At 49.4% G+C, this 57,671-nt stretch carries 36 protein-coding genes, 2 tRNA genes and 3 rRNA genes (1 of these 41 running past the window's edge); 31 read left to right on the forward strand and 10 right to left on the reverse strand.

All coding sequences use genetic code 11. From position 1 onward, the window contains the following. Window positions 1-267 precede the first annotated feature (267 nt). From B160_RS0125820 to B160_RS0125870, 11 genes are all read left to right on the forward strand, one after another. Window positions 268-1,793 (forward strand): 16S ribosomal RNA (locus tag B160_RS0125820). Between the two features lie 158 nt (window positions 1,794-1,951). Further along, window positions 1,952-2,026, forward strand: a tRNA-Ile gene (locus B160_RS0125825). Window positions 2,027-2,058: 32 nt separating this feature from the next. Next, a tRNA-Ala gene (locus B160_RS0125830) sits at window positions 2,059-2,132 on the forward strand. Between the two features lie 377 nt (window positions 2,133-2,509). After that, window positions 2,510-5,308: ribosomal RNA gene (locus B160_RS0125835) — 23S ribosomal RNA — on the forward strand. A 127-nt stretch (window positions 5,309-5,435) separates the two neighbouring features. Beyond that, window positions 5,436-5,547: ribosomal RNA gene (rrf, locus tag B160_RS0125840) — 5S ribosomal RNA — on the forward strand. Together the 16S, 23S and 5S rRNA genes with 2 tRNA genes alongside form the textbook arrangement of a ribosomal RNA operon. Before the next feature lie 389 nt (window positions 5,548-5,936). After that, a complete protein-coding gene (locus B160_RS0125845; protein WP_018630863.1) occupies window positions 5,937-6,407 on the forward strand; it encodes a YybH family protein in 471 nt (156 codons plus the stop codon). A 331-nt stretch (window positions 6,408-6,738) separates the two neighbouring features. After that, window positions 6,739-7,182, forward strand: a complete 444-nt coding sequence (locus B160_RS0125850; protein WP_018630864.1) for a DUF3592 domain-containing protein — start codon at window positions 6,739-6,741, stop codon at window positions 7,180-7,182. Between the two features lie 66 nt (window positions 7,183-7,248). After that, complete coding sequence (locus B160_RS0125855; RefSeq protein WP_018630865.1) at window positions 7,249-7,980, forward strand: hypothetical protein; 732 nt, start codon at window positions 7,249-7,251, stop codon at window positions 7,978-7,980. A gap of 34 nt (window positions 7,981-8,014) precedes the next feature. After that, a complete protein-coding gene (locus B160_RS0125860) occupies window positions 8,015-8,749 on the forward strand; it encodes a hypothetical protein (protein WP_040680517.1) in 735 nt (244 codons plus the stop codon). 74 nt (window positions 8,750-8,823) lie between these two features. Next, window positions 8,824-9,678 (forward strand): amidohydrolase family protein, encoded by an 855-nt coding sequence (locus B160_RS0125865; RefSeq protein ID WP_018630868.1) that lies wholly within the window; start codon window positions 8,824-8,826, stop codon window positions 9,676-9,678. Window positions 9,679-9,985: 307 nt separating this feature from the next. After that, window positions 9,986-11,209 carry a DEAD/DEAH box helicase gene (locus tag B160_RS0125870; protein ID WP_018630869.1) on the forward strand — a complete coding sequence of 408 codons (1,224 nt, stop codon included), beginning with the start codon at window positions 9,986-9,988 and terminating at the stop codon, window positions 11,207-11,209. A gap of 32 nt (window positions 11,210-11,241) precedes the next feature. Here B160_RS0125870 and B160_RS0125875 read toward each other — a convergent pair whose 3' ends face one another. Further along, a complete protein-coding gene (locus B160_RS0125875; RefSeq protein WP_018630871.1) occupies window positions 11,242-12,129 on the reverse strand; it encodes a dienelactone hydrolase family protein in 888 nt (295 codons plus the stop codon). 214 nt (window positions 12,130-12,343) lie between these two features. Here B160_RS0125875 and B160_RS0125880 point away from each other — a divergent pair, with 214 nt between their 5' ends. From B160_RS0125880 to B160_RS30135, 11 genes are all read left to right on the forward strand, one after another. Beyond that, a complete protein-coding gene (locus tag B160_RS0125880) occupies window positions 12,344-13,105 on the forward strand; it encodes a hypothetical protein (protein ID WP_157558233.1) in 762 nt (253 codons plus the stop codon). Between the two features lie 338 nt (window positions 13,106-13,443). Next, a complete protein-coding gene (locus B160_RS0125885) occupies window positions 13,444-16,935 on the forward strand; it encodes a glycoside hydrolase family 2 (protein WP_040680542.1) in 3,492 nt (1,163 codons plus the stop codon). A 13-nt stretch (window positions 16,936-16,948) separates the two neighbouring features. Beyond that, window positions 16,949-19,636 (forward strand): alpha-L-rhamnosidase, encoded by a 2,688-nt coding sequence (locus B160_RS0125890; protein ID WP_018630877.1) that lies wholly within the window; start codon window positions 16,949-16,951, stop codon window positions 19,634-19,636. Continuing rightward, the gene (locus B160_RS0125895) at window positions 19,636-20,748 is read left to right on the forward strand and encodes a glycoside hydrolase family protein (RefSeq protein ID WP_018630879.1); all 1,113 of its coding nucleotides are present in this window, start codon (window positions 19,636-19,638) and stop codon (window positions 20,746-20,748) included. The genes B160_RS0125890 and B160_RS0125895 overlap by 1 nt, the downstream gene beginning before the upstream one ends. A gap of 38 nt (window positions 20,749-20,786) precedes the next feature. Then, on the forward strand, window positions 20,787-23,192 hold the full coding sequence (locus B160_RS0125900) for a glycoside hydrolase family 2 TIM barrel-domain containing protein (protein WP_026310036.1): 2,406 nt from the start codon (window positions 20,787-20,789) through the stop codon (window positions 23,190-23,192). A 264-nt stretch (window positions 23,193-23,456) separates the two neighbouring features. Continuing rightward, window positions 23,457-24,170, forward strand: coding sequence for a DUF3826 domain-containing protein (locus tag B160_RS0125910; protein WP_018630883.1), 714 nt, complete (start codon window positions 23,457-23,459; stop codon window positions 24,168-24,170). A gap of 16 nt (window positions 24,171-24,186) precedes the next feature. After that, on the forward strand, window positions 24,187-27,513 hold the full coding sequence (locus tag B160_RS0125915; RefSeq protein ID WP_018630884.1) for a SusC/RagA family TonB-linked outer membrane protein: 3,327 nt from the start codon (window positions 24,187-24,189) through the stop codon (window positions 27,511-27,513). Between the two features lie 40 nt (window positions 27,514-27,553). Further along, complete coding sequence (locus B160_RS0125920; protein WP_018630885.1) at window positions 27,554-29,533, forward strand: RagB/SusD family nutrient uptake outer membrane protein; 1,980 nt, start codon at window positions 27,554-27,556, stop codon at window positions 29,531-29,533. Between the two features lie 64 nt (window positions 29,534-29,597). Then, window positions 29,598-31,229, forward strand: a complete 1,632-nt coding sequence (locus tag B160_RS0125925) for a pectate lyase family protein (protein ID WP_018630886.1) — start codon at window positions 29,598-29,600, stop codon at window positions 31,227-31,229. 383 nt (window positions 31,230-31,612) lie between these two features. Beyond that, on the forward strand, window positions 31,613-33,274 hold the full coding sequence (locus tag B160_RS0125935; RefSeq protein ID WP_018630887.1) for a pectate lyase family protein: 1,662 nt from the start codon (window positions 31,613-31,615) through the stop codon (window positions 33,272-33,274). A gap of 290 nt (window positions 33,275-33,564) precedes the next feature. Further along, on the forward strand, window positions 33,565-36,666 hold the full coding sequence (locus B160_RS30135) for a DUF6298 domain-containing protein (protein WP_018630889.1): 3,102 nt from the start codon (window positions 33,565-33,567) through the stop codon (window positions 36,664-36,666). Between the two features lie 146 nt (window positions 36,667-36,812). Here the strand turns inward: B160_RS30135 and B160_RS0125950 are convergent, their stop codons facing one another. The 5 genes from B160_RS0125950 to B160_RS0125970 form a co-directional block, all read right to left on the reverse strand. Further along, window positions 36,813-37,694, reverse strand: coding sequence for a DUF6263 family protein (locus tag B160_RS0125950; protein ID WP_018630890.1), 882 nt, complete (start codon window positions 37,692-37,694; stop codon window positions 36,813-36,815). Window positions 37,695-37,703: 9 nt separating this feature from the next. Beyond that, the gene (locus B160_RS0125955; protein WP_018630891.1) at window positions 37,704-38,534 is read right to left on the reverse strand and encodes a DUF2911 domain-containing protein; all 831 of its coding nucleotides are present in this window, start codon (window positions 38,532-38,534) and stop codon (window positions 37,704-37,706) included. Window positions 38,535-38,656: 122 nt separating this feature from the next. Continuing rightward, the gene (xerD, locus tag B160_RS0125960) at window positions 38,657-39,565 is read right to left on the reverse strand and encodes a site-specific tyrosine recombinase XerD (protein ID WP_018630892.1); all 909 of its coding nucleotides are present in this window, start codon (window positions 39,563-39,565) and stop codon (window positions 38,657-38,659) included. Between the two features lie 78 nt (window positions 39,566-39,643). Further along, on the reverse strand, window positions 39,644-40,321 hold the full coding sequence (locus B160_RS0125965; protein ID WP_157558234.1) for a hypothetical protein: 678 nt from the start codon (window positions 40,319-40,321) through the stop codon (window positions 39,644-39,646). Window positions 40,322-40,455: 134 nt separating this feature from the next. Further along, window positions 40,456-40,812: a YraN family protein gene (locus tag B160_RS0125970; RefSeq protein WP_018630894.1), complete on the reverse strand. Its 357-nt coding sequence runs from the start codon at window positions 40,810-40,812 to the stop codon at window positions 40,456-40,458. Window positions 40,813-40,850: 38 nt separating this feature from the next. Between B160_RS0125970 and manA the strand changes: the two genes are divergently transcribed. Both manA and pyrF read left to right on the forward strand, forming a co-directional pair. After that, a complete protein-coding gene (gene manA / locus B160_RS0125975; RefSeq protein ID WP_018630895.1) occupies window positions 40,851-42,059 on the forward strand; it encodes a mannose-6-phosphate isomerase, class I in 1,209 nt (402 codons plus the stop codon). 31 nt (window positions 42,060-42,090) lie between these two features. Then, entirely contained in the window at window positions 42,091-42,897 is an 807-nt protein-coding gene (gene pyrF / locus B160_RS0125980) for an orotidine-5'-phosphate decarboxylase (RefSeq protein ID WP_018630896.1), read from the forward strand. A 118-nt stretch (window positions 42,898-43,015) separates the two neighbouring features. On the opposite strand, the gene B160_RS30140 is transcribed toward pyrF, so the two are convergent. The 4 genes from B160_RS30140 to B160_RS0126000 form a co-directional block, all read right to left on the reverse strand. Then, the gene (locus B160_RS30140; protein ID WP_157558235.1) at window positions 43,016-43,588 is read right to left on the reverse strand and encodes a cupin domain-containing protein; all 573 of its coding nucleotides are present in this window, start codon (window positions 43,586-43,588) and stop codon (window positions 43,016-43,018) included. A 164-nt stretch (window positions 43,589-43,752) separates the two neighbouring features. Next, complete coding sequence (locus B160_RS0125990) at window positions 43,753-44,250, reverse strand: lipocalin family protein (RefSeq protein ID WP_018630898.1); 498 nt, start codon at window positions 44,248-44,250, stop codon at window positions 43,753-43,755. A gap of 137 nt (window positions 44,251-44,387) precedes the next feature. Continuing rightward, window positions 44,388-44,726, reverse strand: a complete 339-nt coding sequence (locus tag B160_RS0125995) for an L-rhamnose mutarotase (RefSeq protein WP_018630899.1) — start codon at window positions 44,724-44,726, stop codon at window positions 44,388-44,390. 103 nt (window positions 44,727-44,829) lie between these two features. Then, window positions 44,830-47,217, reverse strand: a complete 2,388-nt coding sequence (locus B160_RS0126000) for an alpha-ketoacid dehydrogenase subunit alpha/beta (RefSeq protein WP_018630900.1) — start codon at window positions 47,215-47,217, stop codon at window positions 44,830-44,832. A 136-nt stretch (window positions 47,218-47,353) separates the two neighbouring features. Here B160_RS0126000 and B160_RS0126005 point away from each other — a divergent pair, with 136 nt between their 5' ends. From B160_RS0126005 to B160_RS0126045, 7 genes are all read left to right on the forward strand, one after another. Next, window positions 47,354-47,743 (forward strand): DUF1573 domain-containing protein, encoded by a 390-nt coding sequence (locus B160_RS0126005; protein ID WP_018630901.1) that lies wholly within the window; start codon window positions 47,354-47,356, stop codon window positions 47,741-47,743. A 91-nt stretch (window positions 47,744-47,834) separates the two neighbouring features. Next, window positions 47,835-49,034, forward strand: coding sequence for a pyridoxal phosphate-dependent aminotransferase (locus tag B160_RS0126010; protein ID WP_026310037.1), 1,200 nt, complete (start codon window positions 47,835-47,837; stop codon window positions 49,032-49,034). Between the two features lie 452 nt (window positions 49,035-49,486). Further along, window positions 49,487-50,812 (forward strand): ammonium transporter, encoded by a 1,326-nt coding sequence (locus B160_RS0126020; protein WP_157558236.1) that lies wholly within the window; start codon window positions 49,487-49,489, stop codon window positions 50,810-50,812. Between the two features lie 141 nt (window positions 50,813-50,953). Beyond that, window positions 50,954-54,004 carry an amidohydrolase family protein gene (locus B160_RS0126025; protein WP_018630905.1) on the forward strand — a complete coding sequence of 1,017 codons (3,051 nt, stop codon included), beginning with the start codon at window positions 50,954-50,956 and terminating at the stop codon, window positions 54,002-54,004. A gap of 18 nt (window positions 54,005-54,022) precedes the next feature. After that, entirely contained in the window at window positions 54,023-55,300 is a 1,278-nt protein-coding gene (locus B160_RS0126030) for an amidohydrolase family protein (protein ID WP_018630906.1), read from the forward strand. 496 nt (window positions 55,301-55,796) lie between these two features. After that, window positions 55,797-56,435 carry a TetR/AcrR family transcriptional regulator gene (locus B160_RS0126040; protein WP_245562287.1) on the forward strand — a complete coding sequence of 213 codons (639 nt, stop codon included), beginning with the start codon at window positions 55,797-55,799 and terminating at the stop codon, window positions 56,433-56,435. Window positions 56,436-56,459: 24 nt separating this feature from the next. Then, a protein-coding gene (locus B160_RS0126045) for a TolC family protein (RefSeq protein ID WP_018630909.1) crosses the window boundary here: on the forward strand, window positions 56,460-57,671 show its 5' portion. 126 nt of this gene lie beyond the right edge of the window; only the first 1,212 of its 1,338 coding nucleotides appear in the window; the start codon lies at window positions 56,460-56,462; its stop codon lies off the right edge, out of view.

Consider the following 57,671-nt stretch of genomic DNA (forward strand, 5'->3'; position numbering starts at 1 on the left):
TTGATGCGGGGATGGAGTTCTTTTAGGAGGTACAGCGTAGAGGCGCGCAGCTGGTTCAAATCCGGCGGTATTTACAAGGTCACGGAAGTCATTCTTTTAGGGGGTGATGGAAGTGGTAAGATCTTTGAAAGTTTGGAAGCAATAGCACAATTCAGTCACATTCAATTGTGACAACGAAAGGTAAGTCAAAAAGCAAATAACATTTAGATTTTTGACACGTTAATTTTTCTCTTGAGAATTTTTAATAGTCAGTAGTCAAACTCATTTACAACGGAGAGTTTGATCCTGGCTCAGGATGAACGCTAGCGGCAGGCTTAATACATGCAAGTCGTGGGGTAGAGAGGTGCTTGCACTTCTTGAGACCGGCAAACGGGTGAGGAACACGTACACAACCTTCCTTTTAGTGGAGCATAGCCCAGGGAAACTTGGATTAATTCTCCGTAAGATGTTGAAGAGGCATCTCTTTGATATTATAGCAGTGATGCGCTAGAAGACGGGTGTGCGTATGATTAGGTAGTTGGAGGGGTAACGGCCCACCAAGCCAACGATCATTAACTGGTGTGAGAGCACGACCAGTCACACGGGCACTGAGACACGGGCCCGACTCCTACGGGAGGCAGCAGTAAGGAATATTGGTCAATGGAGGCAACTCTGAACCAGCCATGCCGCGTGGAGGATGAAGGTCCTCTGGATTGTAAACTTCTTTTATCTGGGACGAAAAAAGGGAATTCTTTCTCGTCTGACGGTACCAGATGAATAAGCACCGGCTAACTCCGTGCCAGCAGCCGCGGTAATACGGAGGGTGCAAGCGTTATCCGGATTTACTGGGTTTAAAGGGAGCGTAGGTGGGCTAGTAAGTCAGTGGTGAAATCTCCGAGCTTAACTTGGAAACTGCCATTGATACTATTGGTCTTGAATATTGTGGAGGTTAGCGGAATATGTCATGTAGCGGTGAAATGCATAGATATGACATAGAACACCAATTGCGAAGGCAGCTGGCTACACATATATTGACACTGAGGCTCGAAAGCGTGGGGATCAAACAGGATTAGATACCCTGGTAGTCCACGCCCTAAACTATGGATACTCGACATTTGTGATACACAATAAGTGTCTGAGCGAAAGCATTAAGTATCCCACCTGGGAAGTACGATCGCAAGATTGAAACTCAAAGGAATTGGCGGGGGTCCGCACAAGCGGTGGAGCATGTGGTTTAATTCGATGATACGCGAGGAACCTTACCTGGGCTAGAATGCGAGTGCCGAACCATGAAAGTGGTTTTTCTAGCAATAGACACAAAGCAAGGTGCTGCATGGCTGTCGTCAGCTCGTGCCGTGAGGTGTTGGGTTAAGTCCCGCAACGAGCGCAACCCCCATCACTAGTTGCCATCAGGTAACGCTGGGAACTCTAGTGAAACTGCCGTCGTAAGACGCGAGGAAGGAGGGGATGATGTCAAGTCATCATGGCCTTTATGCCCAGGGCTACACACGTGCTACAATGGGGAGGACAAAGGGTTGCGACATAGCGATATGAAGCTAATCCCAAAAACCTCTTCTCAGTTCGGATCGCAGTCTGCAACTCGACTGCGTGAAGCTGGAATCGCTAGTAATCGTATATCAGCAATGATACGGTGAATACGTTCCCGGACCTTGCACACACCGCCCGTCAAGCCATGAAAGCCGGGTGTACCTGAAGTCGGTAACCGCAAGGAGCTGCCTAGGGTAAAACTGGTAATTGGGGCTAAGTCGTAACAAGGTAGCCGTATCGGAAGGTGCGGCTGGAATACCTCCTTTTTAGAGCTATGTACGGGTTGAATATTTTCAACCCCAGATTTACCGTGCTGTTGTTTCCTATTCTTTCAAATTTATTTAGCGTTCTTTTAAATAAAAGACAAGCCCGAGGGTTAACGGAGGCAATCATCTCGAGGCCCCTTTAGGGGTTTGGGGTATAGAGATCCGTAGCTCAGCCTGGTTAGAGCACTACACTGATAATGTAGGGGTCACCAGTTCAAATCTGGTCGGGTCTACTTTACAAGCTGATAGCTATCAGCCTTTAGATGGGGGGTTAGCTCAGTTGGCTAGAGCATCTGCCTTGCACGCAGAGGGTCATCGGTTCGACTCCGATATCCTCCACAAGTCAAATTTGAGGATGAATAATTTGAGGATTTGAAAAAAAAGAGTTCTTTTAAGATGAGATAAAGCCTGAGAGGCTCCGATGGTTCGAAACCATTTTATCTGCAAAAGTCGAATGAGGTTTGAGGTATATGATTTAGGTTGTGTAGTTTCAGATTTTCATGAAGACCAAGTTCTTTGACATATTGGAAAAAAATAAACTGTTAGGAGAGTACCTAACAGCCCGACGCGAGTCGGGTTCGATCACAATTTTTGAAACATCACACTATAATTATTATGGTTGGTCTGAAGAAATGTGGTCGGGTAACAATCTACAATTAAACTAAAAAATAAGTCCAAGCGGGAGCTTGGCCTCATTAAAGAAGTTTACGAACTTTTTTAAAGCAATTAAGGGCGTATGGTGGATGCCTAGGGTCTGAGAGGCGATGAAGGACGTGGTAAGCTGCGATAAGCCAGGGGGAACTGCACACAAGTATTAAATCCCTGGATTTCCGAATGGGACAACCTAATATACTGAAGGTATATTACTCGAAAGAGAGCCAACCCGGAGAACTGAAACATCTAAGTACCCGGAGGAAAAGAAAATAAGACAATGATTCCCTAAGTAGTGGCGAGCGAACAGGGAAGAGCCTAAACCAGCTTCGCGTGCGGAGCTGGGGTTGTAGGACTACTTTTAGAAAGCGTTATCAAGCAGAATTTTCTGGAAAGTTAAGCCAAAGCGGGTGATAGCCCCGTAAGCGGAAATTAACGTGGACGTGTAGTATCCTGAGTAGGGCGGGACCGGAGGAATCCTGCTTGAATCTGCCAGCACCATCTGGTAAGGCTAAATACTCCTCAGACACCGATAGTGAACCAGTACCGTAAGGGAAAGGTGAAAAGCACCCTGAATAAGGGAGTGAAATAGTACCTGAAACCGTACGCCTACAAGCGGTCGGAGCATCTTTATGGTGTGACGGCGTGCCTTTTGCATAATGAGCCTACGAGTTACTCCTCACTGGCGAGGTTAAGTTTTTGAAAACGGAGCCGTAGCGAAAGCGAGTCCGAACAGGGCGCTTAGTCAGTGGGGGTAGACGCGAAACTTTGTGATCTATCCATGGGCAGGTTGAAGGTGTGGTAACACACACTGGAGGACCGAACCCGTTGACGTTGAAAAGTCTTGGGATGACCTGTGGATAGGGGTGAAAGGCCAATCAAACTGAGAGATAGCTCGTTCTCCCCGAAATGTTTTTAGGAACAGCCTCGGATTTTAGAAGTGTACTAGAGGTAGAGCTACTGATTGGGCTAGGGGGCTTCACCGCCTACCAAACCCTGACAAACTCCGAATGCTAGTACATATCTCCGGGAGTGAGGCTGTGGGCGCTAAGGTCCATGGCCGAGAGGGAAATAACCCAGAATAGCAGCTAAGGTCCCCAATACATGGTTAAGTTAGACAAACGATGTAGAGTTTCTATAACAGCCAGGATGTTTGCTTGGAAGCAGCAATTCATTTAAAGAGTGCGTAACAGCTCACTGGTCGAGAGACTCTGCGCGGAAAATAATCGGGTATTAAACCATGAACCGAAGCTCTATGATCGCCCTTTGAGGGCTGATCGGTAGGGGAGCATTGAAACGGCATCGAAGGTGTACGGCGACGTATGCTGGAGCGGTTTCAAAAGAAAATGTAGGCATAAGTAACGATAAATAAGGTGAAAAACCTTATCGCCGAAAGTCTAAGGGTTCCTGATCAACGTTAATCGGATCAGGGTTAGCCCGGTCCTTAGTCAAACCCGAAAGGGGTAGACGATGGAAAGCAGGTTAATATTCCTGCGCCTGCTATACAATAAAAGTGACGGAGCATGTTAGCTGCCTAGTCTGACGGATTAGACGAGTGGAACCTTCGGGTGAAGCGCAGCAGTGAGAGTGCTTCCAAGAAAAGCGAGTATAGCAGCCGGTACCGCAAACCGACACAGGTAGACGGGATGAGTATTCTAAGGCGCTCGGGTGAGCCGTGGAGAAGGAACTAGGCAAATTGATGCTGTAACTTCGGGATAAAGCATACCACAGCGATGTGGTCTCAGTAAAATGGTTCAACCAACTGTTTAACAAAAACATAGGGCCCTGCAAAATCGAAAGATGACGTATAGAGCCTGATACCTGCCCGGTGCTGGAAGGTTAAGGAAGGATGTTCGGAGTAATCCAAAGCTTCTGACTGAAGCCCCAGTAAACGGCGGCCGTAACTATAACGGTCCTAAGGTAGCGAAATTCCTTGTCGGGTAAGTTCCGACCTGCACGAATGGTCTAATGAGTTGAACGCTGTCTCCTCCACGAGCCCGGTGAAATTGTAGTATCGGTGAAGATGCCGGTTACCCGCCACGGGACGGAAAGACCCCGTGAACCTTCACTACAACTTTGCATTGATTTTGAATTACGGATGTGTAGTATAGTTGGGACGCTATGAAGCTTTGCCGCCAGGTAGGGTGGAGCGGTCGTTGAAATACCAACCTTCTTTGATTTAGAATCTAATCCCTAGCGGGACACAGTGCATGGTGGGTAGTTTGACTGGGGTGGTCGCCTCCTAAAGAGTAACGGAGGCTTGCAAAGGTTCCCTCAGTACGGTTGGTAATCGTACGCAGAGCGCATTAGTAAAAGGGAGCTTGACTGTGAGGCAAACAGGCCGAGCAGGGACGAAAGTCGGCTAAAGTGATCCGGCGGTTCTGTATGGAAGGGCCGTCGCTCAAAGGATAAAAGGTACTCCGGGGATAACAGGCTGATCTCCCCCAAGAGCTCATATCGACGGGGAGGTTTGGCACCTCGATGTCGGTTCGTCACATCCTGGGGCTGGAGAAGGTCCCAAGGGTTCGGCTGTTCGCCGATTAAAGTGGCACGTGAACTGGGTTCAGAACGTCGCAAGACAGTTCGGTCCCTATCTGTGGTGGGCGTTAGTAAATTGCGAGGACATGACCTTAGTACGAGAGGACCGGGTCGTACGTGCCGCTGGTGTATCTGTTGTGCCGCCAGGTGCAATGCAGAGTAGCTAAGCACGGACAGGATAAACGCTGAAAGCATCTAAGCGTGAAACCTGCCTCAAGATGAGTTTACTTTTAAGGGCCGTCAGAGACTATGACGTTGATAGGCTACAGGTGTAAAGGTGGTAACATCAAAGCCGAGTAGTACTAATTGCCCGTAAGCTTTAATTTTTTTATTAGATCTCTTCTGACAGTTTTTTCCAATATGTTAATCTTATTAGATGTTAGATATTAGACGATAGATGTTAGACATTTTAGTGCTGCATTTTTAGTTTAGTGTTTTACATTTTTAATTTTTTATGGTGGTTATACCAAGGGTGTTCACCTCTTCCCATACCGAACAGAGAAGTTAAGCCCCTTATGGCCGATGGTACTGCACCACAATGCGGGAGAGTAGGTAGCTGCCATTCTTATTGAACCCTTCAGTTTTACTGGAGGGTTTTTTTATGCCTGCGGGTCCGCGCATGCCACTTGTGTTTGTAACCCGCATACCTGGAGCAGATCCCCGGCCACTACGCGGAGATAACCTGCTGACCCCATCAATTAAACGCCGTGAATCATCCAAAGATCATGAGGGACCGAAAGTATAAACACCACTGCACCGATGGAAGCCGGTAGGGCCGGCGAAAAAATCCCGTTTTCCAATTCTTCCCTCCCATTACGGATATAGCCGGAATTAGCGATGTTATAAAATAAACGTTGTGGCTATATTTATAATCGCTTATAACTGCTGTCTTTCCGGTTTGCAAGATAAAGAACGGGACATTCCATTTTATAGAGCAAATAAAAAATCCGACAAATGAAAAGAACAGTTCCATTTCTTGCAGTGTTCATTTTATTAATGAGCTGCAATCAACCACAACCAATCGATACAAAAGCCGAAGGTGAAAAACTGATGCAGGTCAGCCGTGATTGGTCAAAGACCGTTGCCGGGAATGATATTGAAAAGATCATGAGCTATTGGGCTGATGATGCTGAGTTTTTTGATAACCACGAGGGAAAACGCCTGAAAGGGAAAGCCGAAATACGAAAGATGGTGGAAGAAAGTTTGAAGATTCCCGGTTTCAAAATCAGCTGGGAGCCGGAAAGTGTATCTGTATCCGCCAGTGGCGATATGGGGTACCTCGTTGAACGAAATGAGATCAGCATACCCGATAGCGCCGGAAATCCAATGATAATGCGGGGCACTGTTGTAACCATCTGGAAAAAGGACGCTGCCGGCAATTGGAAAAATGTACTGGAGGCAGGGATGGATGATGCAAAGCAATAAGCAGGCGGCAAACAGTTAGCAGGGTTGCGGCGCGCGCATCGCAAAGCAGTCAGACGCCCGCGCTTCTGCAAACCGCGAAGGAAGCTCTTCCGGAGCGAAAGCACTTCAATACTGCTGAAGGATTCAGGAAAATGTGAAATGCCGTCCGCAGATTGCCGGACCCATCCGATCCATAAAGCAAGACTAAAAAATGAAATCAATCAGTTGTTCAATAGGCGATAAGCAGCAGATAGCGATCGTACGCAATGCATTTGAATGAATGGAAGTAATCGGTCTGAATGAGCATTCACTTTCGTATAAGATGCCGGAATAATAAAAAGAAGACAGGACCATGACTATTCTGTATATCATCATGATTTTAATTGCGACGCTTCCGCTGTGGAAGACGATCCGCTTTATACGATTGGAGGAAAGGATAAGAAAAGAGGGGATTTCAACTACGGGCGTTGTTATACATATTCATACAACCCGGTACCAGCGGGGCCCGGCAACGGACCGGGTGCATACCCGCTATCAAAGTGTCATACCGGGGCAGCATCATGAGGCAAATTTTGTAACAAAGTATAACAGGTATCGGATCGGGCAAACCATCCCCGTAAAATATATCCCGGAGCAACCGGATAAAATTGTTGTAGCCAGGAAGAGAGGCTACTGGCCCATGCTTATTTTTTCAATAGGATTATTGTTGTTTGTCTTTTTTGCGGTATACAAAATAAATGAGATGGTTATAACCGATGGCCGGCCTTATACCTTCAATCCGCCATGGAGAAATTAAAAGGGATCATAAATGGTTAGTGAACCGGAAGCGTTATGAAAACGGGGTTTATAAAACCAACTGCTTATGGACAAGTATACAAATCTGTATCGCTGGATGATCCTTCCCCTGCTATTTATGCAATTCGGCATTTTCAGAGATTACTGGGGCGACTTTTCAGAGAATGCCTGGGCGGTACATGTGCATTACTGGACGGGCACGGTCTGGTACCTGTACCTGATCATTCAGCCGTACTACGCCACCCATGGGCAGCTGGCGAAGCACAGGACCAACGGCATCATCGGAATGTTCATTGCCGGCGGTGTATGCTTAACCGCATTTAGCATGATGCACCGGGACATTGCCACTACCGAAAAGGCCCGGATGGCGCCAGAGCAGTTCGGACCCTTTCAACCCTGGTTTTTCTTTGGTGTAGCGGCCGTTGAAATAGTAATGATCATCGCTTTCGGTTTTGCTGTTATCAAAAGCATCCTTCATCGCCGGCAATTGGAACATCACGCGTGGTGGCTGGTATCTACCGTATTCATCATTATGATGCCGGCATTGGGGCGTGGGGTGCAGAATGTGCATGTGGCCATTCAAAGCAGTAAATGGCCAAACGTCGAGATCATGCCATCTCTTTATATTTCGGAGGGGATCATACTGAGCATGTTGCTGTTGGGAGCGTGGAGATATCAAAAACTAAAACATCCCGCCACCTGGCTGGCAGTGATCGTAAATGTGTTCAACTTTTTTTTGGAACCTGTTGGAAGATCGGAGATGGTGCAGAAATTTTTAAAAGCAATGATAAAAGGATGAATGTGCGCCGGCTTCTATATTGCAAGATCATAATATGGATACAGCATTGAAAAAAAGCCCCTCCTATTTTTTTATAATCTCCATAATCGGGGTGCTGGCTGCATTTATTGGTTTTGCAAAAACATTCTTTTTGCCTCTGTCAACCGGCAATTTTAAAGCACCGGCTGCGGTGCACATACATGGGGTGTTCGCTTTTGCCTGGATCATCCTGTTTTTTGTTCAAAATGTATGTATCCACCAGCGGCGCTATACGCTTCATAAACAATTGGGCCTTGCGGGCATTGGCATTGCGGCAGGCGTGTTTGTTACCTTGTTTTTTGTTGGGCGTTATACGGTTGATAAACAGTTGGCAAACGGAATAGCCCCATCAGATTATAACGATTTGCCGGGGGTGATCACCGGCGCCGTTTTGTTCATGGTACTTGTTGGTGCAGGCATCATGAACCGGGAGCGGGGGCCATATCATAAACGTTATCTATTACTGGCAACCATTGTTGTACTTTGGCCGGCATGGTTCCGCTTCCGGCATTATTTTCCCCATGTGCCCCATCCGGAATATTGGTTTGCATTAGTGCTGCCTTACAGCCTGATTCTGATAGCGTGGATCTGGGAATATTATAAATATGGGGCCATACATCCCGTTCTCCGGCGGATGGGCGTTTTTATTATTGCAGAGCAGACGCTGGAGCAATTGGCTTACGATTCACCCTCCTGGAGATCCGGATCAAAATGGCTGTATGAAATGCTTTATGCAGCCGGATCTGGTTAAACCCGGTTGCCAGCTATCTCTGTTTCGCATGAAACGCAACAGCTTCTCGGACAAACTACTAAATCCACAACATCATGATAAAACGATCGCTTATTGCCATTATAATTTTTCTTTCTTCATGTCAGGAACGCAATGACAGGCGAAAAGTTTTTGATGTGCACCTGCATGGAGCAGCAGTTCCCGGGCAACAACTTGATGCCCTTACGGCTAATGATGTGCATGCCATTGCTATCAGTACGTCGTGGCCCCAGCAGCAAGCCTATCAGAGCGGTCCACAGATAAACGTATTGCACGGTTTGTTGCTGCCCTGTCCCGGTGGAAGAGTACCCTATAGCAGACAACCTTGTTTTGAGGACGGGCGGGAATGGCCAAGTGTGGCTTGGGTAGAACGGCAGATCAAAGCCGGGCGCATCGACTTTATCGGAGAAGTATTAACGCAGTATCAGGGTATTTCCATGTCGGACACGCTTATGTATCCTTTTTATGCATTGGCAGTACAGTATGGCCTGCCGGTAGGGATACATACGGGCTCCGCCGGACCCGATCACGGCTGCCCCGGCTTTAAAGAGGATATGGGGAATCCCGCCCTGCTAAAAGAAACGCTGCAGCGGTTTCCGGAACTAAAGGTATGGCTGATGCATGGCGGAGGTCCCTATATAAAAGAGTGTATTGAAATAATGAAGACGCACCCCGGGGTTTATACGGACATTTCTGTATTGAACAACCCCGGAATCGTTCCGGAAAAAGAGTTCAGGACAATCATGCGCTCCTTTATCGATGCGGGCCTGGAAGACCGGCTGTTGTTTGGGTCGGACAATGCAGACATCAGTACGTCTATTGAGGCGGTAGAACGGTTAGCCTTTCTTTCCGGAAAACAAAAGGAAAAGATCTTTTACCTGAATGCAGCCTCCTTTTTCAAAAGCAAATAGCAGTATGGAACGATCAGCTGTCTTAATCTTATAAAAAGGGCTGGCTCCTGTGCGTAAAGCTGCCGGTGGAAGGCCCCGCCCGCTCGTTTCGGCGATTGGCAGCATACCGACTCTTTACCTGTTTGATGACTAAAACGAAAAATTGCCCGTCGGTTTAAAACCCGCTATAGTGGATGACCTTTTATTACTGCGGAAGACAACGGTAAACAGGCTGGCTTATGGGTGTAAAAGAAGAAATATAGTCAGGCGACAAAAAACACACCCAAAGCAAGTATCTTTGCAGCTTAATTTTTTAATCTGCAAGTAAGTGAAGTTTACAGAATTCGGATTTGATGAGCGCCTGATGGAAGGCATTGACGCCTCTAATTACCAACAGGCAACCCCGGTACAGGAACAGGTGATCCCCCATATACTGGAGGGGAAGGACGTATTGGCCTTTGCACAAACGGGTACCGGTAAGACTGCAGCCTTTTTGCTGCCGCTGATCAACCGGTTGCTTACCGGCCCTGCCGCCGGTACGGATGGTATTAAGGCGATCGTGATCGTACCCACCCGGGAGCTGGCGGTACAGATCGCACAACACCTGGATGGTCTTTCTTATTTTACAGACGTCAGCTCCGTTGCGGTATATGGCGGCGGCGATGGCAACAATTTCATACAGGAAAAAAGGGCGCTTACTGCCGGTGCGGATATTGTGATCTGTACCCCTGGCAAAATGATGGCGCATATGAAAATGGGCTATGTAAAACTGGACCGTTTGCAATGCCTGGTGCTGGATGAGGCCGACCGGATGCTGGATATGGGATTTTATGGTGATATCATGTTCATTGCGAACCATCTTCCCCAAAAGCGCCAGAACCTCCTGTTTTCTGCTACCATGCCGCCCGAAATAAAAAAAATGGCGCAGACCATTTTGCACAGCCCGGTTGAAGTGAGCATTGCCATGAGCAAGCCCCCGGCAAAGATCGTGCAGCAGGCCTTTATGGTTTATGACGAGCAAAAGATCCCGCTGATCCAGCACCTGCTGGCCGCAAAAAAATATAAAGCGGTACTGATCTTTTGCAGCAGTAAGCTCAATGTAAAACAACTTACCCGCGACCTGCGGCGAAAAGGCATCAAGGCGGGTGAAATACATAGCGACCTCGAGCAGGTGCAGCGGGATGATGTACTGATTCAATATAAAAGCGGCCGCTTGCCGGTGCTGGTAGCCACCGATATCCTGAGCCGGGGGATTGATATCGATCATATCGACCTGATCATCAATTTTGATGTGCCACGGGCAGGAGAAGATTATGTGCACCGCATTGGCCGCACCGCCCGTGCGGAAGCTGAAGGCAGTGCTTTTACCCTGGTAAACCAGAAGGACCAGCGTAAATTCCAGGCAATTGAAAGACTGATCGGACGGGAAGTGGACAAAATAACGATCCCGGATCACCTGGGCAAACAGCCTGCGTATAACCCCGTGCGGCAAAACCGCCCCAACGGCCCCGGGAAGAAATATTACAAGAAAAAAGGCGACCGGCACAAATAACTGCCGCATCGGCTCGCCCGGGGCACGGCTATTTATTGTAGCTGTGTTCTAAAAAAATCAATGGTACGTTTCCAGGCAAGCATTGCAGCATTCTTGTCATAACGCGGTGTGGTATTGTTATGAAAGCCATGGTTGGCATTGGCATAGATATAAGCCGTGTATTTTTTATGATTGCTTTTCAGCGCAGCTTCATAAGCAGGCCAGCCTTCATTAACACGGGTATCCAGCGCAGCATAGTGCAGTTGCAGCGGGGCTTGTATTTTTGGTACGTCCGCATCAGCTGGCTGTGTGCCGTAGAAAGGAACTGCGGCTGACAGGCCGGGCATCCGCACTGCCATCATATTAGCGATCCATCCGCCAAAGCAAAAGCCCACTACGCCTGTTTTTCCGTTGCAGTCCGGGTAGGTCTTAAGATACTCAGCTGCTGCAATAAAGTCTTCCAGCATTTCGTTTTTATCGCGCTTTGCCTGCAGGGTACGGCCTTCGTCATCGTTGCCCGGGTAGCCCCCAAGCGGTGTCAGCGCATCGGGTGCAAGCGCAATGAATCCTTCCAGGGCGGCCCTTCGGGCAACGTCTTCTATGTAAGGGTTGAGGCCACGGTTTTCATGCACCACCACGATGCCGCCGGTTTTCTTTTTCAGGCCTTCCGGCCAGGCGATCAGCGCTTTAATGGAGCTACCACCTTTGGGAGACTCATAATGAATATATTTTGTTTTTACCCTGGTATCCTCCGGTGTTACCTGAGCGGTGCTTGCATAGTCCGGCATTAAAAAGCTCATGAGCGCCGGAACGGTAAGTCCGCCAATCGCATAGGTCGAAAGCTTTTGCACAAAGCTGCGCCGGTTGATACGGTTGTGTGCGTAGTCATCGTACAGATCAAATACTTCCTGGCGGATATCTTCTTTTTTGATGGGATCCATGTTTACTGTTTTACAGGTTGAGAAAAGGGATCATACGAATACTGAAGGGCCTCTCAAATTTAGCTGATTTTTTTGTATTGCTATCCATGCGGGATGATATTTTTGGGTTTTGAGGGGCCGGAATACACCATGAAACCGGGATGATTCCGTTGTAACAAGTGGGATGCTGCTTTTCCCCGGCTTGTGGTTGCGTTTTATTTTTTATCTTACACCTATGAAGACCGGGGCCATTCTTTTGTCGCTGTTTATGATCATGCAGCAGGCGCTGCATGCGCAAACAGGCATGTTGACCAATACGCAGCAAGATGATGTAAATAAATTGATCCGGGCCGCCAAAGCCGGTAATAAGCAGCAGATCGCATCCCTCGTAGCGTATCCCTTAAAAAGGACCTATCCCCTGGAAGATATAAAAAGCAACGACGAGATGCTGATGCGTTTTGACACGATATTTGACCCGGTATTGCTGCGGCAGATCGCCCGGTCAAAGACGGAGAACTGGAAGGCAATGGGCTGGAGAGGTCTCATGTTGGATAATGGCGTGCTTTGGATGGATGATGCAGGCAAGATAATAGCCATTAACCATCAGTCGGAAAAGGAAAAGAAGTTACAGGAAAAAGCAATTCAAAAAGATAAGAAAAAGCTTCCTCCTTCCTTGCAGGGGTTTGTTAAACCCCTGTATAACATTACTACGGAACGCTTCCGGATCCGGATCGATGAGCTGGCAGGAGATCGGTTGCGCTATGCATCCTGGAGCCGGAAGCGCGGTAATAAAGAGCCGGACCTGGTGCTGTATAACGGTATTTTCGAAGCACAGGGATCCGGAGGAAATCATACGATCACTTTTACAAACGGTCAGCACCGGTATGTAGTTACTATTAACCGGCTGGGAACCAGCGAAACACCTGAAGTATTGTTAACTGTATTCAAAGAGGGAAAAGAGCTGTTGAATGATCCCGGAAGAATCAAAAGGAACTAAAGAACGTATAAACACCTTTACCGGCTCGCGATAACAAGGTCACATATGATTCATTGTTAGAGTATGACGGACAGGGTACGATCCTGCAGAACCCCGTCCTTACTCTAAACCAACTGATCCCGGTAGCAAGATCCTGCATCATTTTAGTGTTTTTTTGCAGCCGTTCGTAAAGAAAATACCTAAACTTTAGCTTTCTCAAGGAGTAGTGTATGAAAGCGATTGCAGCAATCCGGATTTTTTTTACAGGGTGGGTATCAAAGGCAACACGGCGCAGGAGCGCATATACCTCCATGCGTTCTTTTTTATACGGAAGACCTGCAAAACAGGGGTGCGGTTTAATGATCGGAATATTATTGCTGGGCTGCCAGCTCCGGGCGCAGCAGGTGCGCGATACGGTTTCCCTCAATGAGCAGTGGGTAACGGTGGCCGGGGATCTGCCGGAGCAGCGGTATAAAGGGTTTGAACAGCCGGAGTATAACACGGCAGGCTGGAAGCCGGTGACCGTTCCGCACAACTGGGATGATTATTATGGGTACCGGCGACTGCTGCATGGCAACCTGCACGGCAATGCCTGGTATAAAAAAAAGTTTACGGTTCATAAACGGGCCGGCAGGCGGTATTTTCTTTTTTTTGAAGGCGTCAGTTCTTATGCCACGGTGTGGGTGAACGGTAAAAGAGCTGGCGCGCATGCCGGTGGCCGCACTTCATTTACGATAGAGGTAACGGATAGGGTGCACAGCGGCAACGATAATGACCTTTCGGTGCTGGCCGCGCATCCTGCGGGGATACAGGACCTGCCCTGGGTATGTGGCGGCTGTAGTGAGGAACGGGGCTTTTCGGAAGGCTCGCAGCCTATGGGTATTTTTCGCCCTGTGCGGCTGATCACTACGAACCCGGTTCATATTCCTGCGTTTGGCGTACATGCCTGGGCGGAGATCACAAAAAACAACGCCCGTCTGTTTGTAAGGGCAACCGTCAAAAATGACCGCGGAAAAAAGGGGTCATTGCTGCTGGTTTCCCGTTTAAAGGATCACAGCAACCGCGTGGTGGCCCAATCGGAGCAAACCGTTTATCTAAAACCCGGGGACTCCTCAGTGATCGCGCAGCCGGAGATCAAAATAGCGGCTCCCAGGCTGTGGTCGGTAAAAGATCCCTATCTCTATCAGCTGGAAACAATAATTAAAAAGGGCGCCATGATTGTTGACCGGGTCGTAACTGATTTTGGTTTCCGTACCCTCCGGTGGGATCCGCATGCGCACCGTTTCCTGCTAAACGGACAACCCCTGCTGATCAATGGCGTTGCGGGGTATGAGCACCAACTGGGACAAAGTCATGCTTTTTCGCAGGAAGAGATCATTTCCAGGGTGAAATGGCTGCAGGCTGCCGGCTTCAATGCATTCCGCGATGCCCATCAGCCGCACAACCTGCTGTATGGAAAGCTGTTCAACCAAAAAGGTATTTTATGGTGGACGCAGCTATCGGCACATATCTGGTATGATACACCGGCCTTCCGGAAACAGTTTAAAACACTGCTGCGGGAGTGGGTGATCGAGCGGCGCAATGACCCGTCGCTGATCCTGTGGGGGATCCAGAATGAAAGCAAATTACCGGAAGATTTTACAAAGGAGTGTACAGAGCTGATCCGCAGCCTGGATCCTACGACCTCGCAACAGCGGCTGGTGACCACCTGTAACGGCGGTAAAGGCGCCGATTGGGATGTGCCGCAAAACTGGACCGGCACTTATGGCGGTGATCCGGATGCCTATGATCAGGATTTAAAAAAACAGGTGCTGGTGGGGGAATATGGCGCCTGGCGTACGATCGACTTGCATACAGAGGGCGGCTTTGCACAGCATGGACCCTACAGCGAAGACCGGATGACCCTGCTGATGGAAAAGAAACTGCGGTTGGCAGAGCAGGTGAAAGACAGTGTTGCCGGGCATTTTTTCTGGCTGCTGGCCTCGCATGATAATCCGGGCCGTGTACAGGGTGGCGAAGGTGATCGCGGCCTTGATCGCATTGGACCCGTAAATTACAAGGGAATGCTTACGTCCTGGGAAGAGCCAACAGACGTGTACTATATGTACCGTGCTAACTATAGCCCCGGGAAAACGGACCCGATGGTATATATTGCTTCGCATACCTGGCCCGGCCGGTGGCGGTCGCCGGGTATCAGGGATTCCATAGCCGTGTACTCCAATTGTGATGAGGTGGAACTGTTTAATGACGTAGAGGCTTCTTCTTTGGGCCGGAAAAAAAACAAGGGGCGGGGCGTTCATTTTCAATGGGATCATGTCAACATCCGATACAATGTCCTGTACGCGGTTGGGTTTATAAATGGCCAACCGGTTGCACGGGACACCATCGTACTGCATCATTTGCCGCAGGCGCCCCATTTTGCCCGGCTGTATAAGAATGCCGGGGATATAACAAAGCCGGTTACCGGGTATCATTATATATACCGCGTAAACTGCGGCGGCCCGGATTATAAGGACATTTATGGCAATACCTGGCAGGCAGACAGGGCGTTGCCACCGGATACCGGACTGCAACGTTTAGATCATAGATCCCAACAGCATTTCTGGGGATCTTCTTCGTGGGCAGATCGTTTCCCGGGCATCCCTTCTTTTTTTGCCAGTCAGCGCCGGACCTTTGCTCCCGTCAGGGGAACCCGCGACTGGCCGCTGTTCCAGACCTTCCGTTATGGAAAACAGGAGCTGCGCTATAGGTTTCCGCTGCCCGATGGCGACTACCAGGTGGAGCTGTATTTTATGGAACCCTGGCTGGGCATCGGCGGTGGTCTGGATGCGGCCGGCATGCGCCTCTTTGATGTGGCGTTGAATCAAAGAACCGTACTGGTTAATCTGGACATATGGAAGGAAGCGGGTACCAACAGGGCCCTGAAAAAAACGATACCGGTTACAGTGCGGGGCGGACAACTGGCGATCTCTTTTCCCCGCTCCGCAGCCGGTCAGGCACTGGTCTCTGCCATCGCTGTAGCGGCAAAGAAAGAAGCCGTCCGGGCAGCACCCGCATTTGAAAATGTAACGGCACTTGCTGCAAAAAATGCCACGCTGCAGTCCTGGCTGGATATTGGTATGCAGCCCTTTACCGGTGAAACGGTTCAGATCGGTCAGCTGCCCCCGGAGCTGTTTGGAGCAGACTGGATCCGCACACGCCGAAAAATGGGTGCAGCGCTATCCTTCCGGGTACAGCAGGCATCTGATGTATATGTTGCGGTGGCAGCAGGTGCTGATGCAGCGCAGTTAAAGAACTTTGAAGTCATCGGTACCGAAATGCTTACGGATGAGGCGGGAGGCAGGGGCTACCCGGTATATAAAAAACGTTTTCCTGCAAAGGCTGTTGTATTCCTGCAACACGCGGAAGATATATTGGTGGCCGTTACCCCTTCTGTCAATATGCAGCCTGCTTTTGATCTGAAGCCGGTAACATCGTATAAAACGGATAAAGCAGCATATGGCTCCGGCATTGTAACGGAAGTATTTGCAGGAGCGCCGCGGTCGGTAGTGCAAACGGATGCGGAAACCTTTATCCAATGGCCTGTAAAAACCGGTGTTGCAGATATTTACAACATCACGCTGAAGTATTATGACCCTTCGGAGCTTCAGCGCGAAGCGACCCTGGTGCTGACGGATGCAGGAGGCAACAGGATGGTGGAACAGCAGATTCCCCTTAAATTTACCCGGTCCGGCAAATGGAATCTGGCAACGGTAAATACGGGAAGCATGATCAATGCCGGGCACTACACCGTACGGCTCTTGCTAAAAAATGCAAAAGGCCTGGTGGTATCCAACATTGACATTCAGTAAAAATGATTTGCGTATGAAAAATTGGTTTATTCTCAGTGCACTTTTTCTTATCGGTCTGTCGGGCAATGCCCAGCTAAAAGCAGTGCACCTGCGTTGCGAATACCTGCAGAACCCGTTGGGGGTGGACGACCCGAACCCGAGGTTGAGTTGGGAGTTTGTCAGCGATCAGAAAAATGCGCGGCAGTCTGCTTACCGCATCCTGGTGGCCGATGATCCCGGCCTGCTGAAAAAAGGGTCCGGTAATATCTGGGATTCGCGAAAAGTACTTTCCGATGCCTCCATCCAGATCCGGTATTCCGGAAAACAGCTGGCATCCGGTAAAAAATATTACTGGAAGGTGATGACCTGGGACGCAAGCGGGCGCCCCTCTTCTTTTAGCGAGCCGGCGCACTGGCAGATGGGGTTGCCGAATGCTGCCGACTGGTCCGGTGCGCAATGGATCGCGCGGGATGTATTGCCGGAGGCAGACCGGATCGTTCCGTATGCACACGGCGGCGGAAAGAAGGAATGGGGTAAACGTCCGGATGTGCTGCCCTTACTGCGCAAAACGTTTAAGATTACCAGGCCCATAAAACAAGCCACTGTTTTTATCAGCGGACTCGGACATTTTGAAATGCATGTGAACGGCAGGAAAACAGGCGATCATTTTCTGGATCCGGGATGGACGCAATATGCGAAACAGGCACAGTATGTGACCTTTGATATTACCCCCCAGCTGCAAAATGGCGTAAATGCAATAGGCGTGATGCTGGGAAACGGCTTTTATTATATACCCGGTGAGCGCTACCGGAAGCTGACGGGTGCCTATGGTTTCCCGAAGATGATCGCAAAAATAATGATCGAATATAAAGACGGTTCCTCAGAAACGGTGGTGTCGGACAACAGCTGGAAAACAGCCGAATCCCCCATTTATTTTTCCAGTATTTATGGCGGGGAAGACTATGATGCGAACCGGGAAAAAGCCGGGTGGGACGGGCCGCATTTTAACGATGCCGGCTGGACGCCTGCAGTAGTCACTAACGGACCGCCACAATTACAGGCCCAACCGGCAGAGCCGGTGCGCGTGCTGCAAACATTCCGGCCGGTTTCAAAAAAAGAATTGACCCGGGGCACCTGGGTGTACGACCTGGGTCAGAATTTTTCCGGGATCCCCGCAATAAAGGTTTCGGGAAAAAAAGGAGATACCATCCGGCTGCGGCCAGCAGAACTGGTCACAAAGGATGGCGCTGCCAACCAAAGAGCTACCGGATCGCCGCATGTGTATACCTACATATTGAAAGGGAATGGCGTGGAAGAATGGCAGCCCCGCTTTACGTATTATGGTTTCCGGTATGTACAGGTAGAAGGTGCCGTACCGGAGGGCTCCTCTTCCGGTTTGCCGGTGATCCGGGACCTGAAAGGGTTGCATATCCGCAACAGTGCACCGGAGATCGGAACCTTCAGCAGCTCCAACAGATTGTTTAACCAGACAAACGAACTGATCCGCTGGGCCATCCGCAGCAATATGGTAAGCGTGTTCACCGATTGTCCGCATCGCGAAAAGCTGGGCTGGCTGGAGGAAACCCACCTCATGGGCAGCTCGGTGCAGTACAATTATGACATTGCAGCACTTTGCAAAAAAGTGGTACGCGATATGATCAACGCGCAAACGGAAGACGGGCTGATACCGGATATTGCGCCCGAGTATGTGCAGTTCGATGGGGGGTTCCGAGATTCCCCCGAATGGGGAAGTGCAGGTGTGATCTTTACCTGGTACGCGTTTCAATGGTATGGCGATACCGCATTGCTGAAGGAAGCCTACCCGATGATGAAAAAATATGTATCCTATCTGAAAGCAAAGTCAAAGAATCATATTCTTGAATTCGGGTTGAGCGACTGGTATGATATCGGTCCCGAACATCCCGGTGTTTCGCAGCTCACGCCGATGGGCGTTACCGCAACGGCTACTTATTATTATGATCTGACCATTCTTGCAAAAGTGGCGGCATTGCTTGGCATAAAAGCAGATATGCCCCTTTTTGAGAACTGGGCCGCGGAAGTAAGACGCTCCTTTAATGACAAATTCTTTAACAGACAGACCAGACAATATGCCACCGGCAGCCAGGCGGCCAACGCGATGGCCTTATACATGAACCTGGTGGAGCCGGAATACCGGGAGGCGGTAGTGCAAAACCTGGTAAAGGATATCCGCGGCCGGAACAACGCGCTTACGGGTGGTGATGTGGGGTACCGCTATGTATTGCGGGCCCTGGAAGACGCCGGCTACAGCGATGTGATCTATGATATGAACAACCGCAGTGATGTGCCGGGTTATGGTTACCAGCTGGCGCACGGGGCTACCGCACTTACAGAATCCTGGGCGGCATTGCCTTCTGTGTCCAACAATCACTTTATGCTGGGACACCTGATGGAGTGGTTCTACTCCGGCCTTTGCGGCATCCGGCAGGCGGAAGGCTCCGTAGGATTTAAAGATATAGAGATCAAACCCCATCCCGTGGGAACGATCAGCAATGCAGCAGCAAGCTATCATTCCGTACGCGGTTTGATAAAAGTGGATTGGCAAAAAGAAGGTGACCGGTTTACGGTCAATGTGGTGATCCCGGCCAATACCACAGCTACCATTTACTTTCCGCCGGGTTATGATAAAGCGCCTGTAAAAACAGGATCGGGCAGCTACAGCTTTACAGCAAAGAAAAAATAATGAGAACTGTTTTTTTATTGATCGGATTTCTTCTGTTGGGCAATACTGCGGAGGCACAAAAAAAGAACGTGCCGCAGGCGGTGATGGAAAGAGTATATGCAGCCGTAAAAACACCCTACAAGTACGGGTTGGTACTGGCTCCCGGCAGTCCGTCAAAAAAGCTGGATTGCCCTACCGTGTTCCGGAAAAACGGGAAATGGTATCTGTCGTATATTGAGTTCGATGGCGATGGCTATGATACCTGGCTGGCGCAGAGCACGGACCTGCTGCACTGGAAGCCCCTTGGAAAGATACTGTCCAAAACAAAGGATTCGCTGCAATGGGATGGCTACCAGAAAGCCGGGTATGTATCGCTGATCGATCCTGCCTGGGGGGGAAGCTACGCGGTGGAAAAGTATAACGGAAAGTATTGGATGAGCTATATCGGCGGGCATACGCCGGGATATGAAGCCGGCTTGCTCTCGATTGGAATGGCCTGGACCCCGGGCGCTGTTACCCGTCCGCACGAATGGCACACTATGGATCGGCCGGTGTTAAAGGCCACGGACCCGGATGTGCGCTGGTGGGAAAATAAAAAGCTGTATAAGAGCTCGGTGATATGGGATAAAAAGAAAACCCTGGGTTATCCCTTTGTGATGTATTACAATGCCAATGGCGATACCAGCAACAATACGCCTAAATGGCGCTGGTTTGAGCGCATTGGAATGGCCGTGTCAAACGATATGGTACACTGGAAACGCTATGAGGTGGATCCCGTGGTGCACCACCGGATCGGCATTACCGGGGATGGGGTGCTGCAGAAAATGGGAAACCTGTGGGTCATGTTTTATTTTGGCGCGTTCTGGGAAAACAGGAAGAACGAAACCTTTAACCGCTTTGCGTGCTCGTACGACCTGGTGCACTGGACGGATTGGAAAGGGGCCGACCTGATCCACTCCTCGGAACCCTTTGATCAGAAATATGCGCACAAGCCCTGTGTGGTAAAATATAAAGGAGTGGTGTATCATTTTTACTGCGCGGTAAATGATAAGGACCAGCGGGGTATTGCGGTGGCCACATCAGCAGACAAGGGAAAGAGCGCTGTCCATTTTACCGGCCCGTCGGGTTTTTAAAACCTGGCCGGTAAACCCAACCGATTTATTCAAACAGAATGAAATATCTATTACCATTAAGTATTTGTTTGTTATTGATTGCAGGGGCGGCGGCCCAGCAAAGCCCTCGCAGGGTGATCGACTTTAACAAAGGATGGCGTTTCCGTTTGGGCGATGCGGCCTCCTGGAAAGAAAAAACACTCAACGACGCCTCCTGGCGGCTGCTGGATCTTCCGCATGACTGGAGTATTGAAGGACGCTTTGATACCTCATATCCCGCAGGTAATGCAGGGGGCGCTTTGCCCGGAGGAACCGGGTGGTACCGCAAAACCTTTACCCTGGAAAACGGAACATCTGCAAACAATGTCCGGATCGAATTTGATGGTGTTTACCGCGATGCAGAAGTGTGGATCAACGGGCATTACCTGGGCAAGTGGCCCTATGGCTATACCTCCTTTAGTTATGATCTGACACCTTATATTAAACCGGGAAAACAAAAGAATACCCTTGCAGTAAGAGTTGATAACAGCCGGCAACCCAATTCAAGATGGTACACCGGGTCCGGTATTTACCGGGATACAAGGCTGGTGATCACCCAAAAGATAGCCTTTGCGCAATGGGGCACTTTTGTAACTGCAACCAGGGATGACGGCGGGCAGATCTGGTTCAATGCCACATCAGATGTATTGAATGAGGCCACCGGCAGATCCGGAGTAAGGGCCACCTGTACTTTGTTGGATCCTTCCGGCCGTCAGGTCGCCGTGATCCGTGGTACACCGGAAACACCGGCAGGCCGCTTCCGCTTTAGAACCAGGCTGGAAGATCCGGCATTGTGGTCGGTAACAACACCACAGCTGTATAAGGCGGTATTTAAAATTTTCGACGGGACAGAGCAGACCGATCAGTGGGCGACCACTTTTGGCGTGCGCTATTTTGCATTTGACGCGCAGAAAGGTTTCTCGCTGAACGGCCGGCCGTTAAAAATAAAAGGGGTTTGTATGCACCATGATCTGGGGGCATTGGGTGCGGCCTTTAACCGCTCGGCGGCCCGCCGGCAATTACGCATCATGAAGGAGATGGGCGTAAACGCCATCCGCACGGCCCATAACCCACCGGACCCGAAATTCCTGGACCTCTGCGATGAAATGGGATTCCTGGTAATGGACGAATCCTTTGATATGTGGGCAAAGAAGAAAAATAAATATGATTATTACAGCGACTTCCCCGCATGGCACCGGCGCGACCTGGAGCATATGGTAAAACGCGACCGGAACCACCCGAGCGTGTTTATGTGGAGCATCGGCAATGAAATAAGAGAGCAATTCGATTCCACCGGTATCACATGGGCCAGGGAACTGGTAGGCATTGTAAAAGCACTGGATACGACCCGGCCCGTTACCTGTGCGCTGAGTGAGAACCGCCCCGATAAAAATTTTATTTACCAGTCCGGGGTGCTGGATGTGATCGGGCTGAACTATCATATCGAAGCCTATGAAGACTTTCCCAAAAATTATCCCGGTGAAAAATTCATTGCAACGGAGAATGTATCCGGGCTGGCTACCCGCGGGCATTACGACGGACCCGCCGATTCACTGCGCCTTTGGCCTTCCAGCTCCAAATTCAAATTTGTAGAGAACGGCAATCCGGATTATACGGTTTCCGCTTACGATAATGTGGCCGCTTATTGGGGATCTACACATGAGCAGACCTGGCGCATCATTAAAAAGCATGATTATTTATCCGGTCTATTTGTATGGTCCGGGTTTGATTTCCTGGGCGAGCCCGTGCCCTATCCTTATCCTGCAAGGAGCGCCTATTATGGCATCGTTGACCTGGCCGGGTTCCCAAAAGACGTGTACTATATGTACCAGAGCGAATGGACAAAAAAGCCGGTATTGCATATAGCCCCGCACTGGAACTGGAAGAAAGGGCAAACGGTGGATGTAAAAGTGTATTACAGTCAGGCCGATGAAGCGGAATTGTTTCTTAACGGCCGTTCCCTTGGAAAGCAGCAAAAGAGTGATACGGCCTTTCACGTGCTGTGGCGCGTACCCTTTGAGCCCGGTGCATTAAAAGTGGTGTCCCGTAAGAATGGAAAGACCGTTTTAGAAAAGACAGTGCACACTGCGGGGATCCCTGCAATCATCGAACTAAGCGTGGAAAATCAATGGCTGCAGCTCAGCAGGGACGACCGGGCATTTATAACCATCCGGATCCTGGACCACGATGGAAACCTGGTTCCGGATGCGGATAATAGAGTCCGCGTTACCGGTTCTGCAGTGGCAAGGGTAGTGGCCATGGACAATGGCTACCAGGCCGATCTGCAACCCTTTCAAACCGATCAGCGCAAGGTCTTCAACGGGCTGGGGCTGGCAATTATAAAAGGCCTGGAAAAAGGTGATGCTGTTATCCGGGTAACATCACCGGGGTTGAAACCGGCATCGGTCCGCATCCGGGTGCGATAGCGAACGGTCATTGAAACACCATTAGTGATTCGCATGGGTACAGATCATGTTCCCCCGGCTGCTAACGCCGGCCTGCTGTTTTTACCGCGGCCCCCAGCGGCAGGCAGGTTCTTTATACATCGTTTTTTCCGTTACGCAAACCATTGCGAAGAATAGGAATATTTTCCATTTTATTAGTGAAACCGTACATTGCACAGAGCCTTCCGGCGTTTTACTTTTAATGTCAGATTTAAGAATAAGGATTTCAGCCAAATAGCGATTGTAATGAAGCATTTTTTTTTCAGAAAAAAAGACAGTAGGGTTTTCACGAAAAGTGGATTAATTGTTGTTTTTACAATTTTTAATCTGCCGGGTGTATTTGGGCAGAATGCCGGTAAAGACCTGGCCTATCATAAAACGGCTGAATCCCGCGCAGGAAAAATTGCTGCAGGGCTTACTTTAAAAGATTCAGCCACATTTTATAAGGTAAAACAGGCTGTAGCCCAGCAATACATTGCTTTGCACGACCTGGATGCAAGTCGGGACGCTGCGGTCCGGAGCATCCGGAAAGCGATAACCGATAAAGAAGCAGCAACCCGGAAAATAACAGCGGAGGAAGCAATGGCAGCGGCGAAGCGTACGGCATTGCACCAGCGCTATTTGCAGCAGCTGTCGGGCCTGCTTTCTGAAGAGCACGTGGAGGCTATTAAAAACGGGATGACCTATAACGTGCTGCCAATCACGTATAAAGGATACCTGGAGATGATCCCCCGGCTTACGACCGAAGAGCGGAAATATATTATGGATGCGCTCACGGAGGCCAGGGAACATGCCATGGATGCCGGCTCCTCAGAGAAAAAACACGCATGGTTTGGCAAGTATAAAGGCCGGATCAACAATTATCTTTCCGCTCACGGCTATGATATGAACAAAGAAAGCAAAGCCTGGCAGGCACGTATGAAAGCGAATCAAAACAAAAAACAGCAACCCAAACAATAATAAAAAAACAAGCCATATGCTTTATCAGTCAGTTTTAAGGATTATTTGCGTGTTCCTGGCCATATGTTGGGGGTTGGGCGCAAACGCACAAACCAAAACAATAGAGGGGACCGTTACCGAGGATCCCTCGGGTGCACCGGTTTCGGGTGTTACCATTAAAGTAAAAGGCGGAAGCCAGACCGCCGTTACAAATATGAAAGGTGAATTCACCATGAATATTCCCGCTGAAGGCGCCGTACTTCAATACTCGCATGTAGGTTATGAGTATGGAGAGCAGACGGTGAAGGCGGGTGACAGGGTGGCGATCATATTGAAGAAAGCCGAAAACGAGCTGGACGAAGTGGTCGTGATCGGTTATGGTACACAGAAACGGGAAAATCTTACGGGTTCCGTAGCTACGGCTGATATGGAAAAGATCGCCGATCTTCCCGTTAGCAGCATTGCTGAAGCACTGAAAGGACAGATACCCGGGCTGAACGTAACAGGCGGCAGTCAGCGGCCTGGTGACAATGCAAGATTCAGCATTCGTCAGCCGTTTGGATACAGTAAAGACGGAAGCAGCGATCTGCCCCTCATCATTATAGATGATGTGATACAACTGGATCCGAATACCGGACTGCCGACCATGGATCAGTTTAATGTATTGGATCCTTCCGAAGTAGAGAGTATCACTGTGCTGCGCGATGCCGCAGCTGCCATTTATGGTTCAAGGGCTACTCAGGGTGCGATTATCGTAAAAACAAAAAAAGGAAGGATCGGGGCTCCTAAAATATCCTATTCCGGAAAGTTTGAATTTAATGATGCAGTGAGCTTTGGAAAAACGATGAGCGCCTACGAGCACGGTATTTTTTCCAACCGGTTTTTTAGGGCTGCAAACAGTAATGAGGATGCTCTTTTTGATGAAAATGAATTGGCAGCCATGAAATCGCTGAATTACGACTGGTTAAAAGAAGCCTGGAAACCTGGTGGGGCCATGCAGCATTCCATTAATGTGAGCGGCGGATCTGAAAGGGCCACCTATTTTGCGGGGGCCGGGTACTATACACAGAAACCCAATCTTGGAAGCCAGGATTATAATAAATGGTCTTTCAGAACAGGCGTGGATGTGAAAGTAGTGAACAATTTGAAACTTTCGGCAACCGTTGCGGCGAATAAATCGAAAGTGGAGAAATCATTTACCAAAATAAGTGTTAACGACGGTGCTTATACCTCTGGTTCCGAACAAACCGATTATGCTATTTTAGCACACATGCCCAAGTATATACCCTGGCAATATACCGTTGATGGGGTAACCGAATATATCTCTCCGGCTTTGGGGCCGCACAGGTCGCAGGGCAGTCCGGCCGGACAAAATAATATTAAGGGATGGAACTATTTCGGACTGTTAAATAACGGGTCATTCACTTCCGATGATGACCAGGCATTTAATACCAACTTTTCGTTGCAGTATAATGTTCCCTTTGTTAAAGGGTTGGCATTTAAAGTATCTTATGGCTTAAGTTATTCTACATCGAATAATGAACAGGCCATGCTGGGATTAAGACTGGCAGCATCACAGAACAACCATTCAATGGGATACCATTTATACACAGACTCAACTGAATGGAAAGTTGCCAATAATGATAACCGCTCTACCGTACGGTACTCCGATGAAATCGGTAAAGTAGAACAATCCAACTTCTTTGTTAATTATGATAACCGGTTTGGCAAGCACGGTATATCTGCCATGGCTTCTGTAGAAAAAGGACAGCAGAATTACGAAAAGAAATTCATTATTTATGATAAACCCATTATGGGTGCTTACAATGGCTCTTCTCCTTCGGCAGGGACTTTAAACCCTTCTAACACTTATGTGTACAAAACAGAAGGCGGTAGCCTGGCATATTTAGGAAGGGTCAATTATGATTACGATAATAAATATCTGTTCCAGTTTGTGTTCCGTTCGGATGCGTCTACCAAGTTTTCTCCCAGTCATTACTGGGGCTTTTTCCCGGGAGTTTCTGCAGGCTGGGTCATTTCAAAAGAAAACTGGTTCCGGGATAATGTAGACTGGGTGAGCTTCTTAAAGATCCGGGCGTCTATCGGTAAAACCGGTATTGACAATGTAAAACCCTGGCGCTGGATGCAGACCTATGGCTATGCTGCCGACAAGGGGCTTGGCTTCGGATCCAATAACGGCGGGCTTTTAGTGGCAGGCTTAACCCCCGATGCCACCCCCAATCCTAATTTGACCTGGGATGAAACCATTAAAAAGAATATCGGTATCGATGTTTCCTTCCTGAACGACCGGTTATCGGTTTCTTACGACAGGTACTGGGACAATCACTACGATATGTTAATGACGCTGGCCAACCAGGTGGGTGTACCCATCTCCGTAGGCGGTGGTTTCGCAGAACAAAACTTTGGCGCACAGAAAGCGTGGGGCTCCGAGTTTAGCGCAACGTGGAAAGACAGAGCTGGGGATTTTGATTACAGTATCGGCGTTAATTTTGGTACCAGTGACAATCGGATTACTAAATGGCTTCCGGTGGCATTCAACTACCCTTCAGAATATGAGAACCGCGAAGGATATTCATCCCTTCGCCCTCAATATGGTTTTGTTACCTGGAAGGGGAATGCAGGTGGTGATGGTCTTTTACGTACAGATGCGGATGTTGATGCCTATTGGCAGTACCTGACAGACCGTGCCACAGCGGCAGGTACCACGCCTGCTTATTTTGATTTTGATACAAAAGATGGTCTTAAAAAAGGAATGCTCGCTTACCAGGACCTGGGAGGCCAGTTGGATGCCGATGGCGAAACGATTGCGGGTCCTAATGGTCAGATCACGGATGATGGCCAGGATTTTGCCCAGTTAGGGAAAAGAAGAACTTTTGGATTGAACACGAATATTGGATTATCCTGGAAGTCGTTCAGTCTAAATACCCAGATTGCCACTTCATGGGGCGGATTTAACCGTATCGATTATATTAAACAGGGTACGGGCTCTACACAGCTTTTCTGGTCACATGAATCCTATTTGAACGATATGTTCAGTGAAGAAGATAATGCAGATGGAAGGTGGCCGAACCTGGCATACGTTGATCAAAACCAATACGTATCCGATTTCTGGCAGATCTCTGCTTTCCGGAGCTTTGTACGCAGTCTGGTGGTTGGCTACTCTGTTCCAAAAAATATTGCGGCAAAAGTAAAAATGGATGCACTCCGGATAAGTCTGGCAGGATTTAACCTTTGGGATTTTCATAACCCATATCCTGATAAGTATCGGAATATGTACGACGATCCTCAGGTTGCCTATCCAACATTACGCACCTGGTCAGTAGGCATCAATGCTACTTTTTAATTAAGATATTACCGAAATCTGACCATTTAAAAATAAACAGATGAAAAAGATAAAAATATGCTGCTTCCTTATTATGGCGACTTTTTTGGTTACAGGTTGCAAAAAGGAATTTTTAGAAGACATGAAGAGCTTTGATAAATACGACGAAAGTATATTCGCCAACGAAGTGCTGACCGGTTGGTATATTGATCGCCTTTATTATGATTGCTTTTCGGCGTACCGGTCCCCGATTGTTTCGTTAGTGGGCACGTACAACGATACGCGCTCAAGATCTACCGAGGAAATTGGCGGTACCGTAACGGATCTGATCAATTCGCAAAAAACACTGGAAAATGCCAACCAGGCCGATGGCTATTATGGCAGGGCATTGGGTGCAAATGCAAACAATGATCCCTATAACCGCATCCGGACGGCTAATTTTCTATTGCAAAAGATAGACGAAAAGGGGCAGGCATTATCCGAAGAATTTAAAAAGAAAGCGAGAGGGCAGATGTATTTTCTGCGGGGGCTTCAGTATTTTGAGCTGATGCGTGTCTACGGCGGTGTACCGATCGTACTCACTGCGGAAAATGCAAGTGCGGATGATCCTGCTATTCAGCATCCGCGGGCAACACCATCTGAAGTGGTAGCACAAATCGTAGCAGATTTTGATCTGGCTGCCGAACTGCTGCCGCCAACCTGGGGCTCGGGCGATTACGGCCGGTTTACCAGTGGAGCCGCCCTGGCCATGAAAAGCCGGGTATTGCTAACATATGCAAGCCCTTTATTTAATGCAGATTGGGACAATCCCGGGAACGACCGCTGGCAAAAAGCCCTGGATGCAGGTCTTGCTGCCGAAACGGCTTTGACCTCCGCAGGGTATGGCTTATATGGAAGCAGCGCCAAAGACTGGGCGGAAATGTGGTATAAAAATGATAATTCCTTCAATAAAGAGGCCATCATGGTTCAGCTGCTGTCAAAAGAAGTGGCCTCATCAGGAATCATCAGTAACGGATGGGAGCGGAGCATACGTGTGTCAAAGCAAACAGGCGGCGGCGGTATTTCCGCACCGAAGGAGATGGTTGATCTGTTTCCCCTGGCGGATGGTAAGCGCCCAACGATAGCTAACGGATACGATTCGGCGCATTTCTTTATGAACCGGGACCCCCGCTTTTACCGCACATTTGCTTTTTCGGGTATGAAATGGCCGGTTAAGGAAGCAGATGTACCGGCTGTTATCTGGTTATACCGCTGGATGTATAACGGCGATAAGAAAGCCTATAGTGATGGCAACCAGGTAAACAGCCCGGTGGTCGTACGTAAAATGACCAATCCTTCCGGTTCCAGTACTGTTGATGGTCTTGCTTATTCGGGAACCGATATTATGGAATACCGGTATGCTGAATTGCTATTGAATATTGCCGAATGCTATGCGGCCAAAGGCGATGTTTCCAATGCACTGGTATATCTTGGAAAGATCAGGAAACGTGTAGGAATATCCGAGTCCAATAATTATGGAATTGGTACATTGGCGTCTAAATACGCAGCTATAGAAGCTTGCCTGTACGAGCGCCGTGTGGAACTGGCTTATGAAGGCAAACGCTTCTGGGATGCGCAGCGGTGGATGCTGTATAATGATGATGCAGGAGCAGGAAATAATACCTGCGAAAAACTGGGCGTTGCCCCCATTAACGGAACCGCCCGTACCGGAAGACTGTGGCAATATAAAACAATATTAGGAAACAATACAGACCCGTTAACAGCTGCAAGGGGCACGATTTCAATTGACCCGGATGCGGCCGATTTTACTGCGCAGCTGGATCAGTTGAAAACATTTTTTGATGACAATATTACCATCGTGAATACCGATCAGCCGGTGGATAAAGACGGATCGGGTAACCCCTTGTTTATATCATTCAGACAGAATTATTATATTTCCGGTTTGAATAATACCGCTTTATCGCTCAATCCCTGGCTGCAGCAAACCATCGGCTGGAATGATTACTCCGGTGCACCCGGCACATTTAACTACCGGCAATAAAAACAGGAAATTTTATAAACCGATACTGCTTTATTTTATAACAAAAAAAGGAACAATTTAAAAGATGATTTTAAAAAAAGTACCATTCGTGATTTTTTGTATTGGTTTATGTTTTTCGGCTGCTGCACAGTACCCTAAGATCCCTAAAGAAGACCAGGAGCGGTCAAAAGCTCTGCTGGATGCCGCAGAACGGCATTCCGATTCGATGTGGGCCATCGCCTATCCCATTATACAGAAAGAGGCCCGCGAGGGACGGCCTTATATTCCCTGGGCATCTCGGTATGATGAATTGCCGTACGCGGATATCCCAGCCTTCCCCGGCGCTGAAGGCGGCGGAAAGTTTGTAAGAGGTGGCCGCGGCGGCCGGGTGATTGTGGTTACCAATTTGAACGATGACGGACCCGGCAGCTTTCGGTGGGCCTGTGAGCAGGGCGGTGCCCGGGTGGTGGTATTTAACGTAGCAGGCATTATCCGGCTGAAATCGCCGGTTATTGTAAGGGCACCCTATATCACCATTGCCGGACAAACGGCGCCCGGTGATGGTATCTGCATTGCGGGAGAAACCGTATGGATCAATACCCATGATGTGATCATCCGCTATATGCGCTTCCGCAGGGGTGAAACCTGGGTGGGAAGAAGGGATGATGCCATTGGGGGGAACCCGATCGGCAATATCATGATCGATCACGTATCCGCCACCTGGGGACTGGATGAGAATATGAGTATGTACCGGCATATGTACAACGACAGTACCGGGAAGATCGAAGACAAATTCGGAACCGTGAACATCACCATCCAGAACTCGATCTTCGGCGAATCGCTGGATACCTGGAACCATGCATTCGGCAGTACACTGGGAGGAGAGAACTGCAGCTTCATGCGCAACCTCTGGGCCAACAATACCGGCCGGAATCCTTCGGTTGGCTGGAATGGGATCTTCAATTTTGTGAACAACGTGGTATTCAACTGGGTGCATCGTTCCATAGACGGGGGCGACTATCGTGCGCAGTTCAATATCATCAATAACTATTTCAAACCCGGACCGGCTACGTCAAAGAATAGCAATGTAGGCCACCGGATCTTAAAGCCGGAAAGCGGCCGCAGTAAATTAAAATATAAAGTTTATGGCCGCGCTTATGTGAACGGGAACGTGATGGAAGGCTATCCGGAGGTAACTAAAGACAACTGGAACGGAGGGGTTCAGGTAGAGGAAGAAAAAGATGCCGGCGCCTATACGGATTATATCCGTCAGTCGAAACCGTTGATCATGCCGGCGCTGACCATCCTTGATGCGCAGACCGCTAAGAACTACGTGCTCGCAAATGCCGGAGCCACCTTACCCCAACGGGATGCCGTAGATACCCGGATCGTAAAACAGGTAGAGACCGGGAAGATCAACAATGTGCCGGCCTGTCCGCTGCCCAAGACACAGTTTGAGCACCGGCGCCTGCCCATAGATTCTTATAAAATCGGAATCATTACCGATCCCTGTCAGACAGGCGGGTATCCTGAATACAAGGGAACACCTTATAAGGATTCGGATAATGACGGGATGCCGGATGATTACGAAAGAAAAGCCGGGCTGAGCTCCAATAATGCATCCGATGCACAGATCATCGCAAAGAACGGGTACAGCAATATTGAGAATTATTTGAATAGTGTGGTGAATATCAGAAATGTGGTGCCGGCGAAATAAGAATTGCCGGATGGGATGGTCAATTATCAGATCTTTTGATAAAAACAAAATACATGCTGTTCATCATTTGTCGGGTTACATGTTATGTTGAGCCTGACGAGTGTCATGTTGAGTTTTCAATTTGCGTTGCAAAATCAATGAAGCAATGACAAATCTGCTTTGGGTCATCCTGAAGATGTCATCCCGGACTTGTTTCGGGATCTATCCCTGTTTCAGGATCTGCTTTAATCTTGCATAGATGCCGGATAGATGCTGAAACAGGTTCAGCAAGACATTATTCGGCATGACTAAAGTATGATTCATTGTCAATACATTAAGAAATCTGGCATTGGCAGCCTGACGAAACATGATTCCTGTCCTCACGAACCATAAAAGAATATTACATGAAAAAGTGGATAGGCCTTTTGGGCATTATAAGTTTATTAGCTCCGCAGCAGCAGGTTGCTGCTCAGTATCCGGTAATACCCAAATCAATGGAGGATTCTGCGGATGCGGTAATGGCCGGCTATCGTAAATTATCAGACGCCGCCTGGGAAAAAGCATTACCGGCTGTTGAAGCAGATGCAAAGCAAGGCAGACCTTTTGTACCCTGGGCTTCCAAATCCACCGATCTGGTAAAGGCTACACTTCCGGCTTTTCCGGGTGCCCAGGGCGGTGGGGCTTATACCCCGGGTGGCCGTGGCGGAAAAGTATTTGTGGTCACAAATTTGAATGATGACGGCCCGGGCAGTTTCCGCTGGGCTTGCGAGCAGGGCGGTGCGCGGATCGTCGTTTTTAATGTAGCCGGTATCATCCGGTTAACACGACCGGTAAGTATCCGTGCGCCTTATATCACCATTATGGGACAAAGCGCCCCGGGTGACGGGATTTGCATTGCCGGTGAATCGGTATTGATCGATACTCATGATGTGGTCATCCGCTTTATGCGTTTTAGGCGCGGGGCTACAGAAGTAACCCGCCGGGACGACGGACTGGGCGGTAACCCCGTAGGCAATATCATCATTGACCATGTTTCCGCAAGCTGGGGGCTGGACGAGAACATGAGTATCTACCGGCATGTGTATGATCGTAAAGCAGATGGCAAAGGAGAAAAGCTGCCAACGGTGAACGTGACCATTCAGAATTCTATTTTTTCAGAAGCGCTGGATACGTACAACCATGCTTTTGGCAGCACCATCGGCGGGCGCAACAGCACCTTTATGCGCAATCTCTGGGCCAACAACATCGCCAGGAATCCTTCAGTAGGGATGGACGGTGATTTTGGCTTTGTGAACAACGTGATCTTTAACTGGTGGAACCGCAGTGCCGATGGCGGCGACAATAGATCGCTGTATAACTTTATCAATAACTATTATAAGCCAGGCCCCATTACACCAAAAGACCGCCCGATCGGTTATCGCATTTTGAAACCGGAGTCGGGCAGGGCCTTTAAAGACAGCCTGATATTTGGAAAAGCCTATGTAAGCGGCAACATCGTGGAGGGGAACGAAAAAGTAACAAAGGATAACTGGGCCGGGGGAGTACAGCTGGAAGATGTAAAAGACCTGGCAAAGTACCTGCAACAGATCCGGGTGGATCAGCCGTTTCCGATAGCCGCATTTCCGGTATTGACGGCAAAGCAGGCATATGACTATGTTTTAAAAAACGCAGGAGCCACGCTGCCGGTACGGGATGCAGTGGATCAGCGGGTGATAGAAGACGTGCACACAGGAAAAATTACTTACAACAAAGATGCGCAGCCCGCTCCGGTTTCAAAGTATCTGAAACGCCGGTTGCCCGCGGATTCTTACAAAAAAGGGATCATTTCCGATATCAGCCAGGTGGGTGGGTATCCTGCATATGACGGAACCCCTTACAAGGATTCTGATAATGATGGCATACCGGATAGCGTTGAAAAAAAGATGGGGTTGAACCCGCGTAAGGCGTCTGATGCGCCGGCGATTACAAAAAACGGGTACAGCAATATTGAGAATTATTTAAATGGTTTGGTAGCATTGAAAACAGTGACGCCGGAGAACGGGAAACCCCTGGCTTCGTTTAAATAGAAAAGGCGGTAAGCCGGATCTTTCTTACCGTTATCCCGAAATGGAATTCAGGGGTCTTTTTGGACAAGAAAAAGCGCCAAAGGAAAATAGAGCGGCAGCAGATCATATAGAGCAGGCAAATTGCACCCAAAAAGGGGGGGATCAGGCGCCTAAAAATACAATAGCTCCTGTCGGATCAGCAGAGGGTAACGACTTTGGTTAATCCCTGTAAGAACCGCAGGCCTGGCATCCGGATAAAAAGTGCGCCGGATATAGCATTTGTTTTGCAGAGAGTTGATAAATTAGCAATAATGAAATTTTTTTTATCGGTCTTATTCAGCCTTTTGTTTATCATAACAAAAGCACAAAAGCCGAAGCCGGTAAAACCGGTATTGCCGGTATCGGTTGAAAAGGGAAAATTGATCTACAATGCAGACTCCGTTACCGGAGACCGTATTCCGGACTATTCTTACTGTGGGTATAAAGCTTCTGAAGAGGCCATTCCGCTGGTACCGGCGAAGGCAACAGTTCCTGTGACAGGAGGAGACGCTACTGCCTTGATCCAGGCCGCTATTGATTATGTATCCCGGTTAACACCCGGTAAGGATGGCTTCCGCGGGGCAGTGCTCTTGCAAAAGGGCAGTTATGCGATCGAAGGGCAGTTGCTCATCAGGGCATCCGGGGTGGTGCTAAGAGGGGCTGGTGCCGGTGGTGCAACCGTATTGCAGGGCAAAGGGGTCAGTCGTGATGCATTGATAAGGATCCTTGGAAAAAATGACCGGCAGCCGGAACAGGAAGCCCGTATTGCGCAGGATTATGTACCGGTAAATGCAACAACATTTTCGGTAGGGGATGCAAAAGCGTTCCATATAGGAGATCCGATCCACATCCGCCGGCCTTCTACCAATGAATGGATCGATGTGCTGGGCACCCGCAGCTTTGGCGGCGGCCTGTCGGCATTGGGCTGGAAGCCCGGTGATGCCGACCTTGTTTTTGAAAGGACCGTTACGGCCATTAACGGAAATATGCTGACCATTGATGTACCGCTCACCAATTCCTTCGATAAAAAATATGGCGGGGGTACCGTAACGGTTTTTTCGTGGCCGGGGAGGGTGAAAAATATCGGTATTGAAAATCTTTCGCTGGTTTCGGATTTCGAAAAAAACAATATAAAAGACGAGGAGCATCGCTGGATGGCCATTACGATGGAAAATGTGGAAGACGCCTGGGTACGCCAGGTCTCTTTTAAACATTTTGCCGGATCGGCGGTATACCTGCTGGAATCGGCAAGACGGATAACAGTAGAAGATTGTATTTCTACGGAGCCGGTTTCAGAGATCGGCGGGCAGCGGCGCTACACTTTTTTTACACGTGGCCAGCAAACCCTGTTCCAGCGCTGTTATGCAGCGAATGGTTATCATGATTTTTCAGCAGGCCATACGGCCGCCGGGCCCAATGCCTTTGTGCAATGTGTCTCGGAGCGACCGTATAATTTCTCGGGCGCCATTGACAAATGGGCTTCGGGGGTTTTATTTGATAAAGTGTCAGTAGATGGTAACGCCATCCGCTTTGGTAACCGGGGCCAGGATGGCCAGGGCGCGGGGTGGGCTGCCGCCAACAGTCTTTTATGGAACTGTTCGGCCGCCCGCATCGATTGTTACCGGCCGCCCACCGCACAAAACTGGGCGTTGGGTTCCTGGAGCCAGTTTGCGGGAGATGGCTACTGGGGCGAATCGAATAACCACCTGGACCCGGAAAGTTTTTATTATGCGCAGTTACGGGAGCGCCTGGGAAGGCCGGCGCCGCAGCAGTCGTTCATTTTAGAGATCGGTACCGAGGCCTCCAGCAGTCCGTCCGTTGAAGTGGCACAGGCCCTGACAAAGGAGGCAGCGCAGCCAAAGATGCAGCTGCTCGATTGGATAAGGGACGCTGCTAAACACAACCCGGTGGCTGCAGATGTAAGGGGCGCAAAAGTCGTGGATAAGGCTCCGAAGCAACAATGGACGGTTTATCCCCCTGCCACAGGCATAGAGAATGGCTGGCTGGTAGGCATGTATGGGAACATACTTGCCGGCAGGATACAGGAAGTGCCCTGGTGGTCCGGTGGCGTGGAGAGCAGGGATCTGGAGCAGGCCAAAAAGAAAATGGCCATCACCCGTTTTGTGCCGGGGCGTGTGGGTCCGGGACTTACGGATGACCTCAGTGATGTGATGGATTCCATGAAGGCCAATAATATCGTGGGCTTGAACCAGCATTACGGCCTGTGGTATGAACGCCGCCGGGATGATCATGAGCGCATCCGCAGAATGGATGGTGAAGTGTGGCCGCCTTTTTATGAGCTGCCGTTTAAACGCAGCGGGGTAGATACGGCCTGGGATGGCTTGAGCAAATATGATCTTACAAAATACAATTCCTGGTACTGGCACCGGATGCGGCGGTTTGCAGACCTGGCGGCAGTGGGCGACCGGGTATTGTTGCATCAGAATTATTTTCAGCACAATATCATTGAAGCTGGGGCGCACTATGCTGATTTTCCCTGGCGTACGGCCAATAATATCAACCATACCGGTTTTAATGAGCCGGTGAATTTTGCCGGGGATAAACGTATTTTTTATGCGGAGCAGTTTTATGATGTGAACAACCCCGTACGCCGCAAGCTGCACCAGCAGTACATCTGGCAATGCCTGGAAAATTTTAAAGGCTGCGGAAATGTGATCCAGTTTACAGGAGAAGAGTTTACCGGACCATTGCACTTTGTGCAGTTCTGGCTGCAAACCATTAAGGAGTGGGAGCAAAAGCATACAAAAGAAGTGATTGGCCTGAGCGCTACCAAAGATGTGCAGGACGCTATTTTGCAGGATCCGGAATATGCACCGGTAGTGGATGTGATCGATATCAAATACTGGCATTACCAGGCCAATGGAACGGTATATGCGCCGGAAGGCGGAAAGAACCTGGCGCCCCGCCAATGGGCACGGCTGTTAAAACCCAAAAGCAGCTCCTTTGAACAGGTATATCATGCGGTAAAAGAATACCGGCTGAAATATCCGGGTAAGGCCGTACTCTATTCAGCAGATGGTGCGGATAGATTTGGCTGGGCCGTGTTTATGGCTGGTGGTTCATTGCCCGCATTGCCGGCAACAGTTGATCAGGAACTTTTAAAGGCTGCAAAGGAAATGCTGCCGGCAGAAGCAGATGGTCAATTGATATTGCAGGGTGCAACCGGAAGTATTGTTTATAAAGGACAAAGCAATAAAGTGCAGGTGGCGCTTAACGGGCTTACCGGCAGATTAAAACTGCATTTTATCAGTGTCGCGGGTCGTGTGATAAAAACAGATGCCTATAACGCAACCGGATCAACAGCCAGCTTTGTGCTGCCGGATGAGGCCTCCCTGCTGTGGATCAGCAAATGACCGGTTTTTTAACCCGGTCCTGCCGCATCTCAAACTGCTTTATTCCATAAGCCGGCGCCGGGTATGGCGGAAGCAACGCTTTAGCCGGCTCCGACGTTTCCAATGGGCCGAACCGCTGGTGTAAGGCTCCGTCATGCGATCGCCCTTTAGCGTTTCTTCATATTGATCTTTGTTTCCACGGTTGTTTCCATAGGCACTTCGATCTCCTGTACTTTTACAATTCCTTTAAGCTGCTGGATCAGATCGGAAGCCTCCGTAACGCCGGATGCATTGTCCATTGTTATGGTGCCGGTTACCGTTCCATCCAGGTTTATTTCCATTTCCATGCCTTGCAGCTCCATTGTTGTCCTGCCGTTAGTGCCTACCTTTCCGGTCACCGCCACAAGACTCTTTCCATTTTCGATCTTTTTTAATGTATAGCTGTTTTGCATGATCAGCCGGTAAGGCTTTTCAATATGAATGGCGGAGGTCCAGGTACTTCCGGGTGATACCGGATCCTTAGGGTACATTTTCAGGCTCTGTTCCAGCAAGCTTTTCACGGTGGCCTCTGAAAAAAGTTCATCGGCCATTTTTTGGGCCTCGCTGTCCGTTGCGCTCATACCCCGGGCCAGCGCTTCAAACCCTTCTGTTTTTTTTACGGTGCCGTCAGCGGCGATGAAAGCTTTTACCCTTTTGCCCCGGATCGACCGGAACATCCTGTTGGCAGCATTGGCTGTGTCGGGGCTCTCGCTGTCAATGACCATTTTCTGGTCCATAAAATCGATGTTCATTTTAGCGGAATCGTAGGTCAGGGTCAGGGCCTTGTCGGGGCCGGCTTCGGTAATGTGATAAAGCATATAGACCGCGCTGCCAAACTTCATATCTATGGGTTGCCCCATGATCGTTTGTTTGATGCTGAAGGTATTGATCGTGCTTACATCATACCGGCTTCCGTTAGCAGGGTTGAATTTGAGCGTAATGCTCTGAGCATGCGTTCCGGCGCCCGATAAAATAAAGGCTCCCAAAAGGGCCAGGGCAAGTTGTTTCATGTGCTGTTTTTACAGGGTAGCGATCAGCTTTTGATTGTTACGTACGTAATCGTCGTTGTTGTTCGCTTTAGCCAGCTGCATTGATTTTTCCGCTGCTGCCTTTGCTTCTTTTTTCCGGCCTGCTTTTGCCAGTGCTTTTGCATGCTGATAGTGGATCCAGTAAGCTTTTGGCTGGGCAGCTGCCGCTTTTTCAAACCAGGCAATGGCCTTGTCCAGGTCCTTGTTGTTTTCGAGGTAGTAGCTGGCCGCTGGAAAATAAGCGGGCTTGTCCGATCCTATGGAGGCGTCGATGGATGCCATAATGCGCCCGTCGATATTGGTTTTCAGCGGCACGGGTACGATCACCGGTCCCCAGGCCAGCTGGAGCTCACCGGTAGTAGGCGTAATGTTTGCCAGCTGGATGGTGAATGTTTCAACGCTGTTTTTTGAGGCAACGGGAACAACGTTGATCCGCACCACATCTTCTGATTCTTTATAAACGGCAGGATCGCTGGTTACGTTTGTTTGCCGGGTAAGGATCACCGTCCATGATTTCCGGCCGGGAATGGTAAGCAATCCGTATTTGCCGGCACCGATGGTTTTTCCGGCAATGATGATCTCATCGCTGATGGTCAGCGTAGTGGCGCTATTGGCCCCGGTACGCCAGAGTTTTCCCTCGGGTGCGAGATCGGTGTATAATTGGCGGCCCTTCAGGCTGGGGCGGCTGTAAGACCATTCGAGTGTACCCAGGCCAAAGTCCTGCTTAATGGTCTGAGCGGGGCTTGCCGCCGGAAACTTTACCTGGGCCTGCGCCGTGAACAGCAAACCTGCTAACAAAAAGGATAAAAAAATACGTTTCATTGATATTTGTTTTTGGTATCCGCGAAAATAGAACAATATTACAATTCCGGGGTTTTATTTGGAAGCATTCAGGGTTGTTGCTGCGGATCAGCAATGGGCGGTATGTTGATGGCTACCCGGGGTCAGCGGCTCTTACTAAACAAGGGGTGATACTGATGCAGGGTTTTCCGGAGAAACTCACGGTCCAGGTGTGTATAGATCTCTGTGGTGGTAATGCTTTCATGTCCCAGCATTTCCTGCACGGCGCGCAGGTTGGCCCCGCCTTCGATCAAATGCGTGGCAAAGGAATGACGGAAAGTGTGGGGCGAAATGGTTTTGGGGATCCGGGCTTTTGCGGCCAGGTCTTTTATGATCAGGAAGATCATTACCCGGGTTAACTGGGTCCCCCGGTTGTTTAAAAAAACAATGTCTTCATTGCCGGGCTTTACCGCTACATGGCAACGGATCTCGTGCAGGTATATCTTTATGTGTTTGGCGGCGGTGTCGCCAACAGGTATCAGCCTTTCTTTATCGCCTTTCCCGATCACCCGCACATATCCTGCATCCAGGTAGAGCTGTGAGATGCGCAGTTGTACCAGTTCGCTTACCCGCAAACCGCAACCGTACATGGTTTCAAGGATGGCTTTGTTACGGGTGCCTTCCGGCTTGCTGAGATCGATTGCGGAGAGGATCCGTTCAATTTCTTCAAAGCTCAGTACATCCGGAAGGGTTCGTCTGGTTTTAGGAGCTTCCAGCAGCAGCGCGGGATCCTGTTGTACAATGTTTTCCAGCATACAAAAGCGGTAAAAAGCACGGATGCCCGAAATGACCCTTGCCTGTGATGCCGGCTGCATCCCCAGTTCTGCGATCCGGGCCACAAATGCCTGCAGGTGTTTCAGGGTGATATCCGCCGGACCTGGTACCGGCAGCTGCGTCTGCAGGTATTCCGTAAGCTTATCCACGTCCCGGAGATAGGCCTCTGTAGAGTTGCCGGAGAGTGATTTTTCCAGCTTCAGATAAGACTGAAAACTTTTTTTATAAGATTCCCACATAAAACTGAAAAAGCTGCTTCAAAAGACGGGCAATCGCAGAGAAGGGACTTTTGAAGCAGCTTTATTATTGTTGCTTGATTACTTAAAAGTGAGGGGAACATCATGAACGATGTCTTTTCCCTCATACTTTATTTTAGCGTAAAGATGGTCCTTGCGGATATTAACAGAGTCCAGGAACGAATGAACATTATCGTGGTCCACGCCTTTTACACCGGTATCGGTCAACAGGGTTTTGGCTATCTTGCCGGTGCTGATGTCCTCTACATACAGGAACGTATTGTCATAGTAGGATACCAGTCCTTCGTCTACCCTGAATTTCGGGTCAAAATTGTTTACGGCGCTAAAGTATTTCATGGGGCTGATCCCTTTGCCTACGGGCACTTTGATCAGGTAACCGCGGCCGGTGGCGCAATCGTTGAATTTCAGCCAGGCGCCCTGTCCTTCGCCAAAGGCAAAGCCAAAAAGCGCTTTGCCGGGTTTTATACTACGGCCTCCGAAAAAGTCGGCAAAACCGATCTTTGCATTGCCCAGCTTCCCATTGTCAAAAAAGATGGAATCGATCTGGCAATCTTTAAAACTTACCGTAACCGAAGGCTTGTCCGGTGTAGGACTGCCCAGGCGCAGAGGTTCTGTAATGCAGGCAGAGTCGGTACAAAAAGAGGATGAGGCTGTTTCGGTTGCTCCTTCAGAGCCGCCGCAGGAGGCAAGCAGTGCAGCCATTGCAATGGCGCCTGATGAAAGGGATTTGAGTTTCATTCCTTGTTGTTTAGATCGTTATAAAATAGATGCAGGTCGCTAATTTACAAATTAACGGTGAGTTATCGGCAATCAGCGTTGAGAATTGAAATTTCAGACAGGTCGCTCAATTCCCGATTCTCAGATCCCTATTCTTAAAGAAACACATCCTCGATCAGAAAATATTCGGGCGGCTGGCCGGTGCGGATGGTGATCGACAGGATGTCATACTGGATGCGGCAATGCCCGGGATGCTGGTAGAGGAACTCATCGGCAGCCTGTTGTAAATACCGGAATTTCTTTTTCGTAACGCTGTCTTCCGGATGGCCATATTGGTTGCTGCTTCGCGTTTTTACTTCTACAAAATGCAGTTTACCCTGTTTGGTGGCGATGATATCGATCTCATAATGCGAATAACGCCAGTTCTGGAACAGGATGGCATAATCGTTTTCTGCCAGGTACGCCCGGGCAAGGGCTTCCCCGTGTTTTCCCAATTGATTATGTGTCGCCATTCAGTTATCTTTACCCCCAAGTTAATCTAATTTTTTATATGCAAAAGCTGGCATTACTCAAAGGGGAAGTAAAGCACTACGATTGGGGCGGTGTATCGTTCATCCCCTCCCTGCTTCAGGTCGAAAATCCGCAGATGAAACCGTTCGCCGAGTACTGGATGGGCGTGCATCCCGGGGCCAACTGTGCACTGATGCTGGATGATGGAAGAGCCGTGCTGCTGCGGGACTATATCCGCGCAAACCCGGAAGCGCTGCTGGGGGCGGCTGTAAAAAATACATTTGGCCAGATGCCTTATTTGTTGAAGGTACTGGATGTAAAAGATATGCTTTCCATCCAGGTGCATCCCTCCAAAGCCCAGGCACTGCTTGATTTTGAAGCAGAGAACAAAAAAGGGATTCCGTTAAATGCGCCCGACCGGAATTATAAGGATGCCAATCACAAGCCCGAGCTGATGGCGGCACTGAGCGATTTTTACCTGTTGCATGGGTTTAAACCCGAAAAAAAATTGCTGGAAACGCTGGAGGCGGTGCCGGAGCTGCATGTTTTTGTGCCGGTATTCAAGACGAAGGGATATAAGGAGCTGTATAAAATGGCGATGGAGCTGCCACAGGAAGAAGTGAACGAGTTGTTGCAGCCGCTGATCAGCCGGATCATTCCGCTGTACCAGCAGGAAAAACTGGATAAAGCTTCGGAAGACTTTTGGGCCGCCCGTGCCGCCCAAACCTTTGTTCAGCCGGGATCCATTGACCGTGGTATCTTTTCCATTTATTTTTTCAATATCCTGCACCTCAAAACGGGCGAGGCGATCTTCCAGGATGCGGGTGTGCCCCATGCTTACCTGGAAGGATATAATGTTGAGATCATGGCCAGCTCCGACAATGTGCTGCGTGGCGGGCTGACTCCCAAACATATTGACACGGCGGAGCTGCTGAAGCACACAAAATGCGAAGCTACCCATCCGCAGGTGATCCCCGCAACGGCCGATAAAAAAGCACGGGTTTACCCGGCGCCCGTTCCGGATTTTGAGCTGCATTCTTATGATCTGAAGACCGGGGATGAAACCGTATTGCAACCGGTAACGGCCGAACTTTTTTTGCTGACGGAAGGCGAGGTGGAGCTGACGGCAGATGATACCCGGGTGGTGCTAAAAGCGGGTACAATAGTGGCGGCGGCTTTTCCGGGAATTACCATAAAGGCGCTGGCCGGAGCTCCCTCCCGGTTATTCCGTGCAACCGTTCCCTTATAACGCTAAAAGAGCTTAATAAACTGATAGAGACATGATCCGAGAAAAATTAGTATCCCTGATATTCGAAAAAAGATCTTATTTGTGTGTGGGACTGGATACCGATCCTGCAAAGCTTCCGGCACATTTGTCGGGCGATGCGGATGCCGTATTCCGTTTTAATAAAGCAATAATCGATGCCACGCGGTCGGCCTGTGTAGCTTATAAGATCAATACCGCCTTTTATGAGGCCCTGGGAACAAAGGGATGGGAGGCAATGGAGAAGACGGTTCACTATATCGGGGATGACCATTTTAAGATCGCGGATGCCAAGCGTGGTGATATTGGCAATACCAGCAGCCAGTACGCCAGAGCCTTTTTTGAAACGCTTCCTTTTGATGCGGTCACCGTAGCGCCCTATATGGGTGAAGACAGTGTGCGCCCCTTCCTGGAATATGAAGGAAAGTGGGCAATTGTGCTGGGACTTACCTCCAATAAAGGCGCCCGGGATTTTGAACTGCAGGGTACCGGCGAGGGGCTGTTGTATGAAAAGGTATTAAAAACGGTTGCGGCATGGGGAACCGATCAAAACCTGATGTTTGTTGTGGGGGCTACACAGGCGGAAGCCTTTACCCGCATCCGGGAGCTGGTTCCGGACCATTTTTTGCTGGTGCCGGGTGTGGGCGCACAGGGCGGTAGCCTGGAACAGATCTCGGAGAAGGCAATGAATAAAGATTGCGGACTGCTGGTGAATGCAAGCCGGGCGGTTATTTATGCTTCCGGGAAGGAAGATTTTGCGGATGCGGCAGCGGCAGTAGCCGGGCAATACCAGACGGAAATGGCCGCCTATCTGGCTCCCTGAGAAAAGAGGATAAAAACAATGTGCGGGGAAAATGGGTTTACCTGAAAAAACGGAGTGGTCTGCGGGGAAGTAGCTGCGAAGGGCCGGTTTTATTTTGCTGTTGATGGTAACCGAGGATTTACCGGGAGTATGAATCTGCCGGCATCCAGATGGTCAGCTGGCTTTCTTCAGGACCAAGGATCGGGTCTGTTTCCGGGAGCGCAATGTTGGCAATACCATTGTTTCCATGGGCATGATTACCGCTCTGTTCTTTCTGAACCCTGGGTACCTCATTTACAGAACCGGCTCCTACGATTTTAAAGTTCTTTTCCGATTCGAGATGCCGGAGCGCTACGCCTGCGGGGATCACCACAACATCTCCTTTTTCGATGTTCGTTGTGATGCCCAATGTTCCGCCCAGTTGCCATTTTGCTTCACCGGAACAAACGCCTATAACGAGATGCGTGTTGATGTAGTAGTGCGTAAAACCAAACACCTGCAGGCGGGGAGCGGGGAACCAGCGGTTGGAAGAGAACCTGTTTTTCAGCCAGCCTTCACAGTCTTCATATTCTTTATCGAAAAAACCTCTGTAGATCAATAACGGAAGCGGGCTGTTGGGAATGTTCTTGTCTTCTTTGAAATAAAAAATGTCTGGATTGATCCTCCTTAGTTCCCAGGGGACCCATTCATGAGGGTTACTTTTTTTGAGCATGTTATTGTTATTGCAAGTCATATGCCAGTAACCTTCTGCGGGCAGATTTACACAATACTTTTAGAAATCTACGCGTTAACCGGTTTCAGGGCGACTTGGGGTAAAGGGGCTAAAAAAACCGTTGCCATTTCCGGAACGGTTTTTCATTATTTGAAGGCTAATGGTTATCTTCTTTCAAAGTCATAGACAATATAAATGGTCTTGCCTTCGAAAGAAATGGGTGATTGTGCAATGAAGTGCCCGTCTCCGGAGGAGGTGATCTCCAGCGAATAACCTTCTGCAACATTTTTAGACTGGTTCTTTTTTAATCCATCTACCCGCTTGAAATTGAGATGGGTTACACCATTGGAATTGCGGGTAGACCATAAGATCTGGCGGGGACCGGTTGAGCAGTCTTGCCCGTTAATGGTATAACTTCCATATCCATTGTTCGGAAATACCCACTCGCTGCCGTCGAAACAACTCAGCGCTACATCATCAAAGGCTTCAACCTTAAGGTTTTTGGTATCGGTTCCTTCGATGCTGGTGCCGGTTACCACCCAGGTTCCTTTAAAGTCCTGGCGGGGAACGGTGGTCGAAGCGCTTTTTTTGGTATTGGAACAGGCTGCGCCTATAATGGAAATTGTAAGCAGGATCAGGGCAAACTGTGAAACTCTTTTCATAACTGAATGTTTTTTATGCTTATGCAATTGAAGTGCCAAATTTTGAATATAGACGACCGGGGGGTAAAATTGGTTTGACGGTTGTTGTTAAAAAACTGCATACAACGGACTGCCTGCAAATAATTAACCCGGATCAACTAGATACTGAAAATGGACTCCATGAGCATCCATTTTTCGCCAGGTTGGGCGGTTGGCAGCGCCTGTTGGTACTTCCACATGAGCTCCTCCCATTCCTGAACCTTTGTGTTTTGCGCATCCGCCGCCGCTTTTTTACTGAAAGAAAACTCCGGGGAAACCTCCATGATCATAAAGAGGCGGTTCTCTACACGGAAAATTTCCATATGCCGGATGCCGGAATCGCGGATGCTCTGTTTGATCTCCGGCCATACGGCACGGTGATGGGCCTCATATTCCGCAATGAGCGCCGGGTCTTTTTTCAGATCCAGGGCCAGGCAATATCTTTTTAATGCTTCCATTTTGGGATTTGAAATTTGGGATTTAAGATTTGCGGAACATCTGTTAAGACACGACGAAAGCACCAAACCTTTAAACCTTGATCTTTAAACATGAAACTAAAGCTTACTCCCGCATCATATCGATCAGAACCGCAGCGATCTGTTCTGCATTAGGCTTGCTGAAATAATCCCCGTCGCTTCCGTAGCCCGGCCGGTGCTCCTTTGCGGTAACGGTACGGGGAGCTACGTCCAGGTACCGGTATCCACCCTGTTCTTCCATTACTCTATTGAACATGAAAGCGGCTGCACCTCCCGGTACATCTTCATCAATAAAGACGATGCGGTTGGTTTTTTTCAGGGAGTCTAAAATACAGTGATGGATGTCAAACGGCAGCAGGGTTTGCACGTCGATCAGCTCGCAGCTGATGTTCAGTGCGGCAATTTTTTTTATGGCGTCCTGGATGATGCGCAGGGTAGAGCCGTAGCTGACGATCGTGATATCTGTGCCTTCCTGCAATATTTCGGGCACGCCCAAAGCAACGGTCATGGTATCCAGGTTCTCGGGCAACCGCTCTTTCAGCCGGTAACCATTAAGGCTTTCCACCACCAGCCCCGGATCGTTGCTCTGGAGCAGGGTGTTATACATGCCTGCTGCCTGCACCATATTACGGGGTACGCAAACGTGAATGCCTCTTAATGAGTTAATGATCATTCCCATGGGAGATCCGCTGTGCCAGATGCCTTCCAGCCGGTGGCCCCTGCTCCGGATGATGAGCGGACAAAACTGCTGTCCGCCGGTACGGTATTGAAGCGATGCTACATCATCTGTCAGTGGCTGCAAACCATACACCAGGTAGTCCAGGTATTGTATTTCCGCGATAGGCCTCAGGCCTCGTAATGCCAGCCCGATCCCGCGCCCCATAATACTCAGTTCATGAATGCCGGTGTCGGATATCCGCTCGGGGCCATGCTTTTTTTGCAGCCCGGCAAACCCCTGGTTCACATCGCCTATCTGGCCCAGGTCTTCTCCAAATGCCAGTACTTTGGGGTTGCTGGCAAAGAGCTGGTCAAAATAACGGTTCAGGATCTCGTAGCCATTGATCAGGGGAGCAGCTTCGGTTACCACGGGGGCAACCGGCGCAACTTTCAGGGCGCTTTTGGGCCCCTCGTTGTACAAATTTGAATTATATATCGCTGCGTTTTCCCGGCAAAGTGTATCGTAATAAGTTTGGGCACTGCCGCTCTTATCCCCGCAGATAAGGATGGCTTTGTATAAGGTCTGCAATATGTTTTTCCGCAGCGGCTCCCGGTTGGTGACCAGGTCCGGGATCAGCTTTTTGAGCGCTGCCTCTTTCTCCGGCACATCAAGTATCAGCTGGTTCAAAAGATCGCGGGTATGCTCTACCTGTTCTTTGATCGGCTTCAGGTAGGCTTTCCAGGCATTGTCCCGGCTTTCTTTTACATTCTTACGGGCGTCTGTCTCAATTTTTTCAAGCGTGGCATCGTCGGTAAGTCCGTTCTTCAGGATCCATTCCTTCATTTTTCTCAGGCAATCCCGTTCCCGCTCCCATTCCAGGCGCTCTGTAGACTTGTACCGCTCATGGCTTCCGGAAGTACTGTGCCCCTGTGGCTGGGTCAGCTCGTCCACATGAAAAAGAACCGGCGTATGCGTTTCCCGGGCCAGGCTGATGCCTTCTTCAAAGGCCTCGATCATACCCATATAGTCCCAGCCCTTTACTTTAGAAATATAAAAGCCATTGGTTCCTTCTTCCTTTTCGAAGCCTTTTAAAGCGGCGGAGATGGATCCCTTTGTGGTTTGCATTTCCCTGGGAACAGAGATGCCGTATCCGTCGTCCCATACAAAGATCACCAGAGGGATTTGCGCCACGCCGGCCGCATTCACGGTTTCCCAGAAATGCCCTTCGCTGGTGGAAGCATCGCCGATGGTACAAAAGCAGACCTCGTTTCCGTTGTGGGACAGGTTTTTGAATTGCTGCAGTTCCGGAACTTCCCGGAAACTTTTGGATGCATAGGCCAGTCCAAAAGAACGGGGCATCTGGGCGGCAGTAGGGGCCATATCGGTGGCGGTATTTTTGATCTCTGCCAGGTTCAGCCAGTTGCCTTCGGCGTCCGCATTCCGGCTGGTATAGTGGCTGTTCATTTGCCGGCCCAGGCTGAACGGCTCGTGATCCGGATCAGGGTCTGCATAGAGCTGGGCAAAATATTGTTGCGGAGTACCTACGCCGATGGCGAACATGAAGGTCTGGTCGCGGTAGTATCCGCTGCGCCAGTCGCCCGGTTTAAAGAATTTGGCCATTGCAACCTGGGCCACTTCCTTCCCGTCTCCAAAGATCCCGAATTTTGCCTTGCCGGTCAGTACTTCCCTCCGCCCCAGCAAGCTGGTTTCACGACTCAGGCAGGCAATATAATAGTCGTGAAGAACGCCATCTTTGAATTTGTCAAAAGAAAGCATTTCACCTGGGGTAGTAAGGTCGGAAGTCTTATTCTCCATATTGGCAAAAATAGGGATATCACAATATACTCATTGCTGAATAATTTTTCAAAGATGCGTGCAACTTTTGGAAACTATTGAACATCTATACCGTAATTTTGTTGTTTTTATAGCTGTAGTTAATAAAAATAGGATTATGAAGCAATTTTACCTTTTCGCAGTTTTGTTTTTTATGGGGTTTGCTGTTACCGCCAAAGCACAGGAGGCCGTGCCGGCAGACAAAGTGATCAAAATGGCAAAAGAAGAGTATAACGTAGGGAAATTAAAATATAAAAAAGGAACCTCCTTTTTTATGGAATTTACCAATATCAGCAAAAAACCGGTGATCGTGGAAAGTGTACTGGTAGGATGCGGTTGTACGGTAGCCGAAAAACCTTCTGCTCCGATAATGCCAGGTAAAGTAGGTAAAATAAAAGTGGGGTATGATGCTACAGCAGCAGCAGGCAGTTCGTTTAAAAAAGATGTAACGATAAAGATCAAGGGTGCCCAGCCCAAAACGGTATATTTTACCGGTGAGATTATCTAAGAGTTTAGTTTTTTTAGTTTTATTGAACAGTTTTAACTTATTCCATCTGTAAAGGTGGAATTTTTTTATTTTTGCACCCTTATTTTTCAGTATGGTTAGAATTTCTCAAAGAGGCGTGGAAATGCCGGCTTCCCCCATCCGGAAGCTGGTACCCTTTGCAGAGGCTGCAAAGCACAGGGGGGTGACGGTATATCACCTGAATATCGGTCAGCCGGATATTGAAACACCCCCGGCCATTATGCAGGCGGTAAGGGATGCGCATATGCGGGTGCTGGAGTATAGCCATAGCGCAGGAAATGAAAGCTATCGCCGGAAGCTGGTGGAATATTATGAAAGGATCGGGATTGCAGTAACACATGAAGAGATCATGATCACCACCGGTGGTAGCGAGGCGATCCTGTTTGCGTTTTTTGCGTGTTTGAACCCGGGTGATGAAATCATTATCCCCGAACCTTTTTATGCCAACTATAATGGCTTTGCCTGTACTGCCGGTATAAAGGTTGTGCCCATTCCTTCCGGTATTGATACCGGTTTTGCCTTACCTCCGGTTGTCGATTTTGAGCGGGTGATCACTGAAAAGACCAAAGCCATCCTGATCTGCAATCCAAATAATCCAACCGGTTACCTGTACAGCAGGGCAGAGGTGGAGGCGCTGGGCAGCTTTTGCAAAAAACACGGACTATTCCTGTTTTCCGATGAGGCCTACCGGGAGTTCCGGTATGAGGACGACAGTGATTATCTGAGCCCGCTGCAACTGCCCGGACTGGAGGAGCACGTGGTGGTGATGGATACGATCAGTAAGCGGTACAGCGCCTGTGGTGCGCGGATCGGAGCGCTGGTTACGCATAATAAAGAAGTATATCAAACGGCATTGAAATTTGGCCAGGCACGGCTGAGCCCTCCCGGTTTGGCCCAGGTATTGGGTGAAGCGGCCGTGGATCTTCCTGAAAATTATTTTGATGGAACAAGGGATGAGTACCGCAAGCGGCGCAACCTTCTTGTACGGCGCTTAAATGCGATGGACGGTGTATTTTGCCCCAACCCCGGCGGAGCTTTCTATGCCATTGCCCGCCTGCCCATTGATGACTGCGACCGGTTCTGCCAGTGGCTTTTGGAGTCTTTTACACATCAGAACCAAACACTCATGCTGGCTCCCGCAACCGGGTTCTATGCAACACCGGGATTGGGTATGGATGAAGTGCGATTGGCCTATGTATTGAATACGGATGCGATCAACGCGGCCATGGATTGCCTGGAGCAGGCCTTAAAAGTGTACCCCGGCAGGCGCTAAGCCCACGGAAATAAAAGAACAGTAAGCCCCGTTTCAGGGGCTTTTTTTATGCTCCGTAAGACCGGCTTTCTCCGGCCGGCTTCAGCAAAGCGGGCAGGCCGGTTGTAAAAAGATCGCGTGACGGGTATACTCCCGGATGAGCGGCAGGCAATCCGATGCCGTTTGCTGCCGGGATACTTTGAAAAAAAGTGACGAACACCCGAAAAAGATGTAAAAACTACCAAAAAATATAATATTATTATTTATTTAAATATAGTTTCTCAAAACATAAAGAGTTGATAAATAATGAAAAATCAAGCATTTTTTATATTAGTAAAAATAATATATAAATAAATTACTTTTAATTGTATTAAATTTTGATCATTCATTCATATTTTTGGGATGAAATTATCCTGTTTAAAGATATATTCATATTTTTTAATCGATAGTATAAAATATAAAATATATATAATATGTCAATGACGAGAAAACTGGCTATCATCCCTTTTGTACTGTTGATCCTTGTGGTAATACTAAGCCTTGTGTTTGGTCATAACCCTGTAGAGCTAAAGCAATTTCCTGAAATTAATTCGGGCGATACGGCCTGGATGCTGACTTCGGCAGCCCTGGTACTGATCATGACCCCTGGCCTTGCTTTCTTTTATGGTGGAATGGTCAAAAAGAAGAATGTGATCTCTACTATGCTGCAGAGCTTTATCTGCATGGCGATCGTTTCTATGATATGGGTGGTTTTCGGGTTCAGTCTGGCCTTTGGCGACTCTATAGGCGGGGTTATCGGCAACCCGGGAACTTTTTTCCTGATGAACGGAGTGCTGGAAAGCAAACCCTGGGCGTTGGCACCCACGGTGCCCCTGGTGGTATTTGCTTTTTTCCAGCTGAAATTTGCGATCATTACCCCAGCGTTGGTTACGGGTGCTTTTTCTGAGCGGATCCGTTTTACTTCATATATATTATTCATCTGCCTGTTCATCGTTTTTATTTACTGCCCGCTTGCGCATGCCACCTGGCATCCGGATGGTATTTTGTTTAAGATGGGCGTTCTTGATTTTGCCGGGGGTACTGTGGTGCACATGAGCGCCGGCCTGGCGGCCTTGGCGGGTGCTATTTATCTGAAAAAGAGAACGGATACCAGTGAGAACAAACCCGCACGGATCACTTATGTCCTGTTGGGAACCGGTTTGCTGTGGTTTGGCTGGTTTGGCTTTAACGGAGGGTCGGCCATGGGAGCCAATGTTCTGGCGGCATCCGCCCTGGCCACTACAGCTGTGGCCTCCGGCGCCGCTGCTTTTTCCTGGATCATCTTTGATGCGTTGCGGGGTAAAAAGCCTTCGGCAATGGGCACCAGCATCGGGGCCGTGGTGGGATTGGTGGCCATAACGCCTGCTGCGGGTTTTGTAAGCCTGCCCCATGCACTGGTCATTGGCGTTGTTGCGGCCATTATCAGCAACCTGATGATAGAGTGGCGCACCAAAACGTCCATTGACGATACGCTGGATGTTTTTCCCTGTCACGGAGTAGGAGGAATGGTAGGAATGCTGCTGACCGGTGTATTTGCCAATAAGGCAATCAATACCGCCAATACTACCGGCAACGGGTTGTTCTTTGGCGAAACAAAACTGTTTAACACGCATCTGCTGGCACTGGCCGGAGTGATCGTTTTTGTACTGGCGATGTCGTTTATCCTGCTGAAAATAACCGATATGATCACGCCACTGCGTGCGAGTGAAGATGAAGAGTTGGAGGGGTTGGACCGGTCGCAGCACGGGGAAAGCCTGTAAATATATTCAATAGATTGCTGCAAGGGGTGCAGCAGTACCGTAGGAGATCAACATTGGTCTCCTACAACTATTTCAGGACGGTGCAATTTCATAACAGGGATACCGATTATTTTTCCTACTTTCCTGCAAAATTGTTTGCGGATGAAAAAATTGATACTACTGCCGCTGAGCTGGCTGCTGACCCTGGTGTCTGCGGCCCAAACCACCTTTCCGGTAAACGGGGTTGCAGACCCCCGGTCCGGCAGCTATGCTTTTATAAATGCCACGATCATAAAAGACCCCGCTACCACTTTACAGAACGCCACACTGGTGATCAAAGAAGGCAGGATCGTAAGTGTGGGTAACGGTGCTGCTCCTGCGGATGCCGTAGTGATCGATTGTAAAGGGAAATACATTTACCCATCCCTGATCGATATGTATAGCGACTATGGTGTGCCGGCTTCGCAGCGGCAAGGCGGGGCTGCTGCTTTCTTTGGTCCGCAGCAGTTTAACAGCAACACAAAGGGGGCCTATAATTGGAACCAGGCGATCCGGAGCGAGGTAAATGCTGCAGATCTGTTTGGTATGGATGATACCAAGGCGCAGCCGCTGCGGGAGCTGGGCTTTGGGACCGTGCTTGCGCATCAGAAGGATGGCATTGCGCGCGGCACGGGGGTGGTGGCCACCTTATCGGGAAAAAGCGAAAACCTGGCCATTATTAAAGAGCGTGGAGCTGCCTTCTATTCGTTCAGCAAAGGGAGTTCCACGCAAAGCTATCCAACAAGCATAATGGGCGCGGTAGCCCTGCTCCGGCAAAACTACCTGGATGCGCAGTGGTATAAGAACAGGCCTGCACGGGAAGGGGTCAACAAAACGCTGGAAGCCTGGAACGAACAGCAATCGCTTCCGCAGATCTTTGAAACAACAGATAAATGGAGCGGATTGAGGGCAGACCGGATCGGCGACGAATTCGGAGTACAGTATATTATAAAAGGAGGAGGCAATGAGTACCAGCGGATCAAAGAGATCGCCGCTACAAAAGCCCCATACATCCTCTCGCTGAATTTTCCGGACGCGCAAAAGGTAGATGACCCGGCCGATGCCCGGTTCATTGCCTGGAGCGATCTGGCACATTGGGAACTGGCCCCTTCCAACCCGGCCGTGTTCGAAAAGGAAAAGATCCCCTTTGCCCTTACAGCAGCGGATTTGAAAGACCTCAAAACCTTTTGGCCGAACCTGCGAAAAGCCATTCAAAATGGGCTTTCCGAGAAGACCGCACTGGAGGCATTGACCACAACGCCTGCTGCTTTTCTAAACATAACGGATAAAGTGGGACGCCTGGACGCCGGGTTTCTTGCCAATTTTATCATTACTACCGGAAACCTTTTTGCGGAAAAGACCAGCATCCTGGAAAACTGGATACAGGGAACCCGTTATGATATCAACGCAAAGAGCAGTACCGAATGGAACGGGGTATATGCGTTAACCGTTACCGGAGGGGGGGCTGCGACCCGGTACCAGCTCGAGGTGAAGAGCAGTACGCTAGCGACCGTTAAGGCCGGGGAGGCGCTGACCACAAAATTTAGCTCAGACGGGAACCTGGTCTCCATCAGTTTTTCATTAAAGCCAACGACCAAGGTGATCGGCACCGGGCAAAAGGATTCCGTTTTTGACAACCGGCAGGCGGGTGCATTGATCCGGCTAAGCGGGGTAAATTATGGAAAGACCTGGCAGGGAGTTGGCGCAAACGAAAAAGGAGCACCGGTAAGCTGGGTGGCTACGCGCATCTCGGAAACAATACCGGCAAAGGATTCATCAAAACGGTCTTTTGTAAAGCCGGAGGCCCGCATCGTTTATCCCTTTAGCAGCTATGGGAATGCTGTATTGCCACAACAGGAAACCATCCTGATCCGGAACGCTACTGTCTGGACCAATGAGGCCGGCGGAAAACAGGTGCAAACGGATGTATTGGTGAAGGGAGGAAAGATCGCGCAGGTAGGCAAAGGGCTTTCAGCTGCCGGGGCCCGGGTCATCGATGGAACCGGTAAGCATCTTACACCGGGCATCATCGATGAGCATTCTCATATTGCCGTCTTCTCTATCAACGAGGGTGCGCAGTCGGTAACTTCTGAGGTGAGGATCGGTGATAACCTGAATCCGGACGACATCAATATCTACCGCCAGTTAAGCGGGGGGGTGACCACCTCCCAGATCCTGCACGGATCTGCCAATACCATCGGGGGGCAGAGTCAGCTCATCAAACTGCGCTGGGGCGCGGATGCAGAAGGGCTTAAATTCAAAGGAGCAGATCCTTTTATAAAGTTTGCATTGGGCGAAAATGTAAAACGTACCGCCGCCACACAGGGAAACAGCCGTTATCCGGATACGCGCATGGGCGTTAATGAAGTGTTGAACGATGCGTTTCAGCGCGCAAGGGATTATGAAAAAGCCATTCGCTCCGGTGATAAAACCGTCCGGAAAGATCTGGAGCTGGATGCTCTTGTAGAGATCCTGGATCATAAGCGGTTCATCACCTGTCACAGTTATGTGCAAAGCGAAATACTGGGGTTGATCGGGATCGCGGAGAAATACGGATTCAAGGTAAATACCTTCACACATATACTGGAAGGATATAAGGTAGCGGACCGCATCAAACAGCACGGAGCGAATGTGTCTACCTTTTCCGATTGGTGGGGATATAAGAATGAAGTACGGGATGCCATTCCTTATAATGCGGCCATCATGCACCGGCTCGGACTGAATGTTTGCATCAACAGCGATGATGCCGAGATGGCGCGGCGGCTCAACCAGGAAGCTGCAAAGACCATCAGGTACGGCGGGGTTTCGGAAGAGGAGGCCCTTAAAATGGTAACGCTGAATCCTGCAAAGGCATTGCATATTGATAGCCGTGTAGGAAGTATTAAGGCAGGGAAAGACGCCGATCTCGTGCTGTGGAGCGATAACCCGCTGAGCATCTATGCCCGGGCCCTGTACACAATGGTGGACGGTGCCATTTATTTCGACCGGCAGCAGGACGGGGAAGGCCGCGTACAACGGGCCGCTGAACGGAACCGCCTGATACAAAAAATGCTGTCCGCCGGTAAGAATGGCGCGCTGGTTATTCCGGCCAGGCCAACGGCACAGGTGGTATTGCATTGCGAAGACCACGAAGAAGCGGACGGCATCCTTGCCGCAGATGCATTTGAATTCTAATCAAAAAAACAAAGTTCGATGAAAACGTTTGCATACATCATTTTCATTTTTCTGGCGCTTCCGGCAATGGCACAGGATGCTGTTTATCCGGCCAAAAAACAGGAAGGGATTGTCGTGATCAGCAATGGCACCATACATACCGGTACCGGCCGGGTGATGGAGCGGGGTTCCGTCATCATCAAAGACGGGAAGATCCAAAAAGTGAGCGACCATGCAGAAACCGTGCCCGGGGCTACGGTAGTGGATGCAACGGGCAAGCATGTTTATCCGGGGCTGATCCTGGCCAACACGGACCTGGGGCTTCGGGAGATCATCAGCGGGGTAAGAGGCAGCAATGATTATTATGAATTGGGAGATTATAACCCGGATGTGCGATCGATCGTAGCTTACAATACCGATTCGAGAGTGATCAATACGCTTCGGTCAAACGGCATCCTGCTGGCCAATATTGTACCCCGGGGCCATCTGCTGGCTGGTTCTTCATCGGTGGTGCAGCTGGATGCCTGGACCTGGGAAGATGCATTATATAAAGCCGATAATGGCATGTGGCTGAATTTACCAGCCTTGCTGAAATCGCGGCGCACCGGCGCTTCGGACCCTGTAAAAGCGGGAATGAGGCAGATAGAGGCACTGAAAATATTTCTGCAGGAAGCGAAAGCCTATGCCGGGGCAGCAGACCATAAAGAGGTCAACCTGAAATTTGAAGCGCTGCGCGCCCTGTTTGCAAAAAAGCAGAAGCTCTATGTGCATGCCGATATCTCCCGGCAGATCCTGATGGCGATCGATCTTGCAAAGACCTTCGATATCGAGGTGGTGATCGTTGGAGGCAGCGACAGCTACCTGCTGGCGGATCTGCTGAGGCAGAATAATATTCCCGTGATTCTGAATTCCATCCATGCCCTGCCTACACTGGAAGACGATGATGTGGACCAGCCGTTCAAAACACCGGCCTTGCTGCAAAAGGCGGGAGTGCTATTTGCGCTGAATGATGATGAAACCTCCTCGCGTTACCGCAATCTTTCCTTTTTTGCAGGAACTGCCGCAGCATACGGACTTCCCCGGGAGGAAGCCCTGCAGGCCATTACCCTGAACGCGGCCCGGATCCTCGGGATCGATGACCGCACAGGATCCCTGGAAGCAGGAAAAGACGCAAATGTCGTGGTGAGCACCGGCGATATCCTGGATATGGAGCACAGTACAGTAACGGATGCTTATATACAGGGCCGGAAAATTGACCTGAATAACAAGCACAAACAGCTGTATGACCGTTACCGGCACCGGTACCAGCTACAGTAGCCGGGAATGCAGCGAAGACCGGAGCGAACCGGAAATGCACCCGTACCGCTGCAGGAAAAAAAATGCATGGTAGGCGCTGCGTTCATTGCACCGCAAACCTCATCGCGGGAAACAGGATGACACAATAACTGCGCGTGTGTGAAACAGAAAACCGCAGCCGTTGCTTCCCGATCCCGTTGCGGAAACAAAATTGTGGTAATCGCTGCGTTCGCTTTATAATAGCTGTCGCCGCGGGAAACGATAACGCAATAGCCCAGCCGAAACTCCGTCTTGCTAAAATTATGATCTCCAACGTCCGGTCGTAACCTGCTTTATATTATTTACCAGTAAGATAGCTGTTGTTTTTAATTGATCGCCAACGTTATGCGAGGCATCAATGCCTGTTGTACCCAACTTGACATGGGTTAATTTCTTCCCGGTTTTCTGCAGAAATTAAACAAGTGTTTGATTAATTAAACAACTGTTTAATACCTTTGCAGTGGAAATTTTTTACAAGGTGTCAGCAGTATTTACACAAAAGCAATTGGAAATCATGAAGGCGGCGGTAGAGATCTTTGCCGATAAAGGCTTTGATAATGCATCTGTACGGGATATCGCCAAAGCGGCAGATGTAAATGTGGCCATGATCTCCTATTATTTTGGGTCTAAGGAAAAGCTGCTTGAAGCGATCTTTACCAGGCATGTACTGAAGATCCGGGAAAAGCTGGAAGAGATCGTTTTTGCAAGTAACGTAGCTCCTGTGGATAAGATTGATCTCATCATTGATACGTATATCGATACCATCGCAGCCAACAGGAACTTTCACCTGCTGATGGTGCGGGAGCAGGGCGTGATGAAGAACCCGGTTCTTTACGAAGGAGTGAAGAGCATGAAGCTGAAGAACAATGCCCTGATCAAAAGTGCTGTAAAAGCAGGGGTGAAAGCCGGCATTTTCAGGAAGAATGCGGATGTCCTGTTTCTTGCCCTGACGGTATTTGGTACCATTAACCAGGCTTTTAATACCCGGAGGTTCCTCTGCGAGCAGCATCATATCGATCCGCAGGATGACGGGGAATTTCTGAAGGCCATCATTCCGAAACTGAAGAGCCATTTAAAAGCCCTGGTAAAAAGTTATCTGCTGGTAAAAGAATCATAAGTAACAGAAAAAGCTATTGAATGTATGAATAAGAATATCACCACCATCGTTGCCTTGTTTTCAGCGTTGATGGTTTTGAACACAACCCTCTCCGCACAGGAGGTCAAAAAGCTTTCGGTAAACGAGGCGGTAACACTGGGATTGCAAAGCAGCAAGCATTTAAAGATCGATCAGGCAAAGATCCTTGAAGCCACCGCAGCAGTGGAAGAGGCAAAAAACAACCGGTTGCCGGACCTGAAGATCGGGGGTGCCTATATGCGCCTTACCAGTGCGCACATCGATATGAAGCGTGCACAGGAACAGGAAGAAGGGTCCGGTGACGGCTCGGCGGTGCCCGAGATTTCACAGGCCATGTATGGAATGGCCAATTTTTCATTGCCCCTTTATGCGGGAGGAAAGATCCGGTACGGGATCCAGTCTGCCGGGTACCTGCTTGAGGCTGCAAAACTCAATACGGGCAATGACGAAAAAGCCGTTGCTTATAATCTTATTGAGGCATATGCCAACCTGTTTAAGGCTGCCCGGGTGATCGATGTGATCAAAGAGAACCTGGCTGCCTCGGAGAACCGTGATTCCAGCTTTATACGGCTGGAGAACAACGGCCTGATGGCCCGCAACGACAGGTTAAAGGCGCAGCTGCAGACCTCTGATATTGAATTACAGTTGCTGGAGGCGCAACACAATTACAATATCGCCAATGTGAACATGGACCTGCTGCTGGGATTGCCCGAAACAACAGTTATTGAAGTAGATCCTGCATTTATCGATCAGGGTTCTGATGACCGGCCGCTGGTTTATTATGAAGATCAGGCCTTACAGAACAGGGAAGACATACAGGCGCTGGGTTATCAGCAGAAGGCGGCAGCGCTGGGAATTAAAGTGGCAAAAGCGGAATATCTGCCTGCGCTGGCACTAACAGGGGGCTACATTGCAGTGAATGTTCCCAAATTTTTATCGGTGACCAACGCCATCAACGGGGGGCTGGGGGTGCAGTACAACCTGTCGAGCCTCTGGAAGACCGGTGCAGCTGTAAAAAAAGCAAAGGCGCAGGCACAGGAGCTATCCGCTTCGTCGGAATTGCTCGCCGATAATATCCGGCTCCAGATCAACCGCGACTATCAGCGTTCTATATTGACAAAGCGCAAAATTGAGGTCTATAATAAGGCAGAAGTACAGGCGGCTGAAAACTACCGCATTACCAAAAACAAATATGACAACAGCCTGGTCACCATTACA

It is taken from the genome of Niabella aurantiaca DSM 17617, from assembly GCF_000374125.1.
Classification (GTDB): Bacteria; Bacteroidota; Bacteroidia; order Chitinophagales; family Chitinophagaceae; genus Niabella; species Niabella aurantiaca.

Bases quoted from the DNA above. Each gene is read 5' to 3' on its own strand.
- B160_RS30135 (WP_018630889.1), top strand. From the start codon at position 33,565: ATGAAATTTTTTTTATCGGTCTTATTCAGCCTTTTGTTTATCATAACA.
- B160_RS0126030 (WP_018630906.1), top strand. From the start codon at position 54,023: ATGAAAACGTTTGCATACATCATTTTCATTTTTCTGGCGCTTCCGGCA.
- B160_RS0125920 (WP_018630885.1), top strand. From the start codon at position 27,554: ATGAAAAAGATAAAAATATGCTGCTTCCTTATTATGGCGACTTTTTTG.
- B160_RS0125965 (WP_157558234.1), bottom strand. From the start codon at position 40,321: ATGAAACTCAAATCCCTTTCATCAGGCGCCATTGCAATGGCTGCACTG.
- B160_RS0126010 (WP_026310037.1), top strand. From the start codon at position 47,835: ATGGTTAGAATTTCTCAAAGAGGCGTGGAAATGCCGGCTTCCCCCATC.
- B160_RS0125845 (WP_018630863.1), top strand. From the start codon at position 5,937: ATGAAAAGAACAGTTCCATTTCTTGCAGTGTTCATTTTATTAATGAGC.
- B160_RS0125925 (WP_018630886.1), top strand. From the start codon at position 29,598: ATGATTTTAAAAAAAGTACCATTCGTGATTTTTTGTATTGGTTTATGT.
- B160_RS0125860 (WP_040680517.1), top strand. From the start codon at position 8,015: ATGGATACAGCATTGAAAAAAAGCCCCTCCTATTTTTTTATAATCTCC.
- B160_RS0126020 (WP_157558236.1), top strand. From the start codon at position 49,487: ATGTCAATGACGAGAAAACTGGCTATCATCCCTTTTGTACTGTTGATC.
- B160_RS0125855 (WP_018630865.1), top strand. From the start codon at position 7,249: ATGGACAAGTATACAAATCTGTATCGCTGGATGATCCTTCCCCTGCTA.
- B160_RS0126000 (WP_018630900.1), bottom strand. From the start codon at position 47,217: ATGGAGAATAAGACTTCCGACCTTACTACCCCAGGTGAAATGCTTTCT.
- xerD (WP_018630892.1), bottom strand. From the start codon at position 39,565: ATGTGGGAATCTTATAAAAAAAGTTTTCAGTCTTATCTGAAGCTGGAA.
- B160_RS0125955 (WP_018630891.1), bottom strand. From the start codon at position 38,534: ATGAAACGTATTTTTTTATCCTTTTTGTTAGCAGGTTTGCTGTTCACG.
- B160_RS0125885 (WP_040680542.1), top strand. From the start codon at position 13,444: ATGATCGGAATATTATTGCTGGGCTGCCAGCTCCGGGCGCAGCAGGTG.
- B160_RS0125950 (WP_018630890.1), bottom strand. From the start codon at position 37,694: ATGAAACAACTTGCCCTGGCCCTTTTGGGAGCCTTTATTTTATCGGGC.
- manA (WP_018630895.1), top strand. From the start codon at position 40,851: ATGCAAAAGCTGGCATTACTCAAAGGGGAAGTAAAGCACTACGATTGG.
- B160_RS0125910 (WP_018630883.1), top strand. From the start codon at position 23,457: ATGAAGCATTTTTTTTTCAGAAAAAAAGACAGTAGGGTTTTCACGAAA.
- B160_RS0126025 (WP_018630905.1), top strand. From the start codon at position 50,954: ATGAAAAAATTGATACTACTGCCGCTGAGCTGGCTGCTGACCCTGGTG.
- pyrF (WP_018630896.1), top strand. From the start codon at position 42,091: ATGATCCGAGAAAAATTAGTATCCCTGATATTCGAAAAAAGATCTTAT.
- B160_RS0125900 (WP_026310036.1), top strand. From the start codon at position 20,787: ATGAAATATCTATTACCATTAAGTATTTGTTTGTTATTGATTGCAGGG.
- B160_RS30140 (WP_157558235.1), bottom strand. From the start codon at position 43,588: ATGCTCAAAAAAAGTAACCCTCATGAATGGGTCCCCTGGGAACTAAGG.
- B160_RS0126005 (WP_018630901.1), top strand. From the start codon at position 47,354: ATGAAGCAATTTTACCTTTTCGCAGTTTTGTTTTTTATGGGGTTTGCT.
- B160_RS0125970 (WP_018630894.1), bottom strand. From the start codon at position 40,812: ATGGCGACACATAATCAATTGGGAAAACACGGGGAAGCCCTTGCCCGG.
- B160_RS0125915 (WP_018630884.1), top strand. From the start codon at position 24,187: ATGCTTTATCAGTCAGTTTTAAGGATTATTTGCGTGTTCCTGGCCATA.
- B160_RS0125890 (WP_018630877.1), top strand. From the start codon at position 16,949: ATGAAAAATTGGTTTATTCTCAGTGCACTTTTTCTTATCGGTCTGTCG.
- B160_RS0125865 (WP_018630868.1), top strand. From the start codon at position 8,824: ATGATAAAACGATCGCTTATTGCCATTATAATTTTTCTTTCTTCATGT.
- B160_RS0125880 (WP_157558233.1), top strand. From the start codon at position 12,344: ATGAAGACCGGGGCCATTCTTTTGTCGCTGTTTATGATCATGCAGCAG.
- B160_RS0125895 (WP_018630879.1), top strand. From the start codon at position 19,636: ATGAGAACTGTTTTTTTATTGATCGGATTTCTTCTGTTGGGCAATACT.
- B160_RS0125935 (WP_018630887.1), top strand. From the start codon at position 31,613: ATGAAAAAGTGGATAGGCCTTTTGGGCATTATAAGTTTATTAGCTCCG.
- B160_RS0125875 (WP_018630871.1), bottom strand. From the start codon at position 12,129: ATGGATCCCATCAAAAAAGAAGATATCCGCCAGGAAGTATTTGATCTG.
- B160_RS0125850 (WP_018630864.1), top strand. From the start codon at position 6,739: ATGACTATTCTGTATATCATCATGATTTTAATTGCGACGCTTCCGCTG.
- B160_RS0125990 (WP_018630898.1), bottom strand. From the start codon at position 44,250: ATGAAAAGAGTTTCACAGTTTGCCCTGATCCTGCTTACAATTTCCATT.
- B160_RS0125995 (WP_018630899.1), bottom strand. From the start codon at position 44,726: ATGGAAGCATTAAAAAGATATTGCCTGGCCCTGGATCTGAAAAAAGAC.